The organism is Lysobacter sp. Root916 (assembly GCF_001429785.1).
Taxonomy (GTDB): Bacteria; Pseudomonadota; Gammaproteobacteria; order Xanthomonadales; family Xanthomonadaceae; genus Lysobacter.
Genome location: NZ_LMJF01000001.1, coordinates 1,196,212 through 1,252,570, shown reverse-complemented (window position 1 = coordinate 1,252,570; position 56,359 = coordinate 1,196,212). Strand labels below are relative to the sequence as shown.

At 62.3% G+C, this 56,359-nt stretch carries 56 protein-coding genes (2 of these 56 running past the window's edge); 40 read left to right on the top strand and 16 right to left on the bottom strand.

Going from position 1 to position 56,359, the window contains the following annotated elements:
* The 29 genes from acnB to ASE35_RS05645 all read left to right on the top strand — a co-directional run.
* Positions 1-1,390: the 3' portion of a bifunctional aconitate hydratase 2/2-methylisocitrate dehydratase gene (gene acnB / locus ASE35_RS05740; protein ID WP_057163199.1), read on the top strand. Its footprint begins 1,208 nt before the window's first position; only the last 1,390 of its 2,598 coding nucleotides appear in the window; its start codon lies beyond the left edge, outside the window; the stop codon is at positions 1,388-1,390.
* Positions 1,391-1,648: 258 nt separating this feature from the next.
* Positions 1,649-2,176, top strand: coding sequence for an SMI1/KNR4 family protein (locus tag ASE35_RS20615; protein WP_082611128.1), 528 nt, complete (start codon positions 1,649-1,651; stop codon positions 2,174-2,176).
* Positions 2,177-2,234: 58 nt separating this feature from the next.
* Complete coding sequence (locus ASE35_RS21065; RefSeq protein WP_157489289.1) at positions 2,235-2,549, top strand: hypothetical protein; 315 nt, start codon at positions 2,235-2,237, stop codon at positions 2,547-2,549.
* Between the two features lie 1,435 nt (positions 2,550-3,984).
* On the top strand, positions 3,985-4,359 hold the full coding sequence (locus ASE35_RS20610; RefSeq protein ID WP_082611127.1) for a DUF4274 domain-containing protein: 375 nt from the start codon (positions 3,985-3,987) through the stop codon (positions 4,357-4,359).
* 1,086 nt (positions 4,360-5,445) lie between these two features.
* The gene (locus ASE35_RS21060; RefSeq protein WP_157489288.1) at positions 5,446-5,895 is read left to right on the top strand and encodes a hypothetical protein; all 450 of its coding nucleotides are present in this window, start codon (positions 5,446-5,448) and stop codon (positions 5,893-5,895) included.
* 1,008 nt (positions 5,896-6,903) lie between these two features.
* Complete coding sequence (locus tag ASE35_RS05730) at positions 6,904-7,338, top strand: hypothetical protein (protein ID WP_057163197.1); 435 nt, start codon at positions 6,904-6,906, stop codon at positions 7,336-7,338.
* 373 nt (positions 7,339-7,711) lie between these two features.
* The coding region (locus ASE35_RS21870) for a hypothetical protein (RefSeq protein ID WP_235569998.1) at positions 7,712-7,897 on the top strand (186 nt) is incomplete at its 5' end.
* A gap of 80 nt (positions 7,898-7,977) precedes the next feature.
* Positions 7,978-8,289, top strand: coding sequence for a hypothetical protein (locus tag ASE35_RS05725; RefSeq protein WP_057163196.1), 312 nt, complete (start codon positions 7,978-7,980; stop codon positions 8,287-8,289).
* 112 nt (positions 8,290-8,401) lie between these two features.
* Positions 8,402-8,671, top strand: coding sequence for a hypothetical protein (locus ASE35_RS21055; RefSeq protein ID WP_157489286.1), 270 nt, complete (start codon positions 8,402-8,404; stop codon positions 8,669-8,671).
* 90 nt (positions 8,672-8,761) lie between these two features.
* Complete coding sequence (locus ASE35_RS21050; protein ID WP_157489285.1) at positions 8,762-9,340, top strand: hypothetical protein; 579 nt, start codon at positions 8,762-8,764, stop codon at positions 9,338-9,340.
* A gap of 88 nt (positions 9,341-9,428) precedes the next feature.
* Positions 9,429-9,908: a hypothetical protein gene (locus ASE35_RS21045; protein ID WP_157489284.1), complete on the top strand. Its 480-nt coding sequence runs from the start codon at positions 9,429-9,431 to the stop codon at positions 9,906-9,908.
* Between the two features lie 589 nt (positions 9,909-10,497).
* Positions 10,498-10,734: a hypothetical protein gene (locus tag ASE35_RS05720; RefSeq protein ID WP_057159394.1), complete on the top strand. Its 237-nt coding sequence runs from the start codon at positions 10,498-10,500 to the stop codon at positions 10,732-10,734.
* Positions 10,735-10,822: 88 nt separating this feature from the next.
* A complete protein-coding gene (locus ASE35_RS21040) occupies positions 10,823-11,218 on the top strand; it encodes a hypothetical protein (protein WP_157489283.1) in 396 nt (131 codons plus the stop codon).
* A 3,917-nt stretch (positions 11,219-15,135) separates the two neighbouring features.
* Complete coding sequence (locus ASE35_RS05710) at positions 15,136-15,552, top strand: hypothetical protein (RefSeq protein ID WP_057159398.1); 417 nt, start codon at positions 15,136-15,138, stop codon at positions 15,550-15,552.
* Between the two features lie 533 nt (positions 15,553-16,085).
* Complete coding sequence (locus ASE35_RS05705; RefSeq protein WP_057163194.1) at positions 16,086-16,373, top strand: hypothetical protein; 288 nt, start codon at positions 16,086-16,088, stop codon at positions 16,371-16,373.
* 52 nt (positions 16,374-16,425) lie between these two features.
* Positions 16,426-16,911 (top strand): hypothetical protein, encoded by a 486-nt coding sequence (locus ASE35_RS05700; RefSeq protein WP_057163193.1) that lies wholly within the window; start codon positions 16,426-16,428, stop codon positions 16,909-16,911.
* Positions 16,912-19,399: 2,488 nt separating this feature from the next.
* Positions 19,400-19,714 carry a hypothetical protein gene (locus ASE35_RS05685; RefSeq protein WP_057163191.1) on the top strand — a complete coding sequence of 105 codons (315 nt, stop codon included), beginning with the start codon at positions 19,400-19,402 and terminating at the stop codon, positions 19,712-19,714.
* Positions 19,715-21,576: 1,862 nt separating this feature from the next.
* On the top strand, positions 21,577-21,906 hold the full coding sequence (locus ASE35_RS21035; RefSeq protein WP_157489282.1) for a hypothetical protein: 330 nt from the start codon (positions 21,577-21,579) through the stop codon (positions 21,904-21,906).
* A 123-nt stretch (positions 21,907-22,029) separates the two neighbouring features.
* Positions 22,030-22,254: a hypothetical protein gene (locus ASE35_RS21030; RefSeq protein WP_157489281.1), complete on the top strand. Its 225-nt coding sequence runs from the start codon at positions 22,030-22,032 to the stop codon at positions 22,252-22,254.
* Between the two features lie 475 nt (positions 22,255-22,729).
* Positions 22,730-23,146, top strand: coding sequence for a DUF4440 domain-containing protein (locus ASE35_RS21025; protein ID WP_157489280.1), 417 nt, complete (start codon positions 22,730-22,732; stop codon positions 23,144-23,146).
* 519 nt (positions 23,147-23,665) lie between these two features.
* Positions 23,666-24,205 carry a hypothetical protein gene (locus ASE35_RS05680; RefSeq protein WP_057159386.1) on the top strand — a complete coding sequence of 180 codons (540 nt, stop codon included), beginning with the start codon at positions 23,666-23,668 and terminating at the stop codon, positions 24,203-24,205.
* Positions 24,206-25,042: 837 nt separating this feature from the next.
* Positions 25,043-25,417, top strand: a complete 375-nt coding sequence (locus ASE35_RS05670; protein WP_057163189.1) for a VOC family protein — start codon at positions 25,043-25,045, stop codon at positions 25,415-25,417.
* Positions 25,418-25,474: 57 nt separating this feature from the next.
* On the top strand, positions 25,475-25,894 hold the full coding sequence (locus tag ASE35_RS05665; protein WP_057163188.1) for a hypothetical protein: 420 nt from the start codon (positions 25,475-25,477) through the stop codon (positions 25,892-25,894).
* 75 nt (positions 25,895-25,969) lie between these two features.
* Entirely contained in the window at positions 25,970-26,377 is a 408-nt protein-coding gene (locus ASE35_RS21020; protein WP_157489279.1) for a hypothetical protein, read from the top strand.
* Between the two features lie 70 nt (positions 26,378-26,447).
* A complete protein-coding gene (locus ASE35_RS21865) occupies positions 26,448-27,065 on the top strand; it encodes a DUF1294 domain-containing protein (protein WP_082611125.1) in 618 nt (205 codons plus the stop codon).
* A gap of 428 nt (positions 27,066-27,493) precedes the next feature.
* Positions 27,494-27,889: a hypothetical protein gene (locus tag ASE35_RS21015; RefSeq protein WP_162259023.1), complete on the top strand. Its 396-nt coding sequence runs from the start codon at positions 27,494-27,496 to the stop codon at positions 27,887-27,889.
* A 79-nt stretch (positions 27,890-27,968) separates the two neighbouring features.
* Positions 27,969-28,202 carry a hypothetical protein gene (locus tag ASE35_RS21010; protein ID WP_157489277.1) on the top strand — a complete coding sequence of 78 codons (234 nt, stop codon included), beginning with the start codon at positions 27,969-27,971 and terminating at the stop codon, positions 28,200-28,202.
* 79 nt (positions 28,203-28,281) lie between these two features.
* The gene (locus ASE35_RS05655) at positions 28,282-28,608 is read left to right on the top strand and encodes a nucleotide pyrophosphohydrolase (RefSeq protein ID WP_057163187.1); all 327 of its coding nucleotides are present in this window, start codon (positions 28,282-28,284) and stop codon (positions 28,606-28,608) included.
* Between the two features lie 519 nt (positions 28,609-29,127).
* Positions 29,128-29,757, top strand: a complete 630-nt coding sequence (locus tag ASE35_RS05645; RefSeq protein ID WP_057163186.1) for an HAD family hydrolase — start codon at positions 29,128-29,130, stop codon at positions 29,755-29,757.
* Between the two features lie 821 nt (positions 29,758-30,578).
* Here ASE35_RS05645 and hflD read toward each other — a convergent pair.
* From hflD to ASE35_RS05625, 4 genes are read right to left on the bottom strand one after another with little or no spacing between them, the layout of a single operon-like run.
* Entirely contained in the window at positions 30,579-31,211 is a 633-nt protein-coding gene (gene hflD, locus ASE35_RS05640) for a high frequency lysogenization protein HflD (RefSeq protein WP_056174846.1), read from the bottom strand.
* Positions 31,208-32,392, bottom strand: a complete 1,185-nt coding sequence (gene mnmA / locus ASE35_RS05635) for a tRNA 2-thiouridine(34) synthase MnmA (protein ID WP_057163185.1) — start codon at positions 32,390-32,392, stop codon at positions 31,208-31,210. The genes hflD and mnmA overlap by 4 nt, the downstream gene beginning before the upstream one ends.
* Positions 32,393-32,397: 5 nt before the next feature.
* Positions 32,398-32,877, bottom strand: coding sequence for an NUDIX hydrolase (locus ASE35_RS05630; RefSeq protein ID WP_057159377.1), 480 nt, complete (start codon positions 32,875-32,877; stop codon positions 32,398-32,400).
* On the bottom strand, positions 32,877-33,398 hold the full coding sequence (locus ASE35_RS05625; protein ID WP_056174839.1) for a YbjN domain-containing protein: 522 nt from the start codon (positions 33,396-33,398) through the stop codon (positions 32,877-32,879). Before ASE35_RS05625 ends, ASE35_RS05630 begins: the two co-directional genes overlap by 1 nt.
* Before the next feature lie 107 nt (positions 33,399-33,505).
* Between ASE35_RS05625 and clpS the strand changes: the two genes are divergently transcribed.
* Positions 33,506-33,826 carry an ATP-dependent Clp protease adapter ClpS gene (gene clpS / locus ASE35_RS05620; RefSeq protein ID WP_056174837.1) on the top strand — a complete coding sequence of 107 codons (321 nt, stop codon included), beginning with the start codon at positions 33,506-33,508 and terminating at the stop codon, positions 33,824-33,826.
* Positions 33,827-33,914: 88 nt separating this feature from the next.
* Positions 33,915-36,197 (top strand): ATP-dependent Clp protease ATP-binding subunit ClpA, encoded by a 2,283-nt coding sequence (clpA, locus tag ASE35_RS05615; RefSeq protein ID WP_056174836.1) that lies wholly within the window; start codon positions 33,915-33,917, stop codon positions 36,195-36,197.
* A gap of 291 nt (positions 36,198-36,488) precedes the next feature.
* Here the strand turns inward: clpA and ASE35_RS05610 are convergent, their stop codons facing one another.
* The 9 genes from ASE35_RS05610 to trxB all read right to left on the bottom strand — a co-directional run bounded on the left by ASE35_RS05610 (position 36,489) and on the right by trxB (position 44,932).
* Positions 36,489-36,848, bottom strand: a complete 360-nt coding sequence (locus tag ASE35_RS05610; protein WP_057163184.1) for a hypothetical protein — start codon at positions 36,846-36,848, stop codon at positions 36,489-36,491.
* A 646-nt stretch (positions 36,849-37,494) separates the two neighbouring features.
* Entirely contained in the window at positions 37,495-40,353 is a 2,859-nt protein-coding gene (lanM, locus tag ASE35_RS05605; RefSeq protein WP_057163183.1) for a type 2 lanthipeptide synthetase LanM, read from the bottom strand.
* 97 nt (positions 40,354-40,450) lie between these two features.
* On the bottom strand, positions 40,451-40,615 hold the full coding sequence (locus ASE35_RS21005) for a hypothetical protein (RefSeq protein WP_157489276.1): 165 nt from the start codon (positions 40,613-40,615) through the stop codon (positions 40,451-40,453).
* 342 nt (positions 40,616-40,957) lie between these two features.
* Positions 40,958-41,176 carry a translation initiation factor IF-1 gene (infA, locus tag ASE35_RS05600; RefSeq protein ID WP_031372296.1) on the bottom strand — a complete coding sequence of 73 codons (219 nt, stop codon included), beginning with the start codon at positions 41,174-41,176 and terminating at the stop codon, positions 40,958-40,960.
* Positions 41,177-41,263: 87 nt separating this feature from the next.
* The gene (aat, locus tag ASE35_RS05595) at positions 41,264-42,022 is read right to left on the bottom strand and encodes a leucyl/phenylalanyl-tRNA--protein transferase (protein ID WP_057159375.1); all 759 of its coding nucleotides are present in this window, start codon (positions 42,020-42,022) and stop codon (positions 41,264-41,266) included.
* Positions 42,023-42,182: 160 nt separating this feature from the next.
* Positions 42,183-43,349: a GNAT family N-acetyltransferase gene (locus tag ASE35_RS05590; RefSeq protein WP_057163182.1), complete on the bottom strand. Its 1,167-nt coding sequence runs from the start codon at positions 43,347-43,349 to the stop codon at positions 42,183-42,185.
* Complete coding sequence (locus ASE35_RS05585) at positions 43,327-43,782, bottom strand: GNAT family N-acetyltransferase (protein WP_200957001.1); 456 nt, start codon at positions 43,780-43,782, stop codon at positions 43,327-43,329. The genes ASE35_RS05590 and ASE35_RS05585 overlap by 23 nt, the downstream gene beginning before the upstream one ends.
* On the bottom strand, positions 43,779-43,976 hold the full coding sequence (locus tag ASE35_RS05580; protein WP_057163180.1) for a hypothetical protein: 198 nt from the start codon (positions 43,974-43,976) through the stop codon (positions 43,779-43,781). Before ASE35_RS05580 ends, ASE35_RS05585 begins: the two co-directional genes overlap by 4 nt.
* Positions 43,977-43,978: 2 nt before the next feature.
* Complete coding sequence (gene trxB, locus ASE35_RS05575) at positions 43,979-44,932, bottom strand: thioredoxin-disulfide reductase (protein ID WP_056174823.1); 954 nt, start codon at positions 44,930-44,932, stop codon at positions 43,979-43,981.
* 533 nt (positions 44,933-45,465) lie between these two features.
* Here trxB and ASE35_RS05570 point away from each other — a divergent pair.
* The 3 genes from ASE35_RS05570 (at position 45,466) to lolA (ending at position 49,603) form a co-directional block, all read left to right on the top strand.
* A complete protein-coding gene (locus ASE35_RS05570; protein WP_200943943.1) occupies positions 45,466-47,823 on the top strand; it encodes a DNA translocase FtsK in 2,358 nt (785 codons plus the stop codon).
* Positions 47,824-47,941: 118 nt separating this feature from the next.
* The gene (locus tag ASE35_RS21000; protein WP_157489275.1) at positions 47,942-48,805 is read left to right on the top strand and encodes a hypothetical protein; all 864 of its coding nucleotides are present in this window, start codon (positions 47,942-47,944) and stop codon (positions 48,803-48,805) included.
* A 150-nt stretch (positions 48,806-48,955) separates the two neighbouring features.
* Positions 48,956-49,603 carry an outer membrane lipoprotein chaperone LolA gene (lolA, locus tag ASE35_RS05560; protein ID WP_057159369.1) on the top strand — a complete coding sequence of 216 codons (648 nt, stop codon included), beginning with the start codon at positions 48,956-48,958 and terminating at the stop codon, positions 49,601-49,603.
* 55 nt (positions 49,604-49,658) lie between these two features.
* Here the strand turns inward: lolA and ASE35_RS05555 are convergent, their stop codons facing one another.
* Together ASE35_RS05555 and ASE35_RS05550 are read right to left on the bottom strand one after the other, a co-directional pair.
* Positions 49,659-50,141: a GNAT family N-acetyltransferase gene (locus ASE35_RS05555; protein ID WP_057159847.1), complete on the bottom strand. Its 483-nt coding sequence runs from the start codon at positions 50,139-50,141 to the stop codon at positions 49,659-49,661.
* A gap of 106 nt (positions 50,142-50,247) precedes the next feature.
* Positions 50,248-50,775 carry an N-acetylmuramidase gene (locus tag ASE35_RS05550; protein ID WP_057163178.1) on the bottom strand — a complete coding sequence of 176 codons (528 nt, stop codon included), beginning with the start codon at positions 50,773-50,775 and terminating at the stop codon, positions 50,248-50,250.
* Between the two features lie 204 nt (positions 50,776-50,979).
* On the opposite strand from ASE35_RS05550, the gene ASE35_RS05545 reads away from it, so the two are divergent.
* The 3 genes from ASE35_RS05545 to ASE35_RS05535 all read left to right on the top strand — a co-directional run bounded on the left by ASE35_RS05545 (position 50,980) and on the right by ASE35_RS05535 (position 54,145).
* Positions 50,980-52,338 (top strand): replication-associated recombination protein A, encoded by a 1,359-nt coding sequence (locus tag ASE35_RS05545; RefSeq protein WP_057163177.1) that lies wholly within the window; start codon positions 50,980-50,982, stop codon positions 52,336-52,338.
* Between the two features lie 26 nt (positions 52,339-52,364).
* Positions 52,365-52,751 carry a fluoride efflux transporter CrcB gene (gene crcB, locus ASE35_RS05540; RefSeq protein ID WP_057163176.1) on the top strand — a complete coding sequence of 129 codons (387 nt, stop codon included), beginning with the start codon at positions 52,365-52,367 and terminating at the stop codon, positions 52,749-52,751.
* Between the two features lie 818 nt (positions 52,752-53,569).
* On the top strand, positions 53,570-54,145 hold the full coding sequence (locus ASE35_RS05535) for a hypothetical protein (RefSeq protein ID WP_056174810.1): 576 nt from the start codon (positions 53,570-53,572) through the stop codon (positions 54,143-54,145).
* Positions 54,146-54,225: 80 nt separating this feature from the next.
* Here the strand turns inward: ASE35_RS05535 and ASE35_RS05530 are convergent, their stop codons facing one another.
* Positions 54,226-54,471 carry a hypothetical protein gene (locus tag ASE35_RS05530; RefSeq protein ID WP_057159364.1) on the bottom strand — a complete coding sequence of 82 codons (246 nt, stop codon included), beginning with the start codon at positions 54,469-54,471 and terminating at the stop codon, positions 54,226-54,228.
* Positions 54,472-54,770: 299 nt separating this feature from the next.
* On the opposite strand from ASE35_RS05530, the gene ASE35_RS05525 reads away from it, so the two are divergent.
* From ASE35_RS05525 to ASE35_RS05515, 3 genes are all read left to right on the top strand, one after another.
* Positions 54,771-55,367, top strand: a complete 597-nt coding sequence (locus ASE35_RS05525; protein WP_056174805.1) for an NAD(P)H-dependent oxidoreductase — start codon at positions 54,771-54,773, stop codon at positions 55,365-55,367.
* A gap of 194 nt (positions 55,368-55,561) precedes the next feature.
* Positions 55,562-56,167, top strand: a complete 606-nt coding sequence (locus ASE35_RS05520; RefSeq protein ID WP_057163175.1) for a TetR/AcrR family transcriptional regulator — start codon at positions 55,562-55,564, stop codon at positions 56,165-56,167.
* Positions 56,168-56,314: 147 nt separating this feature from the next.
* Positions 56,315-56,359: the start of an NADP-dependent oxidoreductase gene (locus ASE35_RS05515; protein WP_057163174.1), read on the top strand. The gene runs 990 nt beyond the window's last position; 45 of the gene's 1,035 nt are visible here — the first part of the coding sequence; the start codon lies at positions 56,315-56,317; the stop codon falls past the right edge of the window.

Genomic DNA, 56,359 nt, shown 5'->3' with positions numbered 1-56,359 from the left:
CCGTCCGGGCACCTACTGCGAGCCGAAGATGACCTCGGTGGGCTCGCAGGACACCACCGGCCCGATGACCCGCGACGAGCTCAAGGACCTGGCCTGCCTGGGCTTCTCGGCCGACCTGGTGATGCAGTCGTTCTGCCACACCGCCGCGTACCCGAAGCCGGTCGACGTCAAGACCCACCACGACCTGCCGGCCTTCATCAGCAACCGCGGCGGCATCGCCCTGCGCCCGGGCGACGGCGTGATCCACTCCTGGCTCAACCGCATGCTGATGCCCGACACCGTCGGCACCGGCGGCGACTCCCACACCCGGTTCCCGGTCGGCATCTCGTTCCCGGCCGGCTCCGGCCTGGTCGCGTTCGCCGCGGCCACCGGCGTGATGCCGCTGGATATGCCCGAGTCGGTGCTGGTGCGCTTCAAGGGCGAGATGCAGCCCGGCGTGACCCTGCGCGACCTGGTCAACGCGATCCCGCTGGCCGCGATCCAGCAGGGCCTGCTGACCGTGGCCAAGCAGGGCAAGAAGAACATCTTCTCCGGCCGCATCCTCGAGATCGAAGGCCTGCCGCAGCTCAAGGTCGAACAGGCCTTCGAACTGTCCGACGCCTCGGCCGAGCGCTCCGCCGCCGGCTGCACGGTGAAGCTGGATGCCGAACCGATCATCGAGTACCTGACCAGCAACATCACTCTGCTCAAGTGGATGATCGCCGAAGGCTACGCCGACCCGCGCTCGCTGCAGCGCCGGATCAAGGCGATGGAAGGCTGGCTGGCCAACCCGCAGCTGCTGGAAGGCGACGCCGACGCCGAGTACGCCGCGGTCATCGACATCGACCTCAACCAGATCGTCGAACCCATCGTGGCTTGCCCGAACGACCCGGACGACGTGAAGACCCTGTCCGACGTCGCCGGCGCGGTCATCGACGAGGTCTTCATCGGCTCGTGCATGACCAACATCGGCCACTTCCGCGCCGCCGCCAAGCTGCTGGAAGGCAAGCGCGACATCCCGACCCGTCTGTGGGTCGCGCCGCCGACCAAGATGGACGCCTCCGAGCTCACCAAGGAAGGCCACTACGGCACCTTCGGCACCGCCGGTGCGCGCATGGAAATGCCCGGCTGCTCGCTGTGCATGGGCAACCAGGCCCAGGCTCGCGAGGGCGCGACCGTGTTCTCGACCAGCACGCGCAACTTCCCCAACCGCCTGGGCCGCAACACCAACGTCTACCTGGGCTCGGCCGAACTGGCCGCCATCTGCTCGCGTCTGGGCCGCATCCCGACCCGCGAGGAGTACATGGCGGACGTCGGCGTGCTCAAGGCCAGCGGCGACCAGATCTACCGCTACATGAACTTCGATCAGATCGAGGATTACAAGACCGTGGCTGATACTGTCGCGGCTTGATCGGATCGCAAGTTTCGGGCGCTAGGCGCGCTCGCGAAAAACCCGGCTTCGGCCGGGTTTTTTTGTGTCTTTCTAAACATAGTTATATGGAGATTCTGTGGGTTTTTGTCCGCATTGAACAGACCGAACCTTGAGGAATAAGCGCTGGATTGCTTATGACCGTGACATCCTCTAGCGTCCTAAGTTGCGGTACGGCAATCCACTAAGGCCGATGCTTCGCGGCTCGGCTTAGTTCACGCGTTAGGTCCCGGGGGCGGTATGTCGTTTGTTTGGAAACAGCTGGACGAGTGGTTGTCCTCCAATGCACCGGAGGCATACCTGTCTCTCAATCCTCCGGCGACAGAAGGGCAAATAGCGGCCGCTGAAGAGCGCATGGGCTTGTCATTTCCCGCCTCCTTGCGTGGCACGTACCTCGCGCATGACGGAGAGTCAGATGACTCTGCTGGATTGTTCAATTCTTGGATGCTCCTTCCTCTTTTAAGGGTGGTGGAGCATTGGGAGGAGTTCGTCCAACTCGAAGAAGACGATCCGGGTGGGTGGGGAGATGGAGATTTTTCCGCAAAAACATCGATCCCGGTCATGTGGTTTGAGGGTGAGATTCGGTACGTCACCACGTCCGGCCCAACTGCAGGGGCGGTGTATGAGCTACCTCGCCACGGCAAACCCGTGTTGCTGGCCCCCAGTTTTGACTGCTTCCTCGAAAATACGTATCGCCAATGTGTAGACGGCAGCCTAATCGTTGAGCCAGATTTTGGTTATAACTTAGTGCTTGCTGCTGGTGCTTAATTCACTCAAGGCGAAGCCACTTCGCGACTTGGCTTAATTCTGGCATCAGGAGCAACATGTGACATCCCTGCGAACATGGTTGGAGATATTGATCGCTGCGGTGGCGCTGCTAAACGTTGCTGCCACGCTTGAAGCAGCGCTCAGCCCTTTTCTACGCAATGGGCAGCGGGTGAGCTGGTTAGCCTTCATTTGGCTTGTGCCGATTATCGGTGCTGTCTTCTCGCTCTTTCGCGCATGGCGGCGCTATCGCGGACTGGATCGCTCGCTGGATGGCGAGATCATGGCTGATGTGGCCGACCTCACCGGAGTTCCAGTGGTAGGCCGGCCTCGCGGGAGGTCCTCGGATGGCTGGGACGGCGACACCGATGATTGATTGCGTCCGGCATCCACGCTACTCACGACAAAAGCCATGAGCACCGCATTTTCCATCCTCGCTGGTGTGATCACTCTGGGCGCCTTTCTGTTCTTGGTCGTCCATGTGACCTGGATCTTTGCCGTCCGACTACGCTCCAAAGAGTCCCCGCCAAAGTCATTCTTCCGGTGGCTGAGAGACCTCTTTGATCTTGCACAAGGTCTGTAGGCCGGAGTGGCTATCAGGCAGCCTAGCCATGCGGTTAAAGTCCTGCCCACTGGCCTCGTGTACTCATGCGGGGCCCAACAATTCATTCAAGCCGAACCCGCTTCGCGGGTCGGCTTAATTCAGGCGTTGGGCTGCACATGAAGCAAATGACGCATCTGATAGTCATCGTTCTGCTCGTAGCGCTTGTGTCTTGCCGCTCTGTCGGTACTCGCCAAGACGACTCGCGCGAGAACCACTGCGAGATTGCTGTATTGCTTCAAGACAAACTATTCGCTAGCGAGAGCGGCAAGTGTGGGTTGAGGGCCATTGCAGATCGGTGTAATGATATCGACGCTTGCCTAATCAGCTGCTGGAAGGATGGTTGGACGGAGTACAACATCGGTGGCGGGTGTCATCACATCTGTCGTGACGGAGGCGACAGACTTTGGGAACCGCCCGCGGCCGCAAAATTATGCCGAGTGCAGTCTGACAATTCATTCGAGCCGAAGCCGCTTCGCGGCTCGGCTTAATTCAGGCGTTAGGCACCGCATGAGAATTCTTGCTATTCGAATCTATAGAACGCCGCGTCACAGCATTCCCTGCTCACCTGAATCTCTAACCCTGGATCCAGGCGCGCTGCTGGCGACTCTTCCCGTTTCAACGCAGTCGGATAAGCCGCTAAATAAAGAGCGTGCCAAGAAGGCCGTGGCAGCCGTACTACCGCAAGCGGGCAAGCCATGGGTAATGTGGCAGCGCCCGGATGGTTGGCTAACCTCTATCGAGTATTCGGGCAGCAAAGCGTGGGCACTCGTTAGCGAGGTCGCCGGTGCCTAACAATTCATTCAAGCCGAAGCCGCTTCGCGGGTCGGCTTAATTCAGGCGTCAGGCATTAGTAGAATGGCTACTGAGATCGGAGAGTTCCGCCAAATGCTTGAGGCTGGTCGGCGCTACCTGGTAGGGACCTGCTCCATACAAGAGCTCAACGGTCGCATCAGTGGTCTAGCTACAGCAGCAAAGTTCTGGGGCAGTCACCCTGCGTTTGCTGAGGTTGCTGGCGACTGGTCCACTATGGTTGACCGGCGCTGGAATGAGTGGGGCCACAATCCAAATCCACTCTCAGAGCAGGAGTTCGTGGCATGGCTAGAAGGGCAGCTCAGCTCTCTCGGGCAGATGCCTAACAATTCATTCAAGCCGACGCCGCGACGCGACTCGGCTTAATTCAGGCGTTAGGCTCGCATGAGGTTGCAAGGTGAGTGAGGCAGGAATCCAACTTAGCGCGTCTTCCGAAGATCTGCGTCGTCTCGCCAGCGAATACAACTGGGACGACGGCTTCGCTTTTCCCTGCCATATCGCTGACCACCCCAACTGTGATCTGGCAGCGGCACTGGAACTTTTCTGGCTTGCAAATGCTGACGCGGTGTACCTTGGTGAGGCGCAAGACTCACCGCACAATGCTGCATGGCGCTCATTCTCGGAGATATTGGCCAAAAGAATTATCGACGGCTTCTATTCCCCAGGCCCAGGAACGTTCGATCCTCCACTCACAAAAGTGCAAGCCTATAACTTGCGTAAAAGAGGTCTGCCTGAGATATTCCTTGCCAGCGTTATTGGCGGGCGGGCCTAACAATTCATTCAAGCCGACACCGCTTCGCGGCGCGGCTTAATTCAGGCGTTAGACCTGCATGGAAAGCTCCTTGGATCTCTGGGTAACGCGTAAGTCACCGATTTCTCTCGGTGAGTGGCAGTCCTTTGTTGCCTCGCGCTCCCTGACGGCCAACCTATTACCCTTCCCCAAGGCGAGTCCTATTGGTGGCTTGGTCACGATGCTGGTGAGACTGTCCCGGTCGCATTTGCAAACGGTGCAGTGCATATTGCAGACGGCACCCCTTCCTCGCGAGCACTGGCCGACAGTTTGGCAACGTTCTTTGGTGGGGCCGTGCATGAGGGTTAGCGCGTGCAGGTCTAACAATTCATTCAAGCCGAAGCCGCTTCGCGGCTCGGCTTAATTCAGGTGTTAGGCCGCATGAGAGACATCATTGCAAGTGTACGCAGCTTCTGGCCGTTCTACCTCAGCGCCTGGCTGTTCTTCCCCGTCCTCGTTCTTGCGGTTCGGTTCCTCGGCATCTCATTGCCAGGCTGGTGGCTACTTGTTTGCTCGTTCTCTCTCGCCGCAGGCCTTATCCCCTGGGTACCCTGGCTCCGCGGGAACGTCAGTTACTCAGTCAATGCGTTCTGGGCAATCCTCGTCCCATTCATTAGTCTATTGCTGGCGGTCACGGTCGCATCGGTTGCGGCCTAACAATTCATTCAAGCCGAAGCCGCTTCGCGGCTCGGCTTAATTCAGGCGTTAGGCGGCTCGGCATGATCATTGATTCTCCAACATGGGTACTGAGCAACGGGGTCTGCCCTACGTGCGAGCAAACTCATGTCCTTCAGTTCATCGCTTGCCCTGGGTGTGCGAGCGTTGCGCTAGCTTGTGAGGACTGTGGCGCTTACTGCCCGGACCCGAGAGATCCGCCCGCGTACACGGAGCCATGCGTATGTCGTGCCTGCGGCAAGCTTCCCCTGTCCACATTCAAGCCGGCGTCGGCAGCTCAAATCCAGTCGGCCGGTTTCCAGCCGGGCGAGTATGAGTAGTTCGCCGCCTAACAATTCATTCAAGCCGAAGCCGCTTCGCGGCTCGGCTTAATTCAGGCGTTAGCCCTATCTAATGAGCACCGCATCTGATTTAACTAAACGCATTGACAACTTCGACCAGTTCTTGGACGAGCGCATGCCCGTTCTCTATGAATTTGCTCAGTCCCTCAGACTACCCGCTCCCCACGCCATCCTTACGGACCCAATGTCTGTGCTTAGCGGCATTAGTGCGTGGCTAGCCCTCCAGCACATTGAGCAAGAAGATCGAGCTTGGGTTCTTTCTCGTGTCGGCTACTACATTGGCGAGCTTCTCGTTACTCATTATTCCGGAGCATGGCTAGTGTGTACGGCACCAGCTTCTAGGTTCTATGGCCGCTATGTTGTTGGGCAGTTTCGCGACTTCGACAACGCGGAATCCCTTGCGGATCCCTTTGAGGCTGCCGCTGTCTGCATTGATGAGCCTCCGGGCCGTTCTCTTGAGAACATCATTAATGGAATTGTGGCCTCATTGCGTGCAGCATAGGGCTAACAATTCATTCAAGCCGAACCCGCTTCGCGGGTCGGCTTAATTCAGGTGTTAGGCGGCATGAGAACGTTCATCGCACTCATAGTTCTGTTGGTCGCTTCGGCCGGCTGCGCCCCATCCCCGCGCTTGGTGGCTGTACCACCCCACTGGTCTAGGCATTGCACCGCATCGGATATACCCGTCGGTAGCACTTCGGAGAAAGACTACTTTGAGCATCTCGCCGGTAAATGCGATCCACGAGATGCCTGTGTTCTTGCATGCTCCCGCAGCGGCTGCGCCACAAACATTGGCGGCGGCTGCGAGCACGTTTGCTCCAGGGGTTTCCCGGAGGATCTCGCAAGGCGTGCAGACTTGTGGGCAGAGCGTCCCTCGTGCAGGCTGCCGCCTAACAATTCATTCAAGCCGAAGCCACTTCGTGGCTCGGCTTAATTCAGGTGTTAGGTGCCGCTACAGTCATGCTGCCAGTCGAGACAACAACAAAAAAACTGCGATTGGGTGGGTTCATTGGTGTCGTGCTTATTTCTTTAAGCCTCTGTAGCTACCGTTTTATTAGTCCGAGTGCTCGGGTAGCGCGCGACACAATTCAGAATCTATCGGCTACTAGCATCTCCGAGGTCGTCTTGGAACCTGTGCGCGAGGCGTCTTTGATTCAAGCGGGTCAACGCCTCACGGATCCGGCCACCATTGCCGAGTGGACGCGGGCTTTTGCATCGGTTCAACCCTTTCGTCCCGAGCATCCCCTTGTGCAACGGTGCATGTACGTGAGCTTTGCCACAACTCGCGGCACTGTCGGTGGGCAACTCTGCACCCTTCGTTCCGGCGGGCATATGCTCACCCAGTGGAGCTCGGTCCGCTCTGGCTGGTACTACGGGAGCTACTTGCTTCCGGCCAGCGTTAAGCTAGAACCTCTACTTAGGGCGGCCAATCATCGAGGGGCGGCACCTAACAATTCATTCAAGCCGATGCCGCTTCGCGGCGCGGCTTAATTCAGGCGTTAGGCAACATATGTCGATTGTCGCAGCCGAGGCGCAGCTCCTTACCTGCTTGGCGAGCGGGTCGCAGCCGGATCCTGAAGGGATTGAGGAGCTCATCGCTTCAATACTCTCGGCGCACGGCACGCACCGGGCCCGCGCACTGGACGGATTCGTACTTGAGCGGCAAATCGAAGGCTTGAACGAGCTGCGATTGTTCGGCTTCGGAATCCTCGTGGACGATCAGAGCGTCGAGCCCGTTGTTCTCCACTTGCTTGTTAACGAGCGCACGATTGGAGACGGCTCATCGCTCATGTTCGGTGAGAATTCCGCGGATCGAGCCCCGTACGGCTCAGCAGCGCACGGGCGCATGTTTAAGCGGCTCCATGCGGATCCTCCGTCCATCCAGTGGCAACTTCACTTTGTCCGGGCAGCTGGCGTTTGGAAAATCGCGCAGAATGTTGCCTAACTAATCATTCAAGCCGACGCCTTCGGCGCGGCTTAACTCAGGCGTTAGACCTGCATGGAAAGCTCCTTGGATCTCTGGGTAACGCGTAAGTCACCGATTTCTCTCGGTGAGTGGCAGTCCTTTGTTGCCTCGCGCTNTCAGGCGTTAGACCTGCATGGAAAGCTCCTTGGATCTCTGGGTAACGCGTAAGTCACCGATTTCTCTCGGTGAGTGGCAGTCCTTTGTTGCCTCGCGCTCCGATTTCGAACCCACCGGCCAGTTGCATGGCCTCAGCCCTGACGGCCAACCTATTACCCTTCCCCAAGGCGAGTCCTATTGGTGGCTTGGTCACGATGCTGGTGAGACTGTCCCGGTCGCATTTGCAAACGGTGCNCCTGACGGCCAACCTATTACCCTTCCCCAAGGCGAGTCCTATTGGTGGCTTGGTCACGATGCTGGTGAGACTGTCCCGGTCGCATTTGCAAACGGTGCGGTGCATATTGCAGATGGCACCCCTTCCTCGCGAGCACTGGCCGACAGTTTGGCAACGTTCTTTGATGGGGCCGAGCATGAGGGTTAGCGCGTGCAGGTCTAACAATTCATTCAAGCCGAAGCCGCTTCGCGGCTCGGCTTAATTCAGGTGCTAGGGGGCATGACCAAATGTCATGGGTGACCAATATTTCTTCCTTCAAAGACTTCTTGTCGCTGGTGATCGTCCATGCTCCGGATGACTTCCCGCAGGAAGACTTCCTTAAGCTTCACGAGCAGCTGAGCCTAGAAAGTGCATTTCACGAGCTGAGCCATGGACTCACTCTCATGGCCCAGTCCGGCGTGAGTGCAAACGCAATCACCAACCTCGCCGACCTCTTAGAGAAGTCCTTGGCCTCCTACCGATCCGGGGACGACATTGCGGGCGCGCACCTGCTTCAAGAGCTAGAGTCGCAAGCTTTCGGGTCGCCGCATGCCCCCTAACAATTCATTCAAGCCGACTCCGCTTCGTTCCGGCGTCAGGCATGGCAGGAAAAGCTTGCCATGCCTGCCACCTCCACTGCGCTGCGCGGCTTAACTCAGGCGTTAGGTGGCCATGGAAGAACTCATCGAACTCGAAGCGACTTTGCGCAACCTTGTTCGACGGCTCGGCGAGCCGGAGGCTAAGAAATGGCGCAAACGCGTCGAGAAGTACGCCAATCAAATTGCTTCTGGAAAAACGTCGGACACCCCCACATTCTTGGCGATGTATCAAGGCGGCATGGGCTCATTTCTCGACTTCCAGGGAGCCACCGCGGAGTCGCATCGGGAGCTACTCGCTTTGCGAGACCGCGCGTATAAGTTGGCCAGTTGTATTCGTAGATGAATCTGGCAGGCTGGCCACTCAACAATTCATTCAAGCCGACGCCGCATCGCGGCTCGGCTTAATTCAGGCGTTATACGTGCTGGAGGGTTCATGGGCTTTGCAATTTCTTGGTTAGCCGTCTCTGGGAAAGATCCTCAACAAGTGTTGCAAGAGCTTCAGCTCCATCGCACAGGTGAGACCGAGGAGTTTCCGGAGTCTCCCGTTTCGGCCGCTCAACTTCCTACTGGCTGGTTCTTAGTCTTTGCCAACAGGTTTGCCTCGCCGCTGGTCGCAGATAGATCTTTGCAGCAACTTTCAGCTGGCTGCACCGTTATTTCTTGCCAAGTTGAGGAGCACGTAATGTTTAGCTCCGTAATGTGCTATGCCAACGGAAAGAACAATTGGCACGTAACGCATGACGCACAAGAGGGCATTTATCATCTCTCCGTCAGTGGTGACCTTCCACCGCAGTTCAATGACATCTACGCATCGCTAAAGCAAGAGCAAGATGACTCTGGCGGGGACAAGTCCGACGTTGATTACATTCATGATGTTCCGGTGTCCTTAGCCAAGGTGATTACATCATTTCGGCACGACCAAGATATTCAGGGTGGACCCCCTGAGCCATTTGAGGCTCTTGCCTCAAGCAGTTCGCCTGCATCGGCTAAACCTTGGTGGAAGATCTGGTAAGCACGTATAACAACTCATTCAAGCCGAACCCGCTTCGCGGGTCGGCTTAATTCAGGCGTTGGGCCCCAGAAGAGGAGTAGCTCTTCGTATGTACATTCTCGCAGCGCAGCGTGACGCCGATGCGATGGCCGCGGGAGAGCGTTACGCCGCCTATCTTCGCGAAAATGCAGCGCGCTTCCCAAAGGGAGCACTGTCGCTCGCGCAATCGGAGTGGTACTTTAATTTCTTCGATCACCACTGCCCGCATGACGCCTGGCTGGAATGGGTTCGCATCGATGAGCCAGCAACCGGCGAGCGCCGAGAGATTCGCCGCACATCACTAACGGTGCGCCTGCTGGGTGCGTATCACGACGGATACATCGAGCTTCATTATCCCGAGGTCACAAGCTATCGCCTTGACATGCAAGACGTGCGAGGCGGTCACCGCGACTGGCGGTATGACGAATTTCGAGTATCAGATGAAGGACTGCTGGTACACGAGATCGAATGGAGCGGATACCGTGACTCGGGTTCATGGTTGATCACTTCCTCTGATGTCGAATACAGGTGGATCGATGGATCGATATAGAGGTTGCCGCTGGCCTGGCGCACTTGGGCCCAACCAGGCGTTGCAGCCGACGTCTCTGCCTCCGGGCCTTCGGCCCTCCGGCAGAGCCACGGCTGAACTTGGTTGTTAGATGCCATGTGGAAGATCATCGTGATCGGCAGCTTGTTCTTTCTGATGGCGTGCGCTCCCGCGCCAGAAGAGCCCGCGCGCCAACCAGCTCAGGTCGCTCAGCCAGCACTGCCAGAACCGCCGCCACCGCCTGACATGTCTTTCCTTAACGCGTTGACTGGCAAATGCGCCGCAACGCCAGAGGTAGTACCTACTGCTGCGGAGGAATGCTGGGTGAAAGAGCTAGCAGCTGAGTGCAGCCCCGCAAATGATTGCCTTGTAAGTTGTCTAAGCTCAGGGCAGGCCCGGCACACGGGTGGCGGCTGCTGGCATGTATGCTGGCCAAATGTTCCTGGCTTCGACAACTGGCAGGCACCTCCTGGAGCTGCTCGGTGTAAGGCGCTGGGTCACGTAAATGGCATCTAAAAATTCATTCAAGTCGAAGCCGCTTCGCGGGTCGGCTTAATTCAGGCGTTAGATTTGCGTCAGGGGGACGCAGCTCATGAAAAGAAACCTACAGCTACTTCTCGGCATACCACTCATTTTCATCATTGGTATTGTTGCCTGGGAGACCAAGCAATTCTTATGGCTTGGCCTCTACATTCCGGTTGTTGTGATGCGCTACTTCATGCGTCGTGAAATTTCTAGCAATGACGTCGTCGTCATGCCGCGCAGAGACAGACCGGACATCACGGATACAAATTATGTCGCGCAGCAACATCAAGGGCCTCAGCAGTAGAACTCGCGCCATGTGGGACAAATCTAACAATTCATTCAAGCCGAACCCGCTTCGCGGGTCGGCTTAATTCAGGCGCTAGCCCTTATCCATGATCTCAATCGGTGCTCATTATGGCGGCCCTGAACTCAGAGGTGGCCCGCTCAACCTAGCGATCCAGCGCATTGCTGGAATCGTCAAGGACTTGCGGGCTGAGTCTGAGATACGACTCAACGCAATTTTTTACGTGCCTGGTTCTCTGACCAACAAAGTCCCATTTGACGGACTTCGCTATGGGCAGTTCTCGCCAAGCCCTCCCTGTCTAGTCGTACAAGTTGCTATCGGTGATTCAACAGAAAATGATCCAATTCAACTCCTGCTACAGGCATTGAGAGGTTGCAATGCGCTGGCTTTTGAGTTTTACAGACAGAAAGGCCTTTTTTATCCATTAGCAGATGTAGAGAACTTGATAAATTCAGTTGAAAAACGGATAGCTTGGGGTGACTGAGCGGGCTAACAATTCATGCAAGCCGACACCGCTTCGCGGTGCGGCGTTAGGCGCCAATGCGGAGCTATCGTGCCTTACATAGCCACTATTGAATGTGCGATTCACGGGCTGCAGCGGGAGACGTTTGTCTGCCAACACATCATCCAGGGGCTACAAGAAAGGCGTCGTGTCGGCTTTTTCTGGTCTGCCGATGATCCAGGTACCCCACATCCCGACGCTTGGTGTGCCGAATGCCAGGAACGCGTGGCGTTGACGGGCGGAGAATGGGTTGGAGAGGCGGCCGCCCATCTTGGCATCCAGATTCTTTGCAGTGTCTGCTATGACAAGGCAAGAAGATTCCATTTGGGTGGCAATCCATAGGCGGCCTAAGGCCCAGGTTGGCGCCTGCAATTCATTCAAGCCGAAGCCGCTTCGCGGCTCGGCTTAACTCGGGCGTTAGGTATCAGCAGAATGGCCACTGAGATCGGAGAGTTTCGCCAAATGCTTGAGGCTGGTCGGCGCTACCTGACAGGGGCATGCTCCATCCAAGAGCTCAACGGTCGCATCAGTGATCTAGCTACAGCAGCAAAGTTCTGGGGTGGTCACCCTGCGCTTGCTGAGGTTGCTGGCGACTGGTCCACTATGGTTGACCGGCGCTGGAGTGAGTGGGGCCACAATCCAAACCCACTCTCAGAGCAGGAGTTCTTGGCATGGCTAGAGGGGCAACTCAGTTCTCTCGGGCAGATGCCTAACAATTCATTCAAGCCGAAGCCGCTTCGCGGCTCGGCTTAATTCAGGCGTTAGGCCGCTGCATTGACAATGAATGACTTCAGTCGCGATGACGCCGTTGAGTGGCTACGTGCCAGAGGCCTTGGAGCGAACAAGCGTGACTGGAGCTTTGGGGAGAGCGTAGTCGCTGGGACCATCGTGCAAAGAGACAATGGCATTCCTTATTGGAATAGCTGCGTTTGTATCCACCTGTGGAAAGGGCACTGGACCGTGACGGACTTCAGTGATCCTAGGTCTGCTCCAGTTACCTGCGGGACATTGCAACTGGCCGCGCAACACGCAGCTGGCGTCCTAGAGGCCGGTGGTGTAGGTTCCGCCTAACATTTCGTTCAAGGCGGACGGCTTCGCCGCCGCTTAACTCAAGCGCTAGGCGTCAGCGATGAGGCTCCTACTTCAAGTGCAGGATGCGTTTCAGATCCCTGGCAAGGGACTTCTGGTTGCACCGTGTATTCCCTTTCCGCCTCCCCCGCGGTTTGCTAAGTTTATTGAGTCCGTAACGCTGCTTCCACCTGGTGGTAGTCTCCAGGAAGTCCCAGCGCAGTTCTCGCTCATCCATCTCAAGCCGGGCGGCTATAAGCTTATGCTGTCGTTCTCGGACTTGGATCGAGCGCTGCTTCCGGTTGGGACCGACGTCATGGTGTCTGAGGCAGTGCACGCAAGGCTTCGCGGCGCAGATGCCTAATAATTCATTCAAGGCGAGCGCGCTTCGCGGGTCGGCTTAATCCAGGCGTTAGGCGCCAATGCACGATTACCGGTCATACCAAGACAATCTTTCTCTGGCGTCCGTGTACTACTCACACGCCATGCGATCCATGGGGTGCACGCCGGACCAAGGGCTCGGCTACTGTGTCGACGAGATCGAGCCTGAGAAGCCCCGAGGTCAACTCGCATCCTTCTCTACGCCGCCATTCTTCGTATCGGCCTTCGGTTTGGCATCTCCCCGCTATCTGACCGGTATCCTTTTGGCGCCGAGCTTCGTGATGAAATAGAGGCGTGCTGGGATGGCCTTAGCAGAGAGCGCTTGGCTTCACTTGGAGCCAGTCCATCGGATATAGAGGCTCTGGCGAAAGACGTTAGACTGATCTGCCAAGAGCTAGGGTTTTCTACGGTTTCGCTTGGCGCCATCTAGATTCTCGGTTGGCGCCTAACAATTAATTCAAGCCGAACCAGCTTCGCGGGTCGGCTTAATTCAGGCGTTAGCCCTACCAAACATGACGGATCCAACCACAGAAGAAGTGTTCGCTTACCACATAGCTACTGGCTGTCCGGCCATCCTTGCCAAGGAGACGCTGCGAGCTATGCAGCCGCTTCTTAGAGCGCGTGTGTTGCTGTCCATTCAACGCCCAAAACGGTCGGTTGGCTTGGTTGATCCCGTAGAAGATGCCCCGGATTTGGGTCCCGTCATTTCGGCTGCAGCGGTTGAGGCAAGGGAACTAGCTAAAAAAGTGGGGTGCACTGGAAGAGGTAGCTGCCATTTTGTCTGGCGCGAGCAAGCCAGGATCTTGCTTGAGCGTCACAATATCGTGTGGTTCTCACCAAAGCAGATGAACCCGCACATTGTGTATGACTAGCAGGGTTAACAATTCATTCAATCCGAACCCGCTTCGCGGCTCGGCTTAATTCAGGCGTTAGGCGCGCTTAGGAGCATCAATGCGGCTGATACAGCTCTTCTTCACTAGCCTGCTCCTCAGCGGCTGCGTAACGACAAGTCAAGCAGCTCTGACCAGTCAGGCCCTTGTGGGCACTTGGCGCTGCGGGCCTACTGTCATACATGGCCCAAACTTCGATATTGCCGTTACAACAGAGACCTCCAATGCGTCTGACGGTACGTACTCGACCCTCACAACTTCAATCATAACGCCTCACGGCAAACCTCCCATCACCACCACCGACAGAGCGTGGGGGACGTGGCTACTGGAGAATGACGTTATTACCTCCACCGTTCAAAGAGTGGAGTTTTTGACATCGTCTGACCCATCTATAACAAAGGAGATCGGGCAGCAAGCGCAGGACGCTCAAGTACGCAAAAAATCTTCTTATCAATCGCGCATATTGGAATTCACGGGCCGATCTTCGCGCTCTATTCCCGTTAACTCGATGTACGAAGAGGCGGCAGTCGAGTCTTCCTGTGAGCGCGCCTAACGATTCCTTCAAGCCGACGCCGCTTCGCGGCGCGGCTTAACTCAGGCGTTAGAGGGCTATGCGAGTAATGCGGCTACCTGGAATTATTCTCGTCGTTGTTCTCTGCGCTGGCTGTCAGTCCTGGCGTGATAGTCAGATGGAGTCGCGACTTGATCGCGATCGCGCTGCCGCCCTCGCCAAGATCGACCAACCTGCCTGCCAAGCTAAGGGCGGCCACATTCGTTCCGTTGGCATGTTTGGCACCCCGGTATGTGCCATTCCGTTCGTAGACGGAGGCAAGTCGTGCTCGGACAAGTCTGACTGTTCTAGCAAGTGCCTGATCTACAACAGCGACCTTCCGGTAGGCGCCTCTAGCAGCGGTCAATGCCAGCGCGACGACCACATTGATGGTTGCTGGTCGGAGATCGTAGAGGGCAAGATCATGGGTGGGTGGTGCGTTGACTAGTACGCTTCCCTAACAATTCACTCAAGCCGAAGCCGCTTCGCGGCTCGGCCTAATTCAGGCGTTAGGCCGTTATGGTCGATATGCAAATTGCTGAAATTCCCTATCCTTCGGGAACGATTCGCTTCCGCTACTCGCGCTACTTGGCAGCCGATGGCTCCGCTTGGGTGCGCCACGGGATGTTCCGTGCGTACCACGAGGACGGGGCTCTGGCCTCGGAGGGCAACTATGAGCACGGGCAGGAGCATGGCCCATGGCGGGACTATCATCCCAATGGTCAACTCGCAGCAGAGGGAAGCTATGCAAACGGCTCAGAGGTTGGCGCTTGGAAATACTGGTCAGCCGGTGGTTCACTTGAGTCGTCGGGAGCGGCCTAACAATTCATTCAAGCCGAAGCCGCTTCGCGGCTCGGCTTGATTCAGGCGTTAGGTCACATTGGAGAGTTTCCTTGTTTGGATGGCTAAAGAGAAAGGCACCACCACCCCCTCCGCCCAAGGAGCGGTTCCCGCCCGTTCCCGACTGGCAGCCTTCGATTCTCCAGCCGCTGGATAGGATCGAGGATCGCGTGCGCTACTACACGGACGGAAAGAGAGACTTTGCACTGTTCAGCAATGGCACCTTCGTCCTCCTCCCTGACGCCCTATCAGATGCGCAAGCCGAGGCCTTTGCACTCGGGGCTCTTCGCGACGTCTTCCATGCGCATCCCGACATGCACCCCGTAGCTATGGATGACGGCAACATTCTGATTGGCTACAAAAACAACATTACTGGCAACGTCGTGCTTTCTGACGTAGCTACTGCAAACTGGGCAGAGATCGAGACGCAGCATCAACGCGCCCTAGCGACGCATGAGGTCCTTATTACTCCGCTTGGGCAAAACAAGTTCGACGCATTCGGCATCAAGGCACTCTTCGGGCGCTGCTTTATGTTCATGGATGCACAGCATCCGCAGGTCATCAGGGTTGCACGGCATGTGGCCTAACAATTCATTCAAGCCGAAGCCGCTTCGCGGCTTGGCTTAATTCAGTGTTAGGCCCCTATGGAAGATCCTGAGAACCCATTGATAAAGATTGTCCGCGCTGGGCTCGAGCGAGCCTGCGGAGACTTCACGCGTGCCATTGCTCCTCTTGGGTTCACCCGCACCAAGAAGATGGTCTGGGGTCGGCCGCGGGGCGATCTATTTGACCAGATCGGCTTCTTCAGGCTCGGCAGCAGCTACGGTCCGCCTCGGACCGCATCCGTCGATATCCGCGTCTCCTTTTCTATTGAGGATCCTCTGGGTTCTCCCGCACTCAGAGTTGTCGGCCCTTCAACCGATCAATTACGTGACCATCGTGGTTACGCATATCATCTTCGCTTCAACGCTTCATCGTGGAGCACGTACGATCGCTGCATTTCCGATCTGATTCGCGTTACCAACGACCACGCAATACCCTGGTTCACGCAGTCGGGGCCTGACAATTCAGTCAAGTCGAAGCCGCTTCGCGGATCGGCTTAATTCAGGTGTTAGACCCTATGGCAGCGATCTTTAAAGTTAAGTACGCTTTCCCTCTGACTTCCCGTTCGCTGTTTGTCTTTGCCGGGAAGGTCATCCAAGGCGCTGTAGAGCGCGGGATGAGTATCCACATTTCCCTCAACGAGGATGCAACGATGGATGTTCCGGTACAGGGCGTGGATGTCCTCCGGAGGGATGGCGACGAGCTTGTTGCTCTCACTGTCGCAATCGAGGATCAAAGTGATGCGGACTTCCTTCAGCAGTTTGACGTCGTTGGTGAGAGTCTGACCGTATTGGACGAGACCTAACAATTCATTCAAGCCGAAGCCGATCGCGGCTCGGCTTAAGGCGCTAGGCTTTATGGATACAGCTCCCATCGCGTTCCCCGTCATCTACCGCTTCGGTGACGACATCGTGCCCTGCGGAAAAGAACTGATCGCCTTTGGGGATTTTCGCCACGTCGGCGCTAACCGCTACCTTTGCAGTGAAGGCGCCCGTACCGATCGGAAGTTCCGCTGGTTGGTGGATCGGCATGGCCAGCTACGTGAGTTTCAAGTAACGGGGTATCGGCGACGTTGGCTCAGCAAGCTGAACTGGCTCTGGAGCATGAGTTTGGTTGAGTACGAGTTACTGCCCGGCCGAGCGGTCACTGTATCTGAGCTGCTTGGGTTGCTGGCGCGTAGCAACCCGGATTCGGAAAAATCCTCGTCCAGGAGCTTTCGCAGGTTCTTGAAGCGCTTGGATCCGGCACAGGTTCTTGGAGAGGCTGACTTTCTCACATACATGCGGGAGCCTCCATCGGCAATCTATGATCGCTATCCGGAGGTACCGGGCCATGAGGTCTAGCAGTTCAGTCAAGCCGACGCCGCTTCGCGGCTCGACTTAATTGAGGCGGTGTCCAGCTGGCGGATTCAACGTGTAGAGTCCTAGCAGTTCATTCAACCGAAGCCGCTTCGCGGCGTAGCTTAATTCAGGTTTTAGGTCCCTTGATATGCATGCCGACGAGATTGAAGCCTTGAGAATTGCTGGTGCTGCTGCCCAAACACGAGGTTGGCCGTGGCGCCCTCCATACTGGATCGACCTTGAGGATGGAGAGTGGCGAGTTCAGGCGGAGAATGAGTGCGTCATTCGCATTAGTGAGGCCACGGGCAGGATCACCCCGGAAATCGTTCCGCTAGATCCCTCCATTGCAATTTCCGCTGCCAAGGACTACGCCCGGAGCAGGGGGCTTGGCTGGAAACCGTCCTTCACAATGAGGCTTGAAAGCGATTGTTGGGAGGTTGGCTCCTGTCAGCATCAGCTCGGTGGGCAAACTCACATCTATGTTAGCCATCAAGGTGTCGTCCTCCGCCACTGGGTCAATCCCAAATGACCTCGGCAGCGGAGCCTAACAGTTCATTCAAGCCGAAGCCGCTTCGCGGCTCGGCTTAATTCGGGCGTTAGGCCGATGTCACACAATCCTTACTCTGCACCTACTGCTCCGTTGCCGATCTCGTCGCGCGCGACGCGACCAGCTTCTGTCGCAATCTCCGCATGGCTCTACGGGATCAGCTACGCAATCGGACTAATTATTGCCATAACTAGAGTGGGCATTCCTAGAACGCCTATCTTCATTGCCGGCCTGCTCCTTGGCCTACTTGTTTCCACGGCTATGTTGTTCGCTATCTGCTCTCGCCGGAACTGGGGCAGATGGTTGGTAGTTATTCTCATGGCAGTCAACGTTGTCTTACTCGTAGGCGCTGTTTCGCGCGATTCCGATGCTCTTAAGGTCATGTACGCAGCTCAAGGATTTCTCCAGCTAGCTGCTGTTGTCCTACTTTTGATGCCCGTGTCGAATCGCTGGTATCGGCCTGACAGTCAATTCAAGCCGAACCCGCTTCGCGGCTCGGCTTAATTCAGGCTCTAGGGAACATTGAAGTCATGCGGGATGTCCCGGAAACGCTCCGATTGGTGCTTCGAACCTTTTGCCACATGGAGTGGTACGAGACGCACGAGCTTCGAGCCATGATTCGAGATGGCACCCTCCACGCGGAGATGAAAACGCTCATCTCGGAGTTTCAATCTATGTTGGACGATGCCATTTTGCAGGCCTACATCACTCCAGCCCAATTCGTGGAAATGACTTCAGATGATTGCGAGTCAAACGCAGAGGTCGTAGTTCGTCTCGAAAGGATCCGAAATGAGGTTTTCCCACGACCGAGCGACCAGCAGGTGCCGCCGGATGACAGCTAGCAATTCATTCAATCCGAACCCGCTTCGAGGGTTGACTTAATCTAGGCGTTAGGTCGTATAACCATGCACGTCAGCTATCCGATAGTAAAAAAACGCCGGGAACTCTGTCGCCTGCGACTGCCTCTTGCCGTATGCGAGGCATACCTCGTCGGCCTAATGGACACGGCGCATCATTTGGAGGTGGAGCTGCGCCCAATCGCGCTCCAACTTGCGGCCGCAACAACTAGTGGGCTTTCCGATGACCCTTACCCACTCAGCGCCGCCACCCCGACTGAGGGACGGCTGCTCGAGTTCATGGCAGCAGAGGCCCTCGAAAAAGGGCTTGGTTTTGTATGGTGTTCGCAATGCGGTCGCGAGTTCGAAGCTGCTGGAACCATATTTGAGAGATACCAGCGTGGGCGAGGGGCACTTGAGGGCAGTGAGGGCCGTCGTTTCTACTGCGGGTCATCTGCTCATCTGCTGCTTGCGGTAGTTGACCTACGGGCCTAACAATTCATTCAAGCTGGCGCTCTTGACGCGGCTTAGACTCAGGCATGAGCCGCCGTGGCAAGTATCGGGCACGATCGGTGCTTAAGGAGTTTCGATGAGAACAAATAGCTACTACCTAGTCCGCCCCAAATCGTCACTTGTTCAACTCACTACCGACATGGATGAACTGTCCAGAGATGTTTTGAGGGAGTCTCAGCTTTGGCAAAGCCCCGAGGGCGGAAAAAGCCTATGGACCCTGGAGGATTACGCTCTCCGAGCAAAGTTGGCATTCCTCATATACCTCAAGACGGAGTACAGAGGCGCCCCTGGCGTTGATCTCGTTCTGTCAGGGGCAAAAATCGGGGGCGCTCTTTTTGATAGCCACTGGGAGATCGAGCCCTTAGAACTCAAGGGTGATGTGAATGAGATATCTATCAGCTTGTTGGATAGAGCAGAGGTTGATCTTTCTGGGCAAGAGATTGTCGACAGTTGGCTGCAAGGCCGGGTCCGCCGAGTTGCACCCTCGGCGGCGGACTGACCATGGGCTGAGGTGGCACGCGGCCTAAGAATCCATTCAAGTTAAAGCCGCCTCGCAGGGCGGCCTAGTTCATGCGCGAGATCACTCGGAGAATTCATGCCGCTGCTGTACTACTTATGCGTGGGCCTATTTATTGCCGTCATAGCGAGCGATTGGTTGCTGGCCAGGAAGGTCCGAAAAGCGGTGGAGTCGCAACGATTGAGCTACCCGGATCTCGGAAATGTCCGCTTCGGCGGCTCACCAGTGGGAATCGTCCTCAACCTCTTCCGCATGCGAAAGGTACCCACGGCCGATGATCTATCGGACCCGGACCACATCGCCATTCGGCGGCACTACCGCATTCACCAAATTCTCATCGTATTGTTGGCTACTTGTATCGCGACGGGCTTCTTTCGCAGGATAATGTCCTAGCTAATCATTCTAGCTGAGGCCGCTCCTCGGGCCGGTTCCACTCTGGCGATAGGTGCAACATGAAGTGCATGATCGTCTTTCTATTTTTGTTGACGGCTTCTGCGCCAACTGCAGCATGCTCGATCGTTCTATTTCCTCCCGATTACGAGTTCGAGCGCAGTGAAATTGTTGTATTGGCGCGGCCAGTAGCGGTTTCATTCCGGCCCCGACAAGCCGCTGATCTTCGTTACGCCGAGAGCTTCCGCGAAACTGTTTTATGGGAGGTCCTTCTCGGCTGGAAAGGGGGGCGAAAATCCGGGGATAGGTTCACTACTCGCCGCACTTTTCCAGCGTCGCCATGCAACTACGAGGTTCGCCTGTCCGATAAGAACGCTTACCTCCTGTACGGCAACGGACAGGAACCATATAAGCACTTCCGCCTGATACCTGCCGCAGAGTCGTCTTATTACATCCGACATTTATCCAAGAAGGCTGTGCGATGAATCGGGCAGGCTCGAACCCAGTCGAGAACATGCTGGAGCAGTGATTTGAGTTCGCGGTGCGGCATTTTGGCTTGCAGGGGCGACGATTGGTGCAGTTCCTGCTGACAGTTCATTCAAGTCGAAGCCGCTTCGCGGCTCGGCTTAATTTAGGCGTCTTGACCCAAAGTGAGAATTGTAACTCTTGAGACAAGTGCAGCGGTTCCCTTTCGGCTTGGAGTGGGCTCGTGTTCTTTCGAGGTCGCGCCACCCGAGGTCCGAAATCGTTTGGCATCGGGTCGCTTGTGGCACCTTGTTGCGTGGACAGATGAGGCTGCCGGAACTGCTGGCCTATGTCACAAGGGGCGCTGCATGAGCGTTACTTGGCCAGCTGCCCGTATTTCCATTGGGTCAATGCAGCGAGCCAAAGGGCCGGGCTTCGTCGCGCTTGAGATTTCCGCTCCCAAGGGATCTCCAGTCGCAGTCCTACATTCTGATAGCTATAGTGAACCCCTGCTATCGTGGCTTGTCCTCCACCGGGCAGCCCTATCGTCCATCTTTGGTTGTGCTGTTGAGATTGAGAACTGGGGCTCGGACTACTAGGTTTGGCCCTAACAATTCATTCAAACCGAATTCGCTTCGCGGGTCGGCTTAATTCAGCGTTAGGCTGTCATGCGACTGACGACCGTAAATCCGTTGCCATACACACCGAAGGACGAACTCGAACGCGAGCTATGCGACCGGGTGAGGACTTTGTCAGGCGAGATGGTCATTCAGGTATGGACGCCCAATTCATATCCGTACGAGGACGTTCACGGGAACCAGGTAGCCCTTGACGCCGACTACGAAATCAAAACCGGTCGACTCAGTGAAGGGCTGGTTGCGAGCGGGAGCATCTATCGCGCTTTCGTTCGCGATGGAAGGCTTGATATCGAACCTGAAGGGGCATGGAATGAGTGAGGCATCAGGCCTAGTCCATCGTTCCAGCGGGCCGCCTGCGGCGGCCGCTGAACTCAAACGTTAGGCGCCGCATGAAGGTTTATGACAACTCGCCAAAGCCCGGGCGCATTTGGTCTATCGAGATCTCCTCGTCGATCGGTAGACGAACTGTTGCACGCATCGTTTCAAGCATTCCGGGCGTGCTGGTGACGCAGAAGCCAGGTCTCCTGTTTGGCTTTCGCGGTAAGCCCTTCTGTCGCTTTCAGTTAAACGGCCGCAATTTTACGATTGAGTCAACCTGGCCCGCCGGGGAGCGATTTGAGATCAGCCCTGACCCTCGTGGTTGGGTGACAGAGCTCTTGGTGGTTCGTGAGGCATTGCTTGCATATCAAGCAGGCGGGGCCTAACAATTCATTTGTGCCGAGCTCGCTTTGCGGGTCGGCTTTATTCAGGCGCTAGGCTTCTATGCGAAGTGGCACCGCTTTTTTGGTAGTTGTTCTGCTCGCAGCTTGTGCACCAGAGCACGCAGAACCTCAAGTTGCCGATCCTGCGTCAGGTGGCTTCATCGGCGTTGCCTACTACGACCGTAACAATGACGGTGTCGCGGACTTCGAGCTGCATTTACGTGGCTGTGATGACTGTGACTGGGCCCTAGTGGACAAAGATTTCAACGGGCGCTACGAAATGCACGCACGCTGGGGCTTTTCGTTGATCCGGAAGTCTGTCGACATTCCCGTTCCCCTTGCTGTTGAACTGAGAACTGGCCAATCACCACCTTACGGCTGGATGGACTGATCTCTAAGGGGGCTACAATTCGTTCATGCCGAGACCGCTTCGCGACTCGTCTGAAATGGTGAGGTGTGTCATCACGCCGCGCCGCGCAGCGGTCCGGCTTAACTCAGGCGTTAGGTGGCACTCATGGAAGCAATGGTAAATCCTTGTGCTCGTCTTCTGGTTGAGATACCCGCGGAGCGCTACCGGCTCCTCACAGCAGCAGGGCGTGCTCCGCAGATCGAAGACATGGTGGTTCTGGATCAGGGGTTCACCGGCGAAGGTGGTCTGCCGATGGTATTGGCGTACTTCCCGGCCGTTGGGGACGACAGCCTATATGAGGTGGAAGTGTATGAATCGGAGTTGGAATAGCGAGTCGGAGATGGTGCTTACGGTCGGTGGGCACCTGCCACCTGACAGTTCATTCAATCCGAATCTGCTCCGCGGGTCCGCTTAGTTCAGGCGTTAGACGGCACATGTTGAATCCCGCATGCCTTGAACATCAGTGGTCCCAGTACCGCAAACGCCAACAATTGCATCTGCGTTCGCTTCCGGCTTCTGTAGCAATTGGTCTGGCTGGTGGTTTCTTGGCTAGCGCACTTAACGTGGACTGGATCTTCTATGTACTGGCCTTCTCCGCGGTATTGGCCCCCGCGCTGACGGCAAACTACGTCTGGCTATTTCGTTGCCCCCACTGCGACAATCGATTTGCCTCAGGCAGGTTCTGGCGTAATCCCTATACTCGCAAGTGCTTGCACTGCGGTAGGGCGGTCGGCAGTGTCGCCTAACAATTCGTTCAAGCCGAACCCGCTTCGCGGCTCGGCTCAACTCAGGCCTTAGGATTCGCATGAGCGATCAGCGCGAGCGAGATAGGATTGATGCACTCATCGGCGCCTTCTTTTCAGCCTTCGACAATCGCGGTGGTGTTCTGCCGGAGCTGAAACGTGTCGTTGACTGCTTCAGTGATAAGGCGGTTATTGTTCGCCATTCTAAAGCAGCGACAGCTATCTACACTCCACTCGAGTTTGCGTTGCCGCGTATTTATCTGCTTGCAAATGGCTCGCTGCGAGACTTTCACGAATACGAGACCGACTCAAGTACGTCCATTTTTGGCGGCATAGCGACTCGTACGTCACGCTACAGCAAGCTCGGGATACTCAACGATCGCGACTACTCGGGGTCAGGCACCAAGTGCTTCCAGCTTGTAGATCTAAGCGATGGATGGCGCATATCCTCGCTTGCCTGGGTCGACGACGATGCCTGACAATTCATTCAAGCCGAAGTCGCTTCGCGGGACGGCCCAGTTCAAGCGTAAGGCCTTATGATAAGTACACAAGCGCTAGAAGCAGCCGAGAGAGCACGAGACAGCATCGCACTAAGAGCAGCGCTCTGCGCGGGGCAAATTCCTCCAAGCGCTCTCCGTCGGTTGTTGTTGGAGGACTGGCATGACGTTGACGAGGACATAGTTTTCAGCATCGATCAAAGCGGCGACGAGTCTGCTATAGGTGCCATTGCCCAAGCGGTAAATATTCCGTTTCCTCACTTGATCCGTTGGGGAAATCTCCATGAGTTTCAGCGAAAGTGTGCCTTTGCTCTTGTCGGGATTGGAACGCCATCAGCCCATGCGGCCCTTGAGGTTATGGCATCAAGTGCTGATCCATTTCTACGCCGGTATGGAGAAGAGGGTCTATTCAAATGGTAGTCGTAGGATTCCGCTAAGGCCTGACGGCTCATTCAAGCCGATACAGTTTTGAGAGTCGGCTTAATTCAGGTATTGCGCCACATGTTGACAATTCAAGCGCTGAATTTGCGATGGATCCAGGGCGCGCCGGATGATCCGCTAGACCAGTGCGCCCATGGCGAAATGATGATCACCGTCAATGGTGTGGAGCTAGTTACCGCTAAGGATGGGGAGCTGACCCTCAGCGGCGCGGCCTTCTTTCTTCTGCGCACTCTCAAGTCCTCCCATACAGCGACCACCTCTGTAACGGACGGCAATCATCTTCTTCCGTGCTGCGCTTTCAACGCGTGGCCCGCTGGCGAGGGCGGGGCGCTGATTCTCCTCGGTTGTGGAGTAGGGATCGATTTCAGCGTGGAGCATCTTGCGGATGACCAGGTCCGAATCGCTCGCGGGGTAGCCGCCGTCACTGTTGAGGTCGCGGTCTGGCGCGCGGCGGTTATACAATTTGCAAGGCAGATTGACGCCTTTTATGCTTCATCTACACCCAAAGTCGAGATCGACGATGCTTTTGATCGCAAAGGCTGGGCGCTGTTCTGGGCTGAATGGCGCGCCCTCATCGGCAAGTACGCAGACGCGGCCTAACAATTCATTCAAGCCGAATCCGCTGGGCGGGTTGGCTTGGTTCAAGCGTTAGGCAGTACATGACGGATCGTTTTTGCCCAGGCTGTGGTGCTCTTCTGGTTCTCTCGATCTCGGAGGGGTCGAGATCGGTTTCTTGCAGCGAGTGCTCTTGGGCTGTTACCACGACCAACTATGACCTTCCTCAGTGGGATAAAACCCAGTACCGGATTCGCTTGGTCACAACCAATGGCCATCTGGCTAAAGCAGCGGCTTGTGTCGCTGCAGAACTTGGCATTACCGGTCGACAAGCACTCCAAATCCTAAGAGATGGCCAGCAACTCGGCACAATGCTTACTGCAATGGATGTGCTTCGGATTGATAGCAAGTTGACCCCTCAGGGGTTCTGCCTATCAACGGAGCCGCCATTTCCCTGGGGCCTCACCGGCGGTGGGTTCTGGCAATTCATTCAAGCCGAAGTCGCTTCGCGGGACGGCTTAATTCAGGCGCTAGCGCTAGGGAATAGACATGGCAAACGGTGAGAGGAAGCAAGCTCTGGCTTTGCTAGTCCTGGCTATCTTCTGGTTTGGGGTTGCGTGCGCGTTCCGTGACGGTCTCGGTCTTGTTGTCTTCTTGGCCCTTGGACTGGCTACTTTCGTGCAACTCATTCGGGTTGCGCTGCGTGGTGGCCACAACAAGGCCTTCAGGCAACTCTGGTCGGCGTTCAAAGATGCGCTCTGGGGAATAGGGTGAAGATCAAGGAATTGCTTGCATCGCCCGTCGTGCCTGAACAATCATGCGATTCGAATCCGCTTTGTGAGGCGGCTCAATGCCGGCCTTTAGCCTTACAGGGGAGGTCGCATGAATCTGGAGACGATTGAGATCAAAGCGTTTGTTCCGGCTCGCGAGCTTGCCGAGTCCATAGCTTTCTACGAGGCGCTCGGCTTCGAAGCGACGATGGAGTCGGATGAGCTCGCTTATCTTCGTTTTGGTAAGACCTCATTTCTGCTTTCGCAGTTCTACAATCCGGAGCATGCAAACAACTTCGTAATGCACATGCTTGTCTCAAATGCAGACGATTGGCATCGGAACGTCGAGGCGTCGGATGTAGTCGCAAAGTTCGCGGTTCGCCTTAGTCCGCCAGATGATAGGCCCTGGGGGATCAGGGACTTCACACTCATCGATCCGACAGGTGTGCTTTGGCGCATTGGACACGTCATTCCGTCCGAACTCTAGCTATTCATTCAAGCTGAAGCCGTTGGGCGGCTCGGCTTAATTCAGGTGTCAGGTCGCATGGAAGGCTATCGGTTTAAGTCAACCCTGTTTGACATAGAGCCGGGCGAGGATGAGCAGACCAATCCTCGCATGTACGGCAGGCAGCTTGCAGCGTGGCTGAAAGTCCAATTGGAGGGTCGTGGCTATGTCGTCGAGCCTGTCATTGATGAGGATTGGGGGCGCTGCCTGGTGTGCTTGCGAGCCCCTTTCATGTTGTGGGTCGGTTGCGGGAGTGTCGCTGACTACGACACCGCAAAACCGGGAGACCCGCCACCCGCCAAGGAGGACGTGATCTGGCATTGCTTTCCGGAGGCTGAGGTCTCTCTCTGGAAGCGCCTCTTCAGAAGAATCGACACTACTGTGGCGGTCGCGAAACTCGATGCGGATCTACGGGCCATCCTGGCCGGCGAGTCTCGTATCACCCTCATGGACGTTTAAGATGCGGTCCAACAATCATCCAGCCCGGACCCGCTTCGTGACGGGCCTCAATTCTGTCTCTACGGTTAATTCCGAATGTCATCACGCGTCTATGCCTATCTGACGGTTTCTGGATTTTCCTGCGAGCCGAATGCGATCACGGCGCTCGTAGGTCTTCCGATGGCGCGCCTCGGGCTATCTGGTGATCGCACACGCGGCGATCGACTTGTCACAGAGAACACTTGGTCCAGCCAGCCGCCGGTGCCGCCCGGTGAAGAGCAGCCGGATTACTACGTGTCGGCTATCCTGGACCACATTGCTACTCGGTCTGCTGAGTTGACGAATTTCTTGCGCAGTCATAGCTCCGGCATCAATTGCGTGGGCGAGTTCCGTCGGATCAATGGCGGCTTCCACATGTCGCAGGAGCTCGTTTCACGCTGTGCAAGCCTCGGCCTCTGGCTGGACTTCGATCTGTACAACTTCACCATGCAAGACGAACGCTAGCAGGCCATTCAAGCCGATGCCGCTTCTCGGTTCGACCTAATCCAAGTGTTATGCGCCAAATGAACTTGCCATGAGACTTGTAGGAAGAATTTCAGGCTGGAACGAGGAAAAAGGATACGGCTTCGTCACGCCGCATGCCGGTGGCGGCAGCGTCCGTGCCTTTGTTCATATCAAAGCATTCCAGCCCGGGTCTCGTCGCCCTGTTGACGGAGACCTCATCTCGTACTCGGTGTCTAAGGACGATCGCGGCCGCGCGAACGCAGTGGATGTGCGTTATGCCGGTCAGAAGATCGAGCAACGCAAGTCATCCAGGCCAATGCCAAGGTTGGCGATCGGCGTTCTATTCTTGCTTGCAAGCGCATTTGCCGCGTTCTTCGGTTTCATCCCGTTTGCAATCATCGCGGGCTACGCGCTGCTGAGTTGCTTGTCTTACATCATGTACTCGGTAGACAAGGCTGCAGCGGGGAAGGGCATGCAGCGCACTCCGGAAAGCACGCTGCATTTCGTGGATGCGCTTGGCGGCTGGCCTGGCGCGCTCATGGCGCAGCAACGGTTTCGCCATAAGACCGTGAAGACATCGTTTCAATCGGTTTTCTGGGTTACCGTTCTCATTAACATTGTTGCTACTATTTGGCTTATACGCAGTGGTGCCGCGAGGTCGTTGACAACCGCACTTCTCGGCAGCTAACGATTCACTCAAGTCGACGCCGCTTGGCGGCGCTGCTTAATTCAGGCTTTTGCGCTTATGTCCGATACCCCCAGCGTTTGGGAAGGTGTGCCTTCGGCCCTGCTGGGCGCATGGCGCCAAGCCTTTTCCGAAGCCCCCGCGCGGATACGCGTCGCCCATCCTTGTCCTGTGTGTGGCGAGCGCAGGCTTCTTAGGTGGCATGACGGCGGCCGGGGCCTTTGGGAGTGGTGTCAATCCTGTCTCAGCTATGAGCATTCAACAGCGCGGGCTCCGGCAGGTTGGGAGCCGGAGTTGGACATTTTTCCTGTTGGTGCGACGGCGGAGCCAATCGCAATCGCTAGCGCATTGCGTGAAGCAGGATTCATATGAGAGATAGCTGTTTGTTCAGGCCAAAATTGCTTCGCGGCTGGGCTTGGTTCGGAGTTGAGGTGGCTATGGTGTTTCGTAACTTGATGTTTTATTTGCTTCTTTTGCTGGCTTCCATGGAGGTTGCTGCTCAGCCGGATCAGAGTCCTAAAGTCGGTTGGCTCGTTGGGACCTGGGTTCTTTGCGAAGATCCCGACAATAGCCCCAAGGACTCATTGCAGTTCAACGGAGACGGGACCGGTATGGTCATCCGGGCCAAAGGCAGCATTGAGTTTTTGCATAGGCATTCTGGTCGATCTGTGTCTCTCCTCGCTAATGCGAACGGTTACGCGATCCCTATAGCGTTATCTGCTTCGCCTGCGTACGACCAATTGCTGCTGCATAGCGACAAGACCGGCAACACGGCAAGTTATGTGCGCGCCGATAGCCGGCAAGTCAGCGGCTGCGGCATCCAGTGAAAGCCTTTGGCAATTCGTGCAATCCGACCCCGCCGTGTGGGTCGTCTTCGCTCGCGTGTTAGTAGGCAGGGGTGGGTTCATGGCGAGATCAAAGCGCAAGACGCCTGTCAGTGGGGTTACATCAGCGACGTCCGAAAAATCCGACAAAGCAGCATCGCACCGCAAGATTAGGCGTGCTGTTCGTCAGATCGTTCCGGTCACACCCGAAGCAGTGCTGCCGCTTGAAAAGGAACTTACCAACACGTTCTCTATGGACAAAGACGGAAAGGCCCGCTTCGATCCTGCGGAATCACCGGAGTTGCTGCGCAAATGAGGGCCTGTCTGTCCCGGTCGGAACCCATTTCATCCAAACAGAGCGCTTCGCGGCTCGGCTTAACAGGTGCTATGCAATCATGAAGCTCAATGACATCGAGAAACTAGCGCTTGAGCTAAACGAGCTTTACGAAAAGCTCGAGATCAAAAGGTATGGGCGTGTCTGGAGCACAGAAGAGCTTGCGCTCGGCTTCGTGGGCGATGTGGGCGATCTGGCAAAGCTGATTCAGGCGAACGCGGGCATCAGACATATCGACGACTGCAAAGCAAAGCTCGGCCATGAATTGTCGGACTGTTTATGGTCCATTATTGTGCTTGCAAATAAGTGCGGCATCGACTTGGAGGCGGAGTTTGTCAAGAACACCGGCGAGCTGGTTGCACATGTATCCGGCGAGCTGGATGCATAGCCATTGGTTCACCCGGCGCCGCATCGCGGCTCGGCTCAATTCGGGCGTTAGGCCTGTTGCCAGCCATCGAAGATGCTCGAAAGGCCTTAACTCGCTTCCAAATCGCTCGTTTGTTTTCTTTTCGATGCTCGTAAGTCCAACCCTCGCGCATGCTTCAGACCCCACGGAGTTGGCGATATTCCTCTATGCGGTTCTCGCCGTGGTCTTTGCCATCGTCTTTGCTATCACTTGGCTCTTGACTAGGCGCATGTCCAAACAATGGCTCAAGATATCGATCAGGGCGGCGGTAGTTCTCCTCTTCTGGACACCTGTTCCATTGGGAGGCGCAGGCTATTGGTGGCCTGTGCCCTTCGCGCTGTTCGCTTAGTGAGTTGCAGAGGACATGAATGACCTTGGCGATGCTAGGCCTGGGTTGTCCGTAGATGGATCGCGTCGTGATCGGGCCCCGTCGTGGCCATTACGCTCGGCGATGCGCGCGTGGCGCGCTAGGCTGGCATTCCGGTTTCAGGCGGATTTGCGATGACGATACGGGCGGTGGTGTTCGACGTGTACGGCACCTTGGTGCGCATCGGCGAACGGCGCGCGCCGTTCCGGGCGTTGCTGGCGCGCATGGAGGCGGCCGGGCGGGCGCGACAGGCCGGCGACGCCGCTACGATCATGAGCCGGCGGCTCGACCTGGCTGACGCCGCGGCGCTGCTCGGGGCCGATCTTTCCGCGTCGGAGCTGGCCGCGCTGGAGGGCGAGCTGCAAGCCGAACTGGCATCGGTGCGCCTGTTCCCCGACACCCTGGGCGTGCTGCAGGCCCTGGCCAGGCGGGGCCTCAAGCTCGGCCTGTGCTCCAACCTGGCCGCGCCCTATGCGGCGCCGGTGCTGGCTCTGCTGCCGCCCTTGGACGCCTACGCCTGGAGCTTCGAGGTCGGCGCGATCAAGCCCGAACCGGCCATTTATGCCCACGTCTGCCGCGAGCTGGGCTGTGAGCCCGCGCAGGTGCTGATGGTGGGCGATACGCCCGAAGCCGATCTGCACGGCCCGCGCCGGTTCGGCATGCGTAGCCTGCTGCTGCGGCGCGAGGGGACAAGGCCGGGCGATGAGGCGGCCGACACGATCTCCGACCTTGGCGGGGTGTTGGAGGCGCTGGACGTACCGTGACTCGCAGGATTGGGCGAGCGGCAGCGAAGCTGCATCGCAACCCGTTCCCGTGCCGGACTGGCCCATGCCTGCGCTCGCATGGCGGTTTTCGTGTCCGGGGCGAGCCGGGGACGGGCCGCAGTTGGGTGTGCGTGGTGATGCGGTTCGCTGCGCTCACCACATCCTACGTGGGGCTACTCCGGCGGCCGGCTGGCGTTGCCTTTGCATCGCGATGAATGCATCGCCATCTTCGCGAGCCTGGAGCCCGCCGGATTTGGCCGGCGTTTCAAGTGCGCGGCGTATTCTTCATAGGCAGGACGCATCGTCGCAGGACCGCGATGCGAAGACGCGAAGCAGGTCGCATTCCGCGGCGCTGCGCTGCACGGCGACGTGACGGCATTCGCAGATGCAAAACGCGTGCTGGTGTGTGATTGCACGCGCAGGGGGAATGCAATGAAATCCGTTAAATCGCTTCGAGCCGACCGGCTGGACCGTGCTCTGCGCTGGACCTTGGGCCTGGTCCTGATCGCGGCGGTAGCCTGGGCCTGGGCCCACGGCGGCAGCACGCTCTAAGTTGCTCTGTCGATAGGGGCGCCCTGGCGCACTTTGGCCATCGTTACGCGTCGCCCTCGGCGTCGCGGCCGTTCGATGGCGCCGATGCGGTGCGCCTAGGGCTTACCGCATCCTACGGACCTATCGATTGGGCGCGCCCTGGCGCGCTATCGCCATCTTTACGCATTGCCCTCGGCGTCGCGGCCGTTTCGATGGCGCCGATGCGGTGCGCCTAGGGCTTAGCGCATCCTACGGGGGCTGCCTGCGGCTCACCGCCGGGCGGCTTCGAGCTAGTCGAGATAGGCGTGGAGCGCCGCGATCATGTCGCGCCGGCGCAGCAGGAAGTCCCACAAGCTGCCGCCCAGCTGACGCCACAACACCGCCGAGCGCACTGCCGCCAGCAGCACCGCGCGCACTTCCGCGACCACGTTGGCCTGACCCAGGTAATGCGGGTTGCCCTGCACCAGCACGCGCGGGCGCAGGTGGCTCAGGGTTTCGGCGTACAGCCCGCCCAGCGCGGCCAGTACATCCGGATGCGCGCTGCCCAGGCGTTCGGCGGCGCCGGACTGGGCGCGGATGCCGGCCTGCACCCGTTCGGCCATGGCCGAGTCGCGCACGAAACGGCGCTCCAGCTGCATCACCGCCATCGCTAGGCGCGGCAGTTGCTCGTCCTTGGTGTCGTTGACGAAGTAGTCGCGCAGCAGCACCAGGCCGGGGCGCAGGGCCTCGGTGCCGCCATAGACCTGGGCGGGCGAGGCGGCGTCGATGCGGAACACCGAGTCCAGCGCCGTGCCCAGCACCGCGGCGTTGGCCTGGCCGGTGTCGGCGATGCGGCGAACCTGGGCCAGGGCCTGGACCAGGCCGGCCAGGGCGAGCACGCGCTCGGAAATCGCCGAGGAAGCGGGGGAGGCGGTGGAGCTCATGCGGCATTGACCTTCAAATGTTGTTCCAGCGGCGCGTCGGTGGCGGCGATCACGGCGCCACCCAGACAGACCTCTCCGTCGTACAGCACCAGCGATTGACCGGGGGTGACCGCGCGTTGCGGGCGGGCGAAGCGCACCTGCAGGCGGCCGTCGTCCAGCACTTCGACCTCGCAGGCCTCGTCGGGCTGGCGGTAGCGGGTTTGTGCGCTGCAGGCGAAGCGCCGCGCGGGCGGCGCGCCGTCGATCCAGTGCGCGGTTTCCGACCACAGCGCCTGCGAACGCAGCCAGGGGCTGTCGCTGCCCTGGTCCACGTACAGCACGTTGCGGGCGACGTCCTTGCCGACCACGTACCAGGGCGCCGCCTCGTAGCCGCGCACGCCGCCGATATTGAGGCCTTCGCGCTGGCCGAGGGTGAAATAGAACACGCCCGCGTGGCGGCCGATCGCCCGGCCGTCGGCGCGCTCGCCGTCGACGGCGCGGATCTCGCCTTCGCGCGCGGGCAGGTAGCGCGACAGGAACTCGCGGAAGTCGCGCTCGCCGATGAAGCAGATGCCGGTCGAGTCCTTCTTGGCCGCGGTCGGCAGGCCGGCGTCCTGGGCCATCTGGCGCACGTCGCGCTTGATCAGATCGCCCAGCGGGAACAGGGTGGAGGCCAGCTGGGCCTGGCCGAGCTGGTGCAGGAAATAGCTCTGGTCCTTGCCGCGGTCGGCGGCGCGCAGCAGGCGCTGGCGGCCGCCGACGCGCTCGACCCGCGCGTAGTGACCGGTGGCGATGAATTCGGCGCCCAGCTCATGGGCGGCGTCCAGGAAGTGCTTGAACTTGATTTCGCGGTTGCACAGCACGTCCGGGTTGGGCGTGCGGCCGGCCGCGTATTCGGCCAGGAAGTGGGCGAACACGCCGTCCCAGTACTGGCTGGAGAAATCGCGGAAGTGGATGGGCAGGCCGAGCCGGCCGCAGACCGCGACCGCGTCGCGGCGGTCGTCCTCCGCCCGGCAGTCGCTCTTGCCGGCCGCTTTCGGCTTCCTGCCTTCAGCGGCACTCGCGCTGTCCTGCGCATCGTCATCGGCCCAGTTCTGCATGAACAAGCCCGCGATCGGCTCGCCGGCGTCGCGCAGGCGCAGCGCGGCGACCGACGAATCGACGCCGCCGGACATGCCCACCACGGTGCGTAGCGAAGCCACTGCGTTCAATCCAGGTGCTGCATCAGGTCCAGCGGGTGGCGGCGCCCGGCCAGGAAATCGCTGGCGGTGCGCCAGACCAGGGGGCTGCGGTGGCGCGCGGATTCGGCCTGCAGCTCGTCCGGGGTCAGCCACAGGGCGCGCACGATGCCTTCGTCCAGGCGCCGGTTCGGGTCGTGCACCACCGGCACCGCGGCGAAGGCGAAGCGCAGGTAGTGGCGGCCGCCACTGCCGTCGGGCTGCAACGGTGCTTTCCACTGGTAGGCACCGACGAAGCCAGTCAGGCGCACGTCCCAGCCGGTTTCCTCGCGGGTTTCGCGCAGGGCGGCGTCGACCAGGCTCTCGTCGGGCTCGAGATGGCCGGCGGGCTGGTTGATCACCAGGCGTCCGCCGACCGTCTCCTCGACCACGAGCAGCCGCCCGCCGTCGACCACCACCGTGGCCACGGTGACGTCCGGCTGCCAGAAGCGGCCCTCGCGGTAGCTCATCAGAACTCGTCCTTGCCCGGGGTCAGCTCGGATTCCATCAGATCGGCCGCGCGCAGGGCGTAGTCCAGAGCGTCGTCGAGCTCCTCGGCCGGCGCGTCGGCGCGCAGCTTGACCACGAACACGGCCATGTTGCCCTGCTTGACCCAGCCGCCCATCTTGCTGGACTGGCTGTCCTCGAGCAGCTTGTTGGCTAGCTCGGCCGGGAAGGCGTCGCCCTCGGCGCGGTAGGCCGGGGCCCAGACTTCGCGGACCTTGTGCTTGCCGTAGCTCTCGGTGCGCGAAATCACGAAACCCAGCTGGCTGCGGTCGTCGTCCATCTCGAAGGTCAACTTGTAGTCGCCGTCCTCGTCCACTTCGTACTTGTACCCCAAGCCGTCCAACTGCTTGGCGATGCGCGGGTCGGCGGCGGTCGAGTGCTTGGCCTCGTCGGCCTGGGCCTTGTTGCTGGCGGCCTGGGCGGCGGCGGGCAGCAGCAGGGCGGCGGCCAGCGCGGCGGGTAGGGCCAGGGCGGTAAGGCGCATCGGGATTCCTTTCACTTGGGAGGTTGGGATGGGGCGGAAGCCGCCATTTTGCTTGCCGCGCTCTCGGGCGTCCACGGCTCGCGGCCTGCCGGCCGTATAATTTGCGTATGCCCAAACAAACCGATCACGAACACAGCCACGGCGTCATGGTGGAGACCGGGAAGCCGGAAGTCGCCCGGCCGCCGCTGTACTCCGTGCTGTTGCTGAACGACGACTACACCCCGATGGACTTCGTGGTGGAGGTGCTGATGCGCTTTTTCCCCATGAATGCCGAGAAAGCGACCCAGATCATGCTCCATGTGCACACCCGCGGCCGCGGCGTCTGCGGCGTCTTCACGCGCGAAGTCGCCGAGTCCAAGGTGGCGCAAGTGAACGAATTTTCAAGGCTGCACCAGCACCCCTTGCTGTGCACGATGGAAAAGGCTTAGAACTCTGCTGTAGCTCCGCGACGACGGGGATGGAAAAACCGCCGGCCGGCCCCAATCAAGGGTGCATACGTACTGGAGGCCCCCTCCCATGTTCAGCAAGGATCTCGAATACAGCATCGGCCAGTGCTACAAGCGCGCCCGCGAGGCGCGCCACGAGTACATGACGGTCGAACACCTGCTGCTGGCGCTTTTGGACAATCCCTCCGCCGAGGGCGTGCTCAAGGCCTGCGGCGCCGACTTCGCGCGACTGCGCAGCGACCTCGAACAGGCCATCGCGACCTCAGTCTCGGTGCTGCCCGAGGACGTCGATCGCGATACCCAGCCCACCCTGGGCTTCCAGCGCGTGCTGCAGCGCGCGGTCTACCACGTCCAGTCCTCGGGCAAGAAGGAGGTCACCGGCGCCAACGTGCTGGTGGCGATCTTCGGCGAGAAGGACTCGCACGCGGTCTACTTCCTCAACCAGCAGGACGTGGCCCGCCTGGACGTGGTCAATTACCTGTCGCACGGCATCGCCAAGCACGGCGCCGAGGACGCGGGCGGCCAGCACGAGGACGGCGAAGCCAAGCCGGCCGAGGGCGGCGAGGGCGAGGGCAAGTCCGACGCCCTGGCCGAGTTCGCGGTCAACCTCAACCAGCTCGCTCGCGACGGCCGCATCGACCCCCTGGTCGGGCGCGCCGACGAGGTCGAGCGCACCATCCAGGTGCTGTGCCGCCGGCGCAAGAACAACCCGCTGTACGTCGGCGAGGCCGGCGTGGGCAAGACCGCGATCGCCGAAGGCCTGGCCAAGCGCATCGTCGACGGCGACGTGCCGATGGTGCTGGAGAACGCGACCATCTACGCCCTGGACCTGGGCGCGCTGGTGGCCGGCACCAAGTACCGCGGCGACTTCGAAAAGCGCCTCAAGGCGGTGCTGGCGCAGCTCAAGAAGCTGCCCGACGCGGTGCTGTTCATCGACGAGATCCACACCATCATCGGTGCCGGTTCCGCCAGTGGCGGCACCATGGACGCCAGCAACCTGATCAAGCCGGCGCTGTCCTCGGGCGAGCTGCGCTGCATCGGTTCCACCACGTTCCAGGAATACCGCGGCATCTTCGAGAAGGACCGCGCGTTGGCGCGGCGCTTCCAGAAGATCGACATCGTCGAGCCGACCGTGGGCGAGACCTTCGAAATCCTGCAGGGCCTCAAGCCCAAGTACGAGGCGCACCACGGCGTAACCTACGCCGACGAGGCGCTGCAGGCGGCGGTGGATCTGTCGGTCAAGCACATCGGCGACCGCCTGCTGCCGGACAAGGCCATCGACGTGATCGACGAGGCCGGCGCGCGCCAGCGCCTGCTGCCCGAGAACGTGCGCAAGAGCCTGATCGACATCGAAGAGATCGAGACCATCGTGGCCAAGATGGCGCGCATCCCGACCAAGCAGGTCTCGGCCAGCGACAAGGACGTGCTGCGCAATCTCGAGCGCAATCTCAAGATGGTGATCTTCGGCCAGGATCCGGCCATCGACACCCTGACCGCGGCGATCAAGCTCGCGCGTTCGGGGCTGGGCAATCCGGACAAGCCGATCGGCAACTTCCTGTTCGCCGGCCCGACCGGCGTGGGCAAGACCGAGGTCACCAAGCAGCTCGCACTGCAGTTGGGCATCGAGCTGGTGCGCTTCGACATGTCCGAGTACATGGAGCCGCATTCGGTCAGCCGCCTGATCGGCGCGCCTCCGGGCTACGTCGGCTTCGACCAGGGCGGCCTGCTGACCGAGAAGATCGTCAAGACCCCGCACTGCGTGCTGCTGCTGGACGAGGTCGAGAAGGCGCATCCGGACATCTTCAACATCCTGTTGCAGGTCATGGACCGCGGCACCCTGACCGACACCAACGGTCGCGAGGCCAACTTCAAGAACGTGATCCTGGTGATGACCACCAACGCCGGCGCGGCGCAGGCGGCGCGGCGCACGATCGGCTTCACCCAGCAGGACCATTCGACCGACGCCATGGAAGTGATCCGTCGCAGCTTCACCCCGGAATTCCGCAACCGCCTCGATGCGGTGGTGCAGTTCCAGGCGCTGGGCTTCGATCACATCCTGCGCGTGGTAGACAAGTTCCTGATCGAGCTGGAAGCGCAGTTGCACGAGAAGAACGTCACCCTCAGCGCTACCCCGACCGCGCGCGACTGGCTGGCCCAGCACGGCTTCGATCCGCTGATGGGCGCGCGCCCGATGGCGCGCGTGATCCAGGACAAGATCAAGCGCCCGCTCGCGGACGAGTTGCTGTTCGGCAAGTTGATCGGCGGCGGCCGCGTCAGCATCGACGTCAAGGACGACGAGCTGGTGGTCGAAGCCCAGGCCGAACCGGAGAAGCTGTTGCCGGTCACGGTGTGATCCGACGGCGCCGCGCTGTTCGCGCGGTGTCAGGCGATACGAAACAGGCGGCCGGATGGCCGCCTGTTTTGGTTTGGGTCTCTCGTTACGCTATGACGGCCGATCGCGGTGCTACTCCAGCGCCCTTCGCCGCGAGCCGGTCCTCTCGCGGGCGGATTGTCGCGTAGCGAGGAGGAGCAAATCCTCCCCAACCCTCCTTTTTCAAAGGAGGGGGCGAAGGCGGGTGCCTGCCGACGCGTTCGCTCACCGCACCCTGCCGCGCAACACGGCTCGCGACTCGTTCTGCAGCGCTCAGCGGCGCTTGTTGTAGCGCGCGTACGCGGTCTCGTCGATGCGCTCGACCGCGCTGACCTTGCAGTCGTCCTTGTTGAGCTTGACGCGGGTGCCGCTGGGGCAGATGCGGCCGCTCTGGCCGTCGGCGGAGAGGTCGAAGCGGGTCGCCATTTGCAGGCCGTCGCAGGAGCTGGAGACGCTGAGGCGGTAAAAGGCGTCGCCGTCGGCGACCAGCACGTACTGGGTGCCGAAGCGCGATACCTGCTGCGAGCCGCTGAGCTCCACGCATTCCTGGATGGCTTCGCCGGCGACGGCTTGCGCGCTGGCGGCGCACAGGCCGAGCGCGAGCAACAGGGTGATTCGGTGGGTGTGGCGCATGGCATCTCTCCTGGTTTGGGAACGGGGCGTGATTAAAGTAGTGATGCGCGGTTCGTGCCGAATCTGGAGGAAGTCGCCCTGACCTCCGGCACCGTGAACATCGGCCTATGTCCGATTCCGAACGAAACGCGTATGACGGTGCCTATGCTGCGTGCCGTCCTTTGCGGCGCAAGGCGTTTGCGACGATTCGGGCCGCGACCGGCGCGAATCGCCGCAGACGCCGACGAATCCCTCGGCCCTGCGCCGCATCGGCGCGACTTGTGCGCAGGGCGCGAGCTATCGCGACGATCTTCCTAACGGACGATCGCTCGTCGCCACACGTCGGTTGGATTGCGGCATGCGGGTATGGATGCGCGAGCGCGCGATTGGGTCGCAATCGATGCGTGGGGTCGCTCGAATCTCGCAGGAACCGCCATCGAGCGCGCTGTAGCGGGCGCTGGCGTCGGGTACCTCCAGGCCCCGTCCATCGCGGCCCTGCCGTCGGTGTCGTGTGGCCGCCGGCTTGCTCTCTTCGCTGCGCGTGCGGCGACGGCATCGCCGCCAGGTCGCCAACATCTCCTCGCATCCGGACGTACCGCAATCCCCGGCCCCGTGCTCGCGCTGCGCCGCTTTCAGGGCCCCGCAGGCGGGTGCCGTCCGCGCCGGCTCATTGCGCCAAGCCCGGATTCAACACAGAGGGCGTGCGCCTCGGGTCGGCCAGGCGCAGCAGGCCGTAGGCGATGCCGGATAGACCGATCATCAGGCCCAGCGGCTCCTGGCCGGGTTGATTCACGCCGCAACGCCAGCACTGCCGGCCTTGCTGCAGGATCCGTGCGCCATAGCTGCGGCAGCGTCGCAGCAAATCGCGATCGCCGCGATGCAACGCGAGTTGCAGCATGAAATCCAGCTGACCGAGCTGGCCGTGGCAAAGGCAGTGACTGCCGCTCAGGCCGGTGCGTTCGACCGTGGCCAGGCAGGCGTCGAGCTCGGCTTCGACAGGGGGCTGCGGCAGCGTCCGCGCCAGCAGCAGGCGCGACATGCCGCGGCCGCCGGCGCCGTGGCACCAGGACGCCGGATCCGCCTGCGTCGAGGCATCCGCGCCGAGACGGCTGCGGCGACGCTCGAAGCGCAGGGCCCGCTCGGCCAGCGCTTGAAAATGTCGCTGGCCGCTGCGGCGGGCGTAGGCGGACAGGGCGACGGCTATGCCCGCGCTGCCGTGGGCATAGCCGCAGAACGGGACCTCGGGCGCGCCCAGGCTCAGCCAATAGGCATCGCGGCCTTCGATGGTTGCGGACGCGGCGAGGTGTTCGGCGCAGACCTGTGCCAGCGCCGCGAGGCCCGGGTCGGGGCAGGCGTCGTCCAGGCGCATCAGCGTCAGCAGGCAGCCGGCGGCGCCGCCGATCAGGTCGAGTTCGCGGTCTTGAGCGATGCGTTCGCGCAAGCCCGCCGCGCTGGCGACGGCGTCGCGCAGCAAGGAGCGGCGGCGCCAGCTCAGGCCCAACTGCAACTGGGTGTGGATCCAGCCGGCCGTGCCGGTGTACAGGCCGATCGAGGCCAGCGCCTCGGGCTCGTCGCGCAGGCGTCGGCGGATCGACTGCAGCGCGGCCTCGGCCGCGCGCAGGTAACGCGGTTGCCGGCACTGACGGCCGAGTTCGGCGAAGCTCAGCGCCAGCCCGCACAGGCCTTCGTACAGCCCCAGGCCCATGGGCCGTATCGCGGGGCGGTCGGCCTGGTCGTACTCGACCTGCAGATAGGCCGAGCCGCGGCCATCGCGAAAGGCCAGGGCCAGCAGGCGATCGCCGATGGCCGCCGCCGCGCTGCGAAACTCGACTGGCGAGGGCGGCGGCGGCAAAGTCTCGCGCACGCGCGATCGCGACGACGGCGCCACGACCGCGTCCGCGCGCATGCATTCCAGCGCTTGCGCGAGCACGTAGCGTTGACGCTGCAGATCGCGCGGCGACCACTCGCGCAAACGACGGCGCACCTCCGCCCATCCCGAGCGCGCGTGGGTGCGGCCGATTCGGCGGCCGAGCTCGTCGATCGCGTCGGTGCCGTCGACCGTCATCGAAAAGCGCGGCACGTCGCCGCGCAGCAAGGCCTCGCGCTCGGAGCCGTGCGACTGGGCCAGGAACGGCCACTGCCGCTCGCCCAGGCGCAGGCGGGCCAGCACGTCCTCGCGGGCGGCCGACGAGCCCATGAACTTGGGGTGCGACATCGCCGAGAGTAGGCGACCGTAGATATGAGTCGAGCGCAGCAACAGGCGCATGCGTGCATGCCGGAACCGGGACAGAGGGCCGTCCGGCGCCAGCAGCGCCGGCTTGATCGCGAGCAGGCCGAGGTAGGTCTGTTCGAAGCCGGCGACGATGTCGGCGATGTGGTCCTGGGGCAGGGCGCGGGTGCCGTCGTTGAAGCGCGGCAGGTTCTGGCCGTGCGCGGTGACCGTTTCGACCTCGTCCAGACGCAGCGTATCGGTGCCCGGGTCCACCGGCACGCGCGAGGTCACGGTGTGCAGCGCGAACGCCAAGCCGCTCAGATCGTGCTCATCGGCGGCGTCGCGTGCGCGCGGCACTAGATTGGAGAACAGCACCGAGGCGCCATAGACGTCGTAGCGGATGCGGCCGCCGTGGCGCGCACCCAGGCGCGGCTGGAACAGGGTTTCCAGGTCGATCGCGACCGGATAGGCGCCGCTGGCGATCAGGTTTTCGTAGTGCAGGTCCGAGATCGCCAGCAATTGCGCGATCGCGACCAGGCCGCCGTAGCGCCGGTAGTACTGGACGGCGTCCTGGCGATCGGCGATCGGCGCATGCACGGCCTCGGCGGCGTAGCCGTAGCGGCCCAGGTCCGCTACCGCGACCGAGCGCTGCGCAGGCGCGATGCCGTGCCGGGCCAGGTCGGCGAGGAAATCCGCATAAGCGACATCCGCGGCGAAGCTGCGCGGCTTGTAATACGCGCAGCCATGTTCGAAACGCAGCCGCACCACGCTGCGCCCGTGGTCGTGCGGGTCGCCCAGCCCGGTGCGGAATCCGGTGGCGGCCCCCAGGTCGCATCCGGCGAACAGCCGGCCCAGCGGTGCGCGGTCGCCGGCAAGGCGTTGCAGGAACTCGGCCAGGAAGCGCTCGCTCTGGGCGACCTGCCGTTCGACATCGGCGCGCATCAGCGGATAGCGCGCATGCACCTGCCGCCTTCCGGCCGCGCTACCGATCCAGCGCAGGAAATCGGCGTGGCGTTCCTGCGGCGTCGCGCCGCGCAGGCGTTGCTGGTGCCGGGCGATGCGCAGTTCCAGCAGCAGGCAGCGGTAGCTCCAGCGCAACGCGGTCCTGTCCAGCGCGCGTGCGACGGAGTCCTGGAAACCGACCAGGTCGAATTCGCGGGCCTTGGCTTCGCGCCGCAACCGGCGCAGCAGCGCGCTCAACCGCCGTTGCGGCGGCGCGAGTAGCGGCCGGGCCCATTCCAGCAAGGGCAGCAGACCGGCCTCGAAAGGCGTGTAGTCGTCCAGCTCGATGGCAGGCGGATCGGGTTCGGACATCCGTGGTCCTAGGCCGTTGCCCGCGCCGATGCGCGTGGGTGCGGGCGGTCCTGGTAGCGATCCGGGCCGCGTCGCGGCGACCCGGATCGTGGGTGCGTCAACCGAAGTAGTCGGCGCCGATCATGCAGGTGCAACGTACGGTGTCGACCGGGGAGCGAAGATTCGCGGTCTGGTCGACCAGCTTTTCGTCCTTCAACTCGACATCGCCGACGCTTTCGATCATCAGCCGGTTCATGACGTCTTCGGGGATCCGTGCAGGCATGTGCGTTCCTCCTTGGCAGCGGAGCGCCGCGCGCTTGGCGGCGTTCCGGAATGGGCGCGTTCCGAGCACCCTCCTTGTGCGTGCGCCCTGACTCGCACAGGGATCGGATTTCCAATGCGGAAATGGCCTTATCCCGAACGTAGCACAGCCCAATGCGCGCGCGCGACTGCCTATGCGCGGCATTTGCGCCGTAAGCCGAGGCGGGCGCTACGCGTTAGGGTTGTTTGTGCCGTTAGGCACATCCTCAGCGTATAACGCTGGCGCCGGGAACACGGCGGGAGGGCCGAAACGAAAAAAGCGGCCATAGGCCGCTTTTTTTCTGATCGCTGCTCGCAACCGCACTTACTTCATGCGGTAGGTGATGCGTCCCTTGGTCAGGTCGTAAGGCGTCATTTCGACCTTGACCTTGTCGCCGGTCAGGATGCGGATGTAGTTCTTGCGCATCCGTCCCGAAATGTGGGCGATGATCTCGTGCCCGTTTTCGAGGCGCACGCGGAACATGGTGTTCGGAAGGGTTTCCGCCACCGTGCCCTCGAATTCGATCACGTCATCTTTTGCCATGTGTTTCCTGAATGAGGAAGAACGGGCGTTTCGCGCCCGCGAAGCCCGGCATTGTGCCACGCCTGGCGCATCGACGCAAAAATAGCGTTAATCGGCGCCGCAATCCCCGGCCGCGTCGGCCAACTCGCTGGCGGGGCGATCGCCGAAGGCCGCGGTCCAGGGGCCTGGCGCGGCGTCGGCGGCGCTGAGTTCGGCCACCGCCGCCAGGAAGCGCGTGCGCGGCCAGAGTTGCGCGCCCAGGCTCAGCAGGTGCTCGTTCTCGACCTGGGCGTCCAGCAGCGGCCAGCCCCAGGCGTGCAGACGCCGCGCCAGTCCCGCCAGGGCGACCTTGGAGCCGCCCGATTGCAGCGAGACCATGGACTCGCCGAAGAACATGCGTCCGATCGCCACGCCGTAGATGCCGCCGACCAGGCGCTCGCCGTCATAGACCTCGACCGAATGCGCATGGCCCAGCCGGTGCAGCTGCAGATAGGCCGCGCGCATTTCGTCGGTGATCCAGGTGCCGTCCTGGCCGGGGCGCGGCATGTGCGCGCAAGCGTCGACGACCTCGGCGAAGGCGGTGTCGGCGCGCAGGCGCCAGGCGCTGCGGCGCAGTTGGCGACGGAACTTCGAGGACAGGCGCACGCCGTCGCTGCGGAACACCGTGCGCGGGTCGGGGCACCACCACAGCAGGGGCTGGCCTTCGGCGTACCAGGGGAAGATGCCGTGCCGATAGGCGTTGAGCAGCCGCGTCGGCGTCAGGTCGCCGCCCGCCGCGAGCAGACCCTCCGGCCGGCGCAGGGCACGCTCGGCGGGCGGGAACGGGGACTCGGGATCGGCCGACAGCAGCGTGGGCAGGGGACTCATCGCGGGCATGATCGCCGAGTTGGCGTACGGCTGCAGGGCTGGTGCGGGGCGCGGCGGATCGAAAGCGCATGCTCCCCAGCCCGGCCGGTCTTGAACGCAGTGCTCACCCTGCGACAAAGGAGGGAGGCCACAGAGGTACAGCAAGGAGGGGCAAGGCGTCTCAGTCGGCCTGCTTGAACGGGCTGTGCTCGGCCAAGGTGCGGGCGTAGTCGCGGATCGATGCGCGTTCGTCGCGGCACCAGGGCGCGAGCGCGGCGCGGAAGCCTTCGTGGGCGATCCAGTGGCGGCTGCGCACGAAGGTGGGCAGGAAGCCGCGCGCGAGTTTGTGCTCGCCCTGGGCGCCGGGCTCGAAGCGGCTGAGGCCTTCGCGCAGGCAGTAGTCGATGCCCTGGTAGTAGCAGGTCTCGAAATGCAGACCGGGCAGGGCGGTCTCGGCGCCCCAGTAGCGGCCGTAGAGGGTATCGCCGCCGCGCAGGCACAACGCGCCGGCGATGGCGCGGCGGTCCAGCTCGGCCAGAAACATCACCAGCGCGCGTGGCAACTCGCGCGCCAGGTGGCGCAGGAAGTCCAGGGTCAGCGCTGGATGGTTGCCGTAATCGGCGAAGGTGCGCAGATAGAAGCCGTGCATCAGCGCCAGATCGGCGTCGCTGGCGTCGGCGCCTTCGACGGTGCGGAAGCGCACCCCGGCGCGCGCGACCTTGGCGCGCTCCTGGCGGATGTTCTTACGGTGCTTGTGGTCGAACGCGGCCAGGAAGGCTTCGAAATCGCGCCAGGCCGGACCGTCGGCGCCGGCGGGATTTCGCCAGTGGTACTGGACGTCGCTGCGCGCGAGCCAGTCGTCGCCGAACAGTGCGTCCTCACCCTCGCCGTGGAAGTTCACATGCGCCGATGACAGCGCCAGGCGTTCGGCCAGCGCGCTCATGGCCTCGACCAGCAGGCGGCGGTCGGCGGGCTCGTGCGCGAGCAGGCGCGGGCCGGTCACCGGCGAGTAGGGCACCGCGCACAGCCACTTGGGGAAATAGTCCAGCCCGTGTTGCGCGTAGGCATGGGCCCAGGCGTGGTCGAACACGAACTCGCCGTGCGAGTTGTCCTTGAGATAGGCGGGTGCCGCCGCGATCAGCTGGTCGCCGCGCCACAGCGTGAGGTGCTGGGGCCGCCAGCCCCATTCTTCGCGCAAGCAGCCGTGCCGCTCCAGGCCGGACAGGAAGGCATGCGCGACGAAGGGATTGCGGCCGTCGTGGAGCGCGTCCCACTGTGCGGGCGCCAGCTCCGACAGGTCCTCCAGCAGGCGCGCGCGGACCGGCTCAGTCGCCGCGTCGGTAGACATCGGGATCGTGACGCTGCATGTGGTACTCGGGCTGGCTCAAGGCTTGAAAACCCAGCCCCGCGTACAGGCGTTGCATGTCGCGGGTGACCAGGTGCCAGCGTCGCAGGCCTTGCACGCGCGCGTCGTCCATCAGCGCGCCCACCAGCGCGCGGGCGTGGCCGCGGCCGCGATGGGCGGGCAGGACGAACACGTCGGCGAGGTAGGCGAAGGTGGCCTGGTCGGTGACCGCGCGCGCGAACGCGACCAGTTCGCCGTCGACATAGCCGCGATAGCACAGCGAATGATCGAGCGCGCGACGCAGGGTGTCGGCGGGAATGCCGGCGGCCCAGTAGGACTGTCCGATGAAGTCGTGGATACGCGCGAAGTCCTGCTCCGAGCAGGGGCCGTCGCGGTCGTCGCGGATCTGCAGCGAAGAGGCGGGTGCGGTCATCAGCGCTTGATCGAGAACGGAATGCCCATGCCGGCGGGCTGGCTGAAGATGTACTGCTGCGCCGGGCCGCTGGCGTTCTTGCGTTCGGCGGCCAGCTCGGTTCGGTCCAGGCAGAACATGCCCTGCTCGCGCGCGGCCGCCGCGGGCGCGATCGCCAGCGCCACCATCAGCGATGCCGCCGCGAGCGCGCCGCGCACCCTCAAGCGTCCTTGTCGAGGAACTTCTCGGCGTCCAGGGCGGCCATGCAGCCGAAGCCGGCGGAGGTGATGGCCTGACGGTAGACCTGATCGGCGACGTCGCCGGCGGCGAACACGCCCTCGACCGAGGTCTGGGTGGCGTTGCCGTCCAGGCCGGTCTTGATGGTCAGGTAGCCGTTCTTCATGTCCAACTGGCCTTCGAACAGGGTGGTGTTCGGGGTGTGGCCGATGGCGACGAAGAAGCCGTGGATCGCCAGCTCGCGCACCGAGTCGTCCTGCACCGACTTCACCCGCAGGCCGGTCACGCCGGCGTCGTTGCCCAGCACTTCCTCGACCACGTGGTGCCACACCGGCTCGATCTTGCCGGCCTGGATCTTGGCATGCAGCTTGTCCTGCATGATCTTCTCGGCGCGCAGGGTGTCGCGGCGGTGGACCAGGTAGACCTTGCGCGCGATGTTGGACAGGTACAGCGCTTCCTCGACCGCGGTGTTGCCGCCGCCGATCACCGCCACGTCCTGGTCCTTGTAGAAGAATCCGTCGCAGGTGGCGCAGGCGGACACGCCGCGGCCCTTGTATTCCTCTTCCGAGGGCAGGCCCAGGTACTTGGCGGTGGCGCCGGTGGCGATGATCAGGGCGTCGGCGGTGTACTCGCCGCTGTCGCCGGTGAGGCGGAACGGGCGCTTGGACAGATCGGCGCTGTGGATATGGTCGAACACCACCTCGGTATCGAAGCGTTCGGCATGCGCCTGCATGCGCGTCATCAGGTCCGGCCCCATCAGGCCGTGGGCGTCGCCCGGCCAGTTGTCGACCTCGGTCGTGGTCATCAGCTGACCGCCCTGCTGCAGGCCGGTGATGACCAGCGGCTTGAGGTTGGCGCGGGCGGCGTAGACGGCGGCGGTCCAGCCGGCGGGGCCGGAACCGAGGATGACGACGCGGGAGTGCTTCGAAGGGGTCATGTAGGGATCGCGGGCTATGAGGACGCGCCTGGGCGCGATGTGTCTCCGTCGCGCGAGCCGATGCTGGCGCGGCGAAGATGCGGTGGCCACATAGCTTGGCGGCGGCGTCCCGGCAACACAAGGCGCGCGCCGCGGACGCAACGTTGCATGGCCCGCGATCCACGCCATTGCGGCGCGATCGCGGTCGGAGCGCGTTGAACATCCATCGGCGCCATGGAGCCGATCGACCAGGCCTGCGCCGCGAACGTTGCGGGCGATGACGCGCAGGCGTAGGCCGAGGCGGAGCAGGGCGCGCGGCCCGGACGATCCGTGCGGCGATCCTGCGCGACGCGGCATGAAGCTGTAACGTGGCGTCCTGGCCTGCCGCGACGCAGGCCGGTCCGGCCGCTGTCCCGCCGGGACGACGGCGAGACGCCCGCGGCGTCCGCGGATCCCCGCCACGGCGGGGATCTTGCTGTGAATTGGCTGTTAATTCAGTTTGTTCCGCCGTATATTCAATAACTAACGGTATCTAGCTCAGGCAGAACATCACGGTGGCGCAAGCTCCCTCCGCAAGCCGCAAGAAGGCCGCTCCGGCCAAGGAAAAGGCGCCGCCTTCGCCGCGCCGGCAGCGGCTGGTGCGCGATATCGCGCTGATTCTGATCGCGCCGCTGTTGTTGTACCTGCTGGCCAGCCTGCTGTCGTTCTCGACCGAGGATCCGGGCTGGTCGCATTCGGGCTCGATCACCGCGCCGCTGCACAACCTGGGCGGCCGCGTCGGTGCCTGGACCGCCGACGTGCTGTTGTACCTGTGCGGCTACGTCGCCTTCCTGCTGCCGCTGATGCTGGGCGCGATCGCCTGGATCGCCCTGTTCGGCATGGACAGCGATGGCGATGGCGACGCCGACCTCGGTCCGGCGCTGCGCCTGGTCGGCATCGTCGGCTTCCTGGTCTCGGCCACCGGCCTGCTGCAGTTGCGCTTCGGCCCGGCCGCCGATTTCTCGGCCGGCAGCGGCGGCATCCTCGGCCAGTTGGTCGGGCGCTCGCTGTACTCCGGCTTCGGCCCGGTCGGCGGCAACCTGTTCCTGCTCGCATTGCTGCTGGTCTCGCTGACCCTGGCCACCGGGATTTCCTGGCTGGCGGTGATGGACAGGATCGGAGGCTGGGCGATGGCGCTGGGGCCGGTCCTGAGCAAGCTGTTCCGGCGCGGCAGCCAGCAGGCCACCGAATGGCAGCAGACCCGCGCCTTCCGCGAAGAGCGCGAGGAAGCGCGCAAGGTCGACACCGAGCTGCGCGCCAAGCGCGAGAAGGTCCGCATCGAGCCGCCGCCGGCGCCGGTGGTGGAGAAGAGCGAGCGCGCCAAGCGCGAGCAGCAGATTCCGCTGTTCCACGTCGGCGACGGCACCGGCATTCCGCCCCTGGCCCTGCTCGACGACCCCAAGCCGCAGCCCAAGGGCTACAGCGAAGAGACCCTGGAAACGCTGTCGCGGCAGATCGAGTTCAAGCTCAAGGACTTCCGCATCGACGCCCAGGTGGTCGGCGCCTACCCGGGTCCGGTCATCACCCGTTTCGAAGTGCAGCCCGCGGCCGGCATCAAGGTCAGCCAGATCAGTTCGCTGGACAAGGACATCGCGCGCGGTCTGTCGGTGAAGTCGGTGCGCGTGGTCGACGTGATCCCGGGCAAGTCGGTGATCGGCCTGGAAACGCCGAACACCACCCGCGAGATGATCTTCCTGTCCGAGCTGCTGCGCTCCAAGGAATACGACAAGTCCGGTAGCCCGCTGACCCTGGCGCTGGGCAAGGACATCGCCGGCCGCCCGACCGTGGCCGACCTGGCGCGCATGCCGCATCTGCTGGTCGCCGGCACCACCGGTTCGGGCAAGTCGGTCGCGGTCAACGCGATGGTGCTGAGCCTGTTGTACAAGGCCTCCGCGAAGGAACTGCGGATGCTGATGATCGACCCCAAGATGCTGGAGCTGTCGGTCTACCAGGGCATCCCGCACCTGCTGGCGCCGGTGGTGACCGACATGAAGGAAGCCGCCAACGGCCTGCGCTGGTGCGTGGCCGAGATGGAGCGGCGCTACAAGCTGATGTCGATGGTCGGCGTGCGCAACCTGGCCGGCTTCAACAAGAAGGTCCGCGACGCCGAGGAAGCGGGCCAGCCGATGATGGACCCGCTGTTCAAACCCAATGCCGAGCTCGGCGAGGCGCCGCGTCCCTTGGAGACGCTGCCCTTCATCGTGATCTTCATCGACGAATTCGCCGACATGATGATGATCGTCGGCAAGAAGGTCGAAGAGCTGATCGCGCGCCTGGCGCAGAAGGCGCGCGCGGCCGGCATCCATTTGATCCTGGCCACCCAGCGTCCGTCGGTGGACGTCATCACCGGCCTGATCAAGGCCAATATTCCGACCCGCATCGCCTTCCAGGTCTCCAGCAAGATCGACTCGCGCACCATCCTGGACCAGTCCGGCGCCGAGACCCTGCTGGGCCACGGCGACATGCTCTATCTGCCGCCGGGCACGGCCATGCCCGAGCGCGTGCACGGCGCCTTCGTCTCCGACGAGGAAGTGCACCGCGTGGTCGAGCACCTCAAGCAGGTCGGCGGTGGGCCGGACTACATCGAAGGCGTGCTGGACGAGGTCCAGACCCTGGGCGACGGCATCGTAGTCGGCGCCACCGGGCTGCCGGAGAGCGGTGGCGGCGGCGACGAGTCCGATCCGCTCTACGACGAGGCCGTGCGCATCGTCACCGAGACCCGCCGTGCCTCGATCTCCGGCGTGCAGCGCCGGCTCAAGATCGGCTACAACCGCGCCGCGCGCCTGATCGAGGCGATGGAGGCGGCCGGCATCGTCACCGCCCCCGAGCACAACGGCGACCGCAGCGTGCTGGCGCCGCCGCCGCCGAAATAGGGCCGCGCCGCCGGAACCGGGCCGGGCGCCGACGGGCGGCGGGCGCCGGACTGGCGGCTGTCACAACGACGCCCTAAGCTGGACCGCAGGGGGGGATTACGCGGTTCGGACTCGGGGGATGGCCGCCATGGCCTGGAATTCGAGCAGGACGGGCGTCGCGATCGCGGCGTTCTGGATGATCGTCTGCGTTTCGCCGCCGGCGCTGGCCCAGGAATGGGTGCGCTGGCGCGGGACGCCTTCGTTGCTGGATCAGGATCCGGCCAAACGCCTGCCGCAGTCGCCGGCGCCGAAGGCGCGGACGCCGCAAGCAGCCGGGGCCGCGCGAGAGGTGGTTCCCGTCCCCGAACCCCCCACGGTCGCCAGGCCCGCGCCGCGTGTCGCAGCGCAAAGCGTTGCGATTGCGCCGGCACCGCCGCCTGCCGTGGCAACGCTGGCTCCCGTGCCGCCCGTATCGCAAGCCGCGCCCGCCGATGCGGCGACCGCACCGGCTGCGCTTGCCGGCGTCGAGGTCGCGACGATCGCGCGGACACCGGTCGTTCCGGCCGCGGGGGCTGCCTTGCCCGCAGCCACGATGCCGACCGCCGCAGCGCCGAAGCGCGGCGCGCCCGCGATCACCTTGGCGGCCCCCGTCGACGCCGCCGCGCTCGAGATCGCGCCCTTGAGTGCGGACGAGCCGTCCATCGCCGCCGCCACCGCCGCCGGGCCCGAGCGGGCCTCGGTTGCGACCGCGGCCGTCGCCCGCGCCGAGACCGAAGTGCGCGCGCCGCGCGCCGGCGGCGCCTACGTGACCGTCGGCAGCGACGGCGACGCCAGCGTGGTGGCGGCGGCGCCGCAGGTCTATTCCTGCGACGAGTCCGGGCGCTGCGAGCACCTGGAGAACGAACTCCCCAGCGTCGGCCTGCAGGCCGCGCCGGGCGTGGACAACTCGCCGCATCGCCAGATCGAATCGGAAATCAAGCGCAGCGCGCTGCGCGGCTTCTGAGCGGTCGCCGACGCGCGGCGGCGCTCACGCCGCCATCGCGCGACTGAACGTCGCCCGCGCTTTCGCGCGATACTGGCGCATTGCGCAGCACCTATTCAGTTTGCTCGCGGCAGACTCGCCGCAGCACGTCTTTCCGGAGCGATCGATCGCATGAGCCTGTCCGTCCTTCCCACCGCCCGCCATGCTGCGCGCATCGTTCTGATCGCCGCGGCGCTGTTCGCCGGCAGCGCCGTCGCCGCCGCGCGCGACGATCTCAACAGCTTCACCCGCGGCCTCAAGGGCCTGGAAGGGCAGTTCACCCAGCAGGTGTTCGACGCCAACGGCAAGCGCAAGGAAGCCTCCAGCGGCAACCTCGCGCTGTCCGCGCCGCGCCTGTTCCGCTGGGAGTACGTGAAGCCGTACCCGCAGCTGATCGTGGCCGACGGCAAGAAGGTCTGGGTGCACGATCCGGATCTGCAGCAGGTCACCGTGCGTCCGCAGGGCGCCGAAGAGCAGAACAGCCCGCTGTCTGCGCTGATCGATCCGGCCAAGCTGGACGCGCAGTTCGTGGTCAAGGACGCCGGCAAGGCCGACGGCCTGAACTGGCTGTCGCTGGCGCCCAAGGGCAACGCCGAGGCCAACTTCCGCACCGCCAAGCTTGGCTTCGACGGCAACGGCCTGGCCCGCATGCAGGTGGTCGACAGCCTGGGCCAGCGCACCGAGGTCGTGTTCAGCGGCTGGAAGCGCAACCCTGGCTTCGCCGCCGGCAAGTTCAAGTTCGTGCCGCCCGCCGGCACCGATGTGATCGGCGAGCGCTGAGCCCGGCGAGATTCGTGGCAGCGTCCGCGCTGCCGCATGCGCGCTGGCTGCGTCGTTACGAGGGCTGCGTCAGCGCCTTCTCGTAGCGAATCGTGGTGAGCCCGCTGTTCCATTCCAGATCGGGATAGCGCGCGACCTCGCGGTAGCCCAGGGCCAGGTACAGCGCCTGGCTCTCGGCGTTGAAGGTGTCGGTCTCCAGGCTCGCCAGTGCGAGGCCTTGCGCGCGCATCTGTGCTTCGGCGGCGGCCATCAAGCGGCGCGCGATTCCGCGTCGGCGATAGCGTTGCGTCACGTGCAGGGCTTGCACGAATCCCGCCTCGTGATGCACGAAGCCGGCGATGCGGCCCTCGCATTCGGCGATCAGGAAATGCGCGCCTTGCGCATCGACATAACGCTCGGCGACGCGATCGCGGCGGTAGGCCTCGATCGCGGCCGCGCTGAGCTGCGGCTGCCAAGTGTGCTGGAAGGTTTCCTCCAGCAGGGCCAGCACGGCGTGGCGGTCGTCGGGCCGCCAGGTGCGCAGGGCAGGGGTGTTCATTCGCAGGTCCGTTCGCGGCTCAGCATCGTCGGCATTGTCGCGCGCGGCCGCCTCGGCTGCGCGGATGCGCGCGTACACGATGGCCCCGGACCGGCTCACGGATCGCTCATGGCGCGTTGACCGGGAACCATTGCGCGCGGCGCAGCCAGCCGGCGAGGAAGCGCGCCAGCACCGGATGCTGCGTCGCCAGCAGGCGGTAGTAGTCGATGCGGCCCTGGCGGTAGCGCGCGTACAGGGTGCGTTGCTCCGCGGCTTCCAACGCCGCCAGGGTGTCGTGGCCGAACACGCCGTCCACCGCCACCGGTGCGCCGAGCAGGCGCTGGATCAGGAAGATCGCATGCACGCCGGCATTGACGTAGAAGTCGAACAGATCCTCGGCCAGGCACTGCAACTGGATCTGATCGCACTGCAGCGCGTCCCAGTACAGGGCGCGGTAGAGCGCGGCGGCCTGCTGGTCGGTGAGCGCCTGCAAATTGGCCAAGGTGGGGGCCAGGTTCAACAGCCGCCCGGCATGGCTTTGGAACGTACGCAGGGTGATGCCCTTGTTGGTCGCGCCGCCGGGGTCGTGGGGGTCGTCGACATAGCCGCCTTCGAAGATCAGCAGTTGCGGCAAGTACAGATCGAAATTGGCCATTGAACGCAGTCCGGTCCGAGTGGGCGCGTGGACGCGCCGGGCGGCGCGGTTGCCGGCCCGGTAATGCCAACGCGCGCAGGCCGCGCCTGTGAGCGATGCCGGTCAAGGCCTTGCGGATCAAGGTCTTGGCGTCGGTCGCGGCGCCGCGTGCGCACGAACTTGCTATCGTGTCGGTCGACACCGCCGTAAGCGACCGACCCCCACGTGGCCCGCCGAACTTCCCGCCGTTCCGAGGACGAACCCGACCTGCTCAGCGTCGACCGCGAGGGCCTGCGCCCGCTGGCCGAACGCATGCGCCCGCGCAGCCTGGACGACATGGTCGGCCAGCGCCGCCTGGTCGCGCCCGGCACCGCGCTGCGGCGCGCGGTCGAATCCGGGCACGTGCATTCGATGATCCTGTGGGGGCCGCCGGGCTGCGGCAAGACCACCCTGGCGCTGTTGCTGGCGCGTTATTCCGACGCCGAGTTCCGCGCGATCTCGGCGGTGCTGTCCGGCCTGCCCGAGGTCCGCCAAGTGCTGGCCGAAGCCGCGCACCGTTTCGCCGAGGGCCGGCGCACGGTGTTGTTCGTCGACGAGGTCCATCGTTTCAACAAGGCCCAGCAGGATGCGTTCCTGCCGCACATCGAGCGCGGCACCATCCTGTTCGTTGGCGCGACCACCGAGAACCCCTCGTTCGAACTCAACTCGGCGCTGCTCTCGCGTTGCCGCGTGCATGTGATGGAGGCGGTGTCGGCCGACGACATCGCGCTGGCGCTGCGGCATGCGCTCAGCGACGAGGAACGCGGCCTGGGCGCGCAGGGCATCGCGGTGGACGACGACTTGCTGCTGCAGATCGCCGGCGCCGCCGACGGCGACGTGCGTCGTGGCCTGACCCTGCTGGAGATCGCCGCCGAACTGGCGGCCGACGAGGGCGGCCGCATCACCGAGGCCAGCCTGGCCCAGGTGCTGGCCGATCGCACCCGCCGCTTCGACAAGGGCGGCGAGCAGTTCTACGACCAGATCTCGGCGCTGCATAAATCCGTGCGCAGCTCCAATCCCGACGCCGCGCTGTACTGGCTGGCGCGCATGCTCGACGGCGGCTGCGATCCGGCCTACCTGGCGCGCCGGCTGACCCGGATGGCCGTCGAGGACATCGGTCTGGCCGATCCGCGCGCCTTGCAGATGGCGCTGGAAGCCTGGGACACCTACGACCGCCTCGGCAGCCCCGAAGGCGAGCTGGCGTTCGCGCAACTGGCGATCTATCTGGCCAGCACCGCCAAATCCAATGCGGCCTACGCGGCCTACAATGCGGCCCGCAGCGACGTCGCCCAATACGGCACCCAGGCCGTGCCTCTGCATCTGCGCAACGCGCCGACCAAGCTGATGAAGCAGCTCGGCTACGCCCAGGGCTATCAGTACGATCACGACGCCGAAGGCGGGATCGCGCTGGATCAAACCGGATTTCCCGACGAGATGGGCGAGCGCGTCTATTACCAGCCGGTCGAACGCGGGCTGGAGATCAAGCTCAAGGACAAACTCGACCGCCTGCGCTCGGCGCGCGCCAAGGCGCGCGGCGACGACTGAGCCCGCGCCGCACGGAGAACCACGCGATGCCTTATGCCTTCCTCGCCATCGGTGTGGGCGCCGCGCTCGGCGCCTGGGCACGCTGGGGCCTGTCGCTGTGGCTCAACCCGCTGGCCGCGAGTCTGCCGCTGGGTACGCTCGCGGCCAATCTGATCGGCGGCTACGGCGTGGGCCTGGCGGTGGCCTGGTTCGATGCGCATGCCTCGATCGCGCCGGAGTGGCGTTTGTTCGCGATCACCGGATTGCTGGGCGGCTTGACCACGTTCTCGACCTTCTCGGCCGAGGTCGTCCAGCAACTGCTGCGCCAGCAGTACGGCTGGGCGCTGGCGACTGCGGCACTGCACTTATTCGGTTCGCTGGCGATGACGGCCTTGGGGATCGCCAGCGTGCGCGGCTGGAGTGGGGTGGGCTAGCAGTGGAGTATCGCAAGCGCAACTGCGGGGTCACTTCAATTACTTTATATAAGTATCTGAAATTAATAGTAAATTAAGCCATTCCATCGACCGGAAATTAGACACTGTTTCGCTACTGAAACGTCTGGTCGAATGATTGGGCCTGGGTGGCCTATCCCTTGACGATCAAGCATCTGGCGCGGCTCGGCGCCCACGAGTTGGCCTCGGACGACTCAGGCGATGTTGCAGCGATGCAACCTTTTCGCACTCTCTAGCTTCGATAAGGGATTGCGCAATTTTTGTGTATGCAGTGCGCCTTTAAGAGAGCGATATCTGCCAAGGCAGATCGGCTTGGCTAAGTCGATCAGGAGACCGCGATTGCGCGTAGTGGCGCATCGCGTCCGCCCCCTGGCATCCGCTGGTACCGAAGGAGACAAGCATGCGCGCCTGTTGGCCATAGCGATGATTCTCCATCTCGTTTTCGCGGCCAGGCGTCACGCCGCCACGGAAACGACGACCACAGCGCGAGCGCGATCGACAGTTCCTGCAACGGCACCGTCGACTGGCGCGGCCGCGCAAGCGCCGGCAACGACAACACAGCGGCGGATTTCTTGTGCCTGGCCCTGGCTATCGGAGTGAGCCGCGATACTCCCGATGCAATTCTGACCGCAGGTGCCACGCTCGTTCTGAGCGCATGCGCGGGTTGCGACGCGGCCGCTATGCGCACCGTTCGACGTTGCGGCGCAACACCCGCGTGGGAGTTGTCGGCCATCGCGACTGAGCGCAAGCTCGCTATCGCGGGTTCGGGGGAACCCACCTACGTTGCGGGGAGAACGACTATGCGGATAGCGATTACGGGCCTGATCGGCGCGATCGTGATGTTCATCTGGGGCGCGGTCGCGCACATGGCGCTGCCGATCGGCGAAGCCGGCATGAAGCTGCCGGCTCAGCAGGATGCGGTGCTGAGCGCGCTTAGCCAGTCGGCGGCGGGCGAGGGCGTGTACACGTATCCGAGCATGGCGCCGGAGAAGTGGAGCGACGAAGCGGCGAGGCAGAGCTTCATCGCCGAGAACCAGGGCAAAGCCTATGCCTTCGTGATCTATCAGCCCGCTGGCAATCCGGCGATTTCCAGCATGGGCCCGAATCTGGGCAAACAGTTCGTAAGCTGCCTGCTGGGTGCGATGCTGGCGGCCTGGGTGATGGCGCTGGCCGCGCGCAGCTTCGGCCGACGCGTGCTGATCGCCGGCGCGATGGCGCTGTTCGCCTGGTTCGCGCTTAGCGTGCCGTACTGGAACTGGTACCTGTTCCCGATCGACTTCACGCTCGCCGCTTTGGCCGAACAGTTGATCGGCTGGTTGCTGGCCGGTGCGGCGATGGCCTGGTGGCTGGGTCGTAAGGATCGCGCCACGGCGTGATCGACGATGCGCCGGCGGCCTGCGGCCGTCGGCGCGCTCGCGCTTCGCCGCGGGGTTGGCGACCCGCGGATCCCGACCGCTCAGTCCGGCGCCAGCACTCGCGGCTGGCCCTGCGCCACGGTCGCACTGCGATTGGCCAGCACTTGCTGCAGGGCTTCGACCTCGGCCCAGAGCATGTGCTGCAAGCCCTGCAGCAGGGTGCTGCCGGCATCGGACAGGCACAGACGGCCCTCGCGATTCAGGGCCAGGCCTTCTTCGACCAGGCAATGTTTCAGATGACTGGTTTCCGGCTGTACGCCACGCTGCAGCCCCACCAGCACGCTCATCAATGCGTGCTCCCTCAACGACACTTTGAACACCCGCAATCCCCCCTTCTTGTGCCGGGCGAATCTAGGATCGGGTGTGTTAACCGTGCGCAACGTCGCGTTAGTCGTGTGAAGGGTTTTGACAAAGCGTTCAGCTTCTCGACGCACTTTTCACATCTGCGCCGGCAGCGACAGCACTTAAAACACATACGATATGCACAACAATGGCGTCGTATCTACGACCATGGGCGGATCGGAATATCGCTCAGGCTTGGTTAGTCTGGACGTCATACGAATCGCGCAAGGCAAGGAACGCAGTCGTGAAATGTCTGGTCGTGGTCGCGCACCCGCTGCACGACAGTTTGTGCGTCTCGTTGTCGCGTTTGGTGATCGACGCCTTGACCGCCGATGGTCATGAGGTCGAAACCGAGTCCTTATACGCGGAAGGTTTTCAGCCGGCGCTGAGCGCGCGCGAACGCGGTTCCTACTACGAGGCCGGCGCTTACGACGACACCGCGGTGCGCGCGCAGTTGGCGCGATTGAGCGCGGCGGAGGCCTTGGTACTGGTGTTTCCGACTTGGTGGTTCGGTTTTCCGGCCATGCTCAAGGGCTGGTTCGATCGGGTCTGGGCGCCGGGCCACGCGTATCACCATGCCTCCGATCTGAGCGCGATCAAGCCCGCCTTGCACGGCTTGCGGCGCACGATCGCGATCACCACGCTGGGCTCGCCCTGGTGGGTCGACTGGCTGTGGCTGCGTCGGCCGGTTAGACGCGTGCTCGCGCACGCCTTGCTCGGCACCTGCGCGCCGCGTTGCCGGCTGGAGCTGCTGTCGCTGTATCGCGCCGAGCGGGTCGAGCGCGGTCGCCTGGAGCGTTTCGAGCGCCGCATCCTGGCGCGGCTCCGCGGCTTGCGTTGAGCGCCGCACGGCCGGGCGCAGAGTTCGATGTTTCGGTCGGCGCGCGGAGGATGAATTCGCGGGCTTGCGCGGACGCGGGGCGAGCGGCGCGGGTCAGGGCGGGCGGGGCAGGGATCTGACGCACCGCCATACGGCGTCTAGCCCCGCGATTTCAGTCTAGACGACCGGTCTAATTGAGTTTAAAGTCCCGGCCTATGAATCCCGCCGCCGCCATCGCCGACGTCCGCCAGCACATCCTCGACGTCGCCCATCCCTTGCTGCTCAGCAAGGGCTTCACCGCGGTGGGGCTGGCCGAAGTGCTGGCCGCTGCCCGCGTGCCGAAGGGCTCGTTCTATCACTACTTCGGTTCCAAGGAAGCCTTCGGCGAAGCGCTGCTGGAGAACTACTTCAACGAGTACCTGGCGCGTACCGACGCCCTGCTGAGCGCCCCGGGCCCGGCCGCGCAACGCTTGCTGGCCTACTTCCACGATTGGTTGGACTCGCAGACCGGCGAGCAGGCGCAAAGCCGCTGTCTGGTGGTCAAGCTCGGCGCCGAGGTCTGCGACCTGTCCGAGAGCATGCGCACCGCGCTCGCGCAGGGTACCCGCCGGATCATCGCGCGGCTGGCCGCGTGCATCGAAGCGGGCAGGCAGGACGGGTCGTTGGCGTCGGCGCCAGCGGATCCGCAGGCCGCCGCGGCCGCGCTCTATCAGAACTGGTTGGGCGCCAGCCTACTGGCCAAGATCACCCGCGACCGCGCGCCCTTGGACACGGCCCTGGTCGGCACCCGCCAACTGCTCGGCCTTAACCTGTACGTCTGAGGCGGGAGTTGCGCATGCATTCCCGCCCTTTTTGTATCCGCCTTCTAGACGACCGGTCTAGTTGCGCCCGCTGCCGGCCCTGCGCCGTTGCCAGCCCGATCGCACGCCCACTCGCGCCCCACTCACCCCACACCACGGAGTAAACCCATGTCGTCCAGCGCCACCGTCAACCGCCGCATCGTCCTGGCCGCG

Excerpts from the sequence above, each read along its gene's own strand:
- trxB (WP_056174823.1), bottom strand. The coding sequence starts at position 44,932 with ATGACCCCTTCGAAGCACTCCCGCGTCGTCATCCTCGGTTCCGGCCCC.
- ASE35_RS21865 (WP_082611125.1), top strand. The coding sequence starts at position 26,448 with ATGAGACTTGTAGGAAGAATTTCAGGCTGGAACGAGGAAAAAGGATAC.
- ASE35_RS05610 (WP_057163184.1), bottom strand. The coding sequence starts at position 36,848 with ATGCGCCACACCCACCGAATCACCCTGTTGCTCGCGCTCGGCCTGTGC.
- ASE35_RS05665 (WP_057163188.1), top strand. The coding sequence starts at position 25,475 with ATGGAAGGCTATCGGTTTAAGTCAACCCTGTTTGACATAGAGCCGGGC.
- ASE35_RS20615 (WP_082611128.1), top strand. The coding sequence starts at position 1,649 with ATGTCGTTTGTTTGGAAACAGCTGGACGAGTGGTTGTCCTCCAATGCA.
- infA (WP_031372296.1), bottom strand. The coding sequence starts at position 41,176 with ATGGCAAAAGATGACGTGATCGAATTCGAGGGCACGGTGGCGGAAACC.
- ASE35_RS21055 (WP_157489286.1), top strand. The coding sequence starts at position 8,402 with ATGGAAGAACTCATCGAACTCGAAGCGACTTTGCGCAACCTTGTTCGA.
- ASE35_RS05700 (WP_057163193.1), top strand. The coding sequence starts at position 16,426 with ATGGATACAGCTCCCATCGCGTTCCCCGTCATCTACCGCTTCGGTGAC.
- ASE35_RS05730 (WP_057163197.1), top strand. The coding sequence starts at position 6,904 with ATGTCGATTGTCGCAGCCGAGGCGCAGCTCCTTACCTGCTTGGCGAGC.
- ASE35_RS05625 (WP_056174839.1), bottom strand. The coding sequence starts at position 33,398 with ATGCGCCTTACCGCCCTGGCCCTACCCGCCGCGCTGGCCGCCGCCCTG.
- crcB (WP_057163176.1), top strand. The coding sequence starts at position 52,365 with ATGCCTTATGCCTTCCTCGCCATCGGTGTGGGCGCCGCGCTCGGCGCC.
- ASE35_RS05530 (WP_057159364.1), bottom strand. The coding sequence starts at position 54,471 with ATGAGCGTGCTGGTGGGGCTGCAGCGTGGCGTACAGCCGGAAACCAGT.
- ASE35_RS21035 (WP_157489282.1), top strand. The coding sequence starts at position 21,577 with ATGCGAAGTGGCACCGCTTTTTTGGTAGTTGTTCTGCTCGCAGCTTGT.
- ASE35_RS21030 (WP_157489281.1), top strand. The coding sequence starts at position 22,030 with ATGGAAGCAATGGTAAATCCTTGTGCTCGTCTTCTGGTTGAGATACCC.
- ASE35_RS05535 (WP_056174810.1), top strand. The coding sequence starts at position 53,570 with ATGCGGATAGCGATTACGGGCCTGATCGGCGCGATCGTGATGTTCATC.
- ASE35_RS21010 (WP_157489277.1), top strand. The coding sequence starts at position 27,969 with ATGGCGAGATCAAAGCGCAAGACGCCTGTCAGTGGGGTTACATCAGCG.
- hflD (WP_056174846.1), bottom strand. The coding sequence starts at position 31,211 with ATGAGCTCCACCGCCTCCCCCGCTTCCTCGGCGATTTCCGAGCGCGTG.
- ASE35_RS05670 (WP_057163189.1), top strand. The coding sequence starts at position 25,043 with ATGAATCTGGAGACGATTGAGATCAAAGCGTTTGTTCCGGCTCGCGAG.
- ASE35_RS21020 (WP_157489279.1), top strand. The coding sequence starts at position 25,970 with ATGTCATCACGCGTCTATGCCTATCTGACGGTTTCTGGATTTTCCTGC.
- ASE35_RS05555 (WP_057159847.1), bottom strand. The coding sequence starts at position 50,141 with ATGAACACCCCTGCCCTGCGCACCTGGCGGCCCGACGACCGCCACGCC.
- ASE35_RS21040 (WP_157489283.1), top strand. The coding sequence starts at position 10,823 with ATGATCTCAATCGGTGCTCATTATGGCGGCCCTGAACTCAGAGGTGGC.
- ASE35_RS05705 (WP_057163194.1), top strand. The coding sequence starts at position 16,086 with ATGGCAGCGATCTTTAAAGTTAAGTACGCTTTCCCTCTGACTTCCCGT.
- aat (WP_057159375.1), bottom strand. The coding sequence starts at position 42,022 with ATGAGTCCCCTGCCCACGCTGCTGTCGGCCGATCCCGAGTCCCCGTTC.
- ASE35_RS21045 (WP_157489284.1), top strand. The coding sequence starts at position 9,429 with ATGTACATTCTCGCAGCGCAGCGTGACGCCGATGCGATGGCCGCGGGA.
- lanM (WP_057163183.1), bottom strand. The coding sequence starts at position 40,353 with ATGTCCGAACCCGATCCGCCTGCCATCGAGCTGGACGACTACACGCCT.
- clpA (WP_056174836.1), top strand. The coding sequence starts at position 33,915 with ATGTTCAGCAAGGATCTCGAATACAGCATCGGCCAGTGCTACAAGCGC.
- ASE35_RS05550 (WP_057163178.1), bottom strand. The coding sequence starts at position 50,775 with ATGGCCAATTTCGATCTGTACTTGCCGCAACTGCTGATCTTCGAAGGC.
- ASE35_RS05590 (WP_057163182.1), bottom strand. The coding sequence starts at position 43,349 with ATGTCTACCGACGCGGCGACTGAGCCGGTCCGCGCGCGCCTGCTGGAG.
- clpS (WP_056174837.1), top strand. The coding sequence starts at position 33,506 with ATGCCCAAACAAACCGATCACGAACACAGCCACGGCGTCATGGTGGAG.
- ASE35_RS05630 (WP_057159377.1), bottom strand. The coding sequence starts at position 32,877 with ATGAGCTACCGCGAGGGCCGCTTCTGGCAGCCGGACGTCACCGTGGCC.
- lolA (WP_057159369.1), top strand. The coding sequence starts at position 48,956 with ATGAGCCTGTCCGTCCTTCCCACCGCCCGCCATGCTGCGCGCATCGTT.
- ASE35_RS21005 (WP_157489276.1), bottom strand. The coding sequence starts at position 40,615 with ATGCCTGCACGGATCCCCGAAGACGTCATGAACCGGCTGATGATCGAA.
- ASE35_RS05520 (WP_057163175.1), top strand. The coding sequence starts at position 55,562 with ATGAATCCCGCCGCCGCCATCGCCGACGTCCGCCAGCACATCCTCGAC.
- ASE35_RS21000 (WP_157489275.1), top strand. The coding sequence starts at position 47,942 with ATGGCCGCCATGGCCTGGAATTCGAGCAGGACGGGCGTCGCGATCGCG.
- ASE35_RS05685 (WP_057163191.1), top strand. The coding sequence starts at position 19,400 with ATGCCGCTGCTGTACTACTTATGCGTGGGCCTATTTATTGCCGTCATA.
- ASE35_RS21060 (WP_157489288.1), top strand. The coding sequence starts at position 5,446 with ATGAGCACCGCATCTGATTTAACTAAACGCATTGACAACTTCGACCAG.
- ASE35_RS05720 (WP_057159394.1), top strand. The coding sequence starts at position 10,498 with ATGAAAAGAAACCTACAGCTACTTCTCGGCATACCACTCATTTTCATC.
- ASE35_RS21025 (WP_157489280.1), top strand. The coding sequence starts at position 22,730 with ATGAGCGATCAGCGCGAGCGAGATAGGATTGATGCACTCATCGGCGCC.
- ASE35_RS05680 (WP_057159386.1), top strand. The coding sequence starts at position 23,666 with ATGTTGACAATTCAAGCGCTGAATTTGCGATGGATCCAGGGCGCGCCG.
- ASE35_RS05725 (WP_057163196.1), top strand. The coding sequence starts at position 7,978 with ATGTCATGGGTGACCAATATTTCTTCCTTCAAAGACTTCTTGTCGCTG.
- ASE35_RS05655 (WP_057163187.1), top strand. The coding sequence starts at position 28,282 with ATGAAGCTCAATGACATCGAGAAACTAGCGCTTGAGCTAAACGAGCTT.
- ASE35_RS05645 (WP_057163186.1), top strand. The coding sequence starts at position 29,128 with ATGACGATACGGGCGGTGGTGTTCGACGTGTACGGCACCTTGGTGCGC.
- ASE35_RS21050 (WP_157489285.1), top strand. The coding sequence starts at position 8,762 with ATGGGCTTTGCAATTTCTTGGTTAGCCGTCTCTGGGAAAGATCCTCAA.